Raw genomic sequence first — 52,116 nt, forward strand, 5'->3', positions numbered from 1 at the left:
TCATCAGATGAAATAGTGAAAACCAAACCAGATGCAAAATCGGGGCAGCGCCGTCCAGCTGCGAGTGAAGTCGAATGCACAACTTAAACTCAAGGCATTATTGTCTTGACACAGGGGTCCACTTCATCGGATAGCACGGTCTGCAAGAAATACACCGCGTTGTTCATCACGCCCAGCGGGTTGCGCAACTCGTGCCCCACGCTGCCCGCCACTTGCCCCAGTACCGCCAATTTATCATTGCGTGCCAACTCATCCTGCGCCGCCAGCAGTTGCCTGCTTCGCTCCTGAACTTTCAGTTCGAGCACTTCATTCAGGTTCTGAAGTTCCGATGCCAGCCGTTCGCGTTCTAAAATATGGTTGCCTAGATTCTGATTTAATTTTTCGTATTTCAGCAGGACATAGCCCGATACCACCGTACCGGTAAGTGTGGAAAAAGTGATAGTTATGATATATGATCCCAAAATTGTAATCTTGGGGAAAATGTACGTTTTGGTCACCTCTAATACAATCATGGTGAGCAGTATTGCAATCATCGCCTTAAGCAAAGATTTCACTAGTGGTGGACGCATCTGTTACCTCCACTTTTCAACATTACAGGAAGCATGACGGAAAATGGCGCACTTACCTAGTTCGCTATGTTCTTGCACGCTGCCGCCGTTGGTCTGACCGGATTCTTTGCCCATAAAAGGCATCAGGGCGGGGATGAATAACGCGGACACCGCGGGAACCCGTGGCAAGACAAGCGCCGATGCCGAGAGAAGGAACGATGGGGCGGACGGTGATGGCGGATACGCGCTATATACCGGCAGCCCCCCGCCGCAACCGAAACAGCCCAAAGCCGACATTTCAACACTACTCGCCATGTTGGAAAACGGGGAGCCATGAGAACTTTTCAATCACAAAAAACGGATACCCAAAAAATCTTATGGTATTTTCCTTTTTGATCCCGAGTTTTTGTTCCCTTACAAAACCAAATTCATCGAGCAGGTAGCCCGAATCGATCAGAAGGAGGTTCGCTGGCCCGTGAGTTTAAGTGTAGTAGTCGCGATCTGGTCTGACAGTTCCCAGTTTGATTGATGCAACTGTCAGTTCAGATCGTGCAAATGCGCGGCATCATTGAGCCGAAGCACCCTCATCTGCATGTTCGCATCAAAAGTCAGCAGGTTGATACAACAGGGCTCTTGCTGAATCCGCCAGTAGGCAGACAAGGGCAGATCGAGGGCCTGCATCAAAATGACACGATTGACACTGTCATGGGCAACCAGTACCACTGTCTGGCCCCTATGCCGGGCGAATAAAGCACGCAAAGCATCGGTGGTGCGCAAAGCAACGGCTTGCAACGACTCTCCCGCCGGAAATTGCATCCATTGGGGAACCCGCTGCCAACGTTCCAACTCCTCCGGAAATTCAGCCTCCACTTCCGCATGGGTTTTCCACTGCCACTGGCCGTAGTCAAAGTCATCGAATCCCTCCTGAACTTGCGTCAGGATCCCACACTCCCGCGCGACCTCAGCCCCTGTAGCCTGACAACGTTTCCGTGGACTCGTAACGACCGCATCTGGTTGAAACTGCCTGGCGACCGCTTTGGCTAGGGCGGTGGCCTGCTGATGCCCCACAGAAGTCAATTCCAACTCCATGCGCCCTCTGAAACGCGGAGGATCGATGCCTTCGACCTGCCCATGGCGGGTAAGAATAATCTGCATCTCGTTCATCTCCCTCAGAGGTTTTTGAACCATCAATTTACAGTCGGTCAGCCAATAATTTTTCCAACTTTATCTGGTCCACTGTAAATCCGCGAATGCCCTCCGCCAGTTTTTCCGTAGCCATGGCATCCTCATTCATTTCCCATCTGAACTCGGCTTCCGTCAGCGAAGGGGGACGGGGTTTGACTTCTCCCTCAGGTTTCAAGCGCCGCACCAATACACTCCGGGTGTTCTGCAGTTCTTCCAGAAAATTGGGTCCGATCGTCAGCCTGTCACATCCGGCCAGTTCCAGAATCTCGCCGATGTTTCTAAAAGAAGCCCCCATGACCGTGGTGGGATAACCATGTTCCTTGAAGTATTGGTAGATTTTCTGAACCGACAGTACTCCAGGATCTTTCTCAGGTGTAAAAACATCGCCCTTGGCTTTGTACCAATCCATGATGCGTCCCACAAAAGGTGAGATCAGTGTCACACCCGCCTCAGCAGCCGCGCGTGCCTGAGAAAAACCAAACATCAAGGTCAGATTGCAATGAATGCCCTCGTGCTCGAGAATTTCTCCCGCCTTGATTCCTTCCCAGGTTGAAGCGATCTTGATCAGAACCCGCTCATTGCCGATCCCCGCCTCGTGATACAGGCGAATCAGTTTTCTTGCCCGCGCCAGCGTGGCTTGCGTATCAAACGAAAGGCGAGCGTCTACTTCTGTAGAGACACGTCCTGGCACGATTTTGAGTACTTCCAGACCGACATCCACGGCCAACTTGTCCGTGGCATCATGAAGCTGCTGCTCTACCTGGTTGCCCTGCGCCTTTGCCCAACCTATCGCATCATCGATCAGCGGACCGTATTCAGGCAATGCAACCGCTTTCAGCAAAAGGGAGGGATTCGTTGTCGCATCTTCTGGCTGGTGATGCCGAATCGCTTCAATATCACCGGTATCTGCAACAATGGCCGTCATGGACTTCAACTGATCAAGCAGTGTTTCTGCAGTCATTAAGAAACTCCTGATTTATGAATGGGAGTGAATTCGTTGGAAGAGTGAGAGAACTATTCTGTTTTCCAGAACCGGGAAAAAATGAAGGGAAGAATGACGCTTTTTCGCCACGCCTCTCTACCGTTCACTGATTTCCTATACGATGATAAGTCATACTAACCAAACCAGCATCAAATTGTAGAGTATCCTTATTCAGGACTTTGTACCAAACTGTTTCGGTCTCATTGCCTTTTTTGACGGAGACCCCAACTTTTTCCTGACCATTCCCCTCTTTTTCAATTCGGTAGTCACTCACCTTTTCCTCCCTGCTCTCGTCCACACCAAAAGCGGTTGAGGTCGTGATCACAGCGTCCCGTTTGAATTCCAGCGTACTGGAGGCGCCCAGAATGGCTTCTGTTTTCCACTTTCCGAGGAGTGGATTGCTTTCCCCACAGGAAGACAGGGTCAGCGCCAACACCACGTACATGATTGTTTTTTTCACAAAACCTCCATTCCCAAGATTCTCCGTCATGAAAACCAACGCAGAAATGCAGCCGCCGTCAATGCCAGACAGGCCAACCCGGTGGAACCTGCCCAAACCAGCATCCGGCGAGAAGATGACCATGCCCCCCCCCAGACCAGGCAAGAGGTCATCAGTCCTGCTCCTCCACACACACAGGACACTTTGATCATGAGCGCAATCATGGCGATCCCATGGATATCGGGAAGTCGGTGATCCGAACGATACGTCACCCAGCCAAAGGTAGCCCCCGTCAACCCTTGCGCCAACCATGCCAGCAGGACGAAGAGCGCAAAAGTTTGGGAGGGCGAATGACGCAGCAGGGCAACCCGGAATCCATATCCACTCAATCCAACGACCAACAAGGCTCCAAAGTTATGAAGTACTTGAATGAGGGCATATTCGAGCAGGGTGCCCATGCATCACCCTCATTTCACGGTGAAAGAAACACTGCTCTCCACCCCAGTCAAACTGTGACTCGCTGTGGCTTCCTTGATCGTGACCCGATGTTTCCCTGGTCCCAGGTCAGGCAACTGTTCCGAGCACGGACAATGACTCATTTGGTGGCTGATAATGGGTTCATCCTGTTGGTCCACATAGACGTGCAGGTGGTTTCCATTGGGACTGGGATGCACCTGGTACTTCACCACATGGGCACCCGCCGTCCAGATTTCACCTTCCTTGGGTGACAAAATTTCAATACTTGCGCCACCTGCGGCGTAGGATCCCAACGGCAAAACGCAGAGTGCCGCAACCAACATGCCATACATCATTTTTCCTGTTTTATTCATGACTGTCTCCTGTGGGTGGTTATATCATTACGTTTACGGCTTCACCTACCCGAACAAGTGGAACCCAAAGCACGCTCACTTGTCAAGACCAATGATGCGTCGGGGGTCAGCAGTTTTTTCCTGAGGCAACCCTTCTTGATCGGTTATCTGATCGTTCTTTCCCCTGGATGGATTTACTCATCTGATTGAAGCATTTGATCAAACTTTCAAGTGACCTCTCCCCTGGTTCAACAGGCCTATTCAGACAGTTCTCCCCCTCACTGGCTGCTTTTCTGTTCCGAAATCCTGTACCATAGCGGAAAAGGCCCGTCGAACAATAACTCTATTGATTCAATAAGAAATCACGGTATTACCTTGGCTATTGTCAAACCCTCATGAAAAAGATATCCGTCGACGATCTGAGAATCGGAATGTTTGTCCACGAAATCTGTGGGAGTTGGATGGATCATCCCTTTTGGGTATCCTCGTTTGTGATCAGTGACCGAAATGACTTGATCACTTTACAAAAAAGCAGCATCCGAGAGGTATGGATCGATCCCGACAAAGGGAGAGATACGGAACCCTCTGCCCCGGTCGCCTCTCCTTCGCTGGTTCCATCATTATTGATGGAAACAATCAAGGAAGCCAGAGCGATCAAAGTCGCCACTCAAAAAACCAGTTTTGAGGATGAACTGGTTCTGGCACGCGGCATTCATGCCCGGTCTCGCGGCGTGATCCATAGCCTCTTGACGGAAGCCCGCATGGATATCCCGGTCAATCTGACGACTGCCCAGCACCTCGTCGAAGATATCTGCAATTCCGTACTGCGTAATTCAGAAGCGCTCATCAGTCTTCTTCACGCCAAGACCAAAAAAACTTACCCCTATCTTCATGCGGTAGCCGTATGCGCTTTGATGATTGCTCTGGGAAAACAAATGGGGTTTGACAACAATCTGTTGAAACGACTGGGCATGGCCGGACTATTGCTCGATATTGGTAAAACCTTGCTCCCCCTGTCTCTTCTCAACAAACAAGCCCGCTTGACTGACGAGGAATTCGAGATGATGAAATCTCATCCTCTGCTGGGGTACCATCTCTTGCAAAACTTGGGCATCGACGATGAAATCATCCTCGATGTATGCGCCCATCATCACGAAAGGATGGACGGAAAGGGTTACCCGGATTGGTTGCCCGAAGAAAAAATTTCGATCTATGCCAATATGGGCACCTGCTGCGACGTTTATGATGCCATCACTTCGGAACGCAGTTACAAAACCGGGTGGGCATTGGGCCAAGCCATTCGAAAAATGGCCGAATGGCAGGAAGGCCAATTCAATCGCACCGTCTTTCATGCCTTTGTTCGAACGGTGGGACTCTACCCGTCAGGAACGCTCGTCCAGTTAAAATCCGGGCGCTTGGCTTATGTCGTGGAACAACACCCAGGCAGCCTGATGACACCGAAGGTCAAGGCGTTCTATTCAACCCGACAAAATGTTTTCATCGAACCGCTCATGCTCGACTTGAGCAAATGCGGTGACACCATTCTGAATGTCGAAGATCCTGCCAAGTGGAATTTCAAGGCGTCGCACCTTTGAGGAGCCGGACTGAAGATCAATCTGTTATCTGCTGATGAAAAACCAGATCCTCCACGGGCATACCTTCCACCAGATGTTGCTGAACGATCCGCTCGAGATTCTCCGAAGTAACGTTGTAATACCATACCCCATCCGGTTGCACACAGAGAATGGGCCCTCCCTTGCAGGCTGCAAAACATGCCACCCGGGTGCGTTTGACACGCAGCGCCCCCTTGTCGAGTCCTGCCGCCTTGAATTTCTCTCCCAAACTGTCGAAGAGAGTTTGGGACTCCCCTTCCAGGGTACACCGTGGGCCCGTGCACACCAACAGGTGACGTTTGTAGTTCCCGATGGTAGGTTTGACCGGAAAATGATCCACATCCTCACTCATGCGCTTTCTCCTCTGTTTCCATTTTCTTGAATGTCTTCGTTCCTATCGTCGTCAACGCACTGTAAAAACTTTTCCATTCTTCCGCCGACCACTGTCCTTCTCCATTCTTGGTCAAGAGAAAAGACACCACGAAATCCCCATGGGAATCCGTAAAATAAATCCCAGCCTGACGCGTCTCCTGCCATACAAACCAGCCATGGGCTAGGGAGGACACATCTACATGTAAATGAAAATGCTCATGAATCAGATTCAGACGACCTGACTTCAGGGAAAAATCCCGGGCATGAAGCAAGAGTTCCGCAACGCTCCCCCCATGGCGCACTACTGCACGCAACTTCCCCCATTGGCGCATTTCCTGCAAGAGACGTTCGAGTTCCTCTGAGGCAAAATGACGAACCAGAACTCCATTGAGGACATTGTCTTCCACGGTTCCTGCCACGGCTTCCAGAATCTGTGCGAGGGGCGCATCAAAATGGTCTGCCACCTGCCGCAAAGAGTGGTCTGGGTGGGTCTGCAGGTGAATCTGAACGAACTCATGCCATCCCCCCAACCCCAGAGTCAGAGAACGCCCGGCCTGCTCTCCCGGCTTTGTATCCCCCGTCAATCCTTCATATTTATTGGTATACCCCCGGGGCGTCACCATTAATCCAGCGCGCATAAAGGTGCTGCTATTCCCAATCAACACCGTGGTCAGCATGCCGATATCCTGGTCTGCCATGGTTTTCAGGGTAACGAGTTGAATATTCTGGCGGCGACGGTAGGCAGATTTGACTACCGCCACAGGCGTCCCGGGGTCCCGGTATTCCAGCAGCAGACGCTGGGCTTCCACGATCTGCTGGGTGCGCCGACCACTTTTTGGATTGTAGAGGGCGATGACGAAATCTCCTCGCCCAGCCGCCCGCAAACGTTGGGCGATCACCGGCCAGGGCGTCAGGAGATCAGACAGTGAGATGGAACAAAAGTCGTGGGTCAAAGGAGCCCCCACCAGGGATGCACAGGCATTCAAGGCGCTGGCACCGGGAATGACCTCCACCCTGATCTCGCTTTCCGGCGTCCAGCCGGCCTGAAGCAACACCTCATAGGTGGGACCTGCCATCCCGTAAATGCCAATATCCCCCGAAGAAATCAGAGCGACCGTTTTGCCTTGGCACGCCTGTTCGTAGGCTTCGACGCAACGATCGATCTCTTCCGTCATCCCCTTGCGAATAATCTCCTTGCCTACCAGAAGATCCTGCACCAACTTGATATAAGTGGAATACCCAATGACCACATCTGCCTCGGCAATGGCCGCACGCGCACGATAGGTCATATGTTCCGTGGCACCAGGTCCAAAACCCACCATTAAAATTTTTCCTGTTTTCATTCAATTCTCTTTCATGAGTGCAATGGACACCGTGGCATGTTTCCGGTCCGCGCCACGATGTTTGAATTTTTCCAGTATCAGACCTTCCAGCCCAACGCCCGCTGCCAATAATGCGGCAGCTTCAGACACCGCCGGAGTCCCCATATACCGGCGCACCGTTTCCGAAGGATTGGGGACCGGGACTTGTGACAGTTGTGCCGCATTAAAAAAAAACAGTGGCCAACCTTTCACTGCAGCCAGTTCCAGCACAGCCACCTCATCGTTCTTTTGGTCGATGGTTGCCAAGCCAACGACGGCATCTTCCGTCAGCCCCGCCTGCTGAAGGCCCAAACTCACCCCTTCCTGCAGGGTAGCGAATGCCACATCCCGATCGCACCCCACGCCCACCATGACTTTCATCTCGCTACTCCAGTGGAGGGCGATACGCGACCAGCCGCTCCTTCAACTGTTCCCATACCGATGCTGAAATTTCACGCCGAGTCACCCAGAGTACGGCTTTGAACGAGCTCAGATCCACCTTCTCGAATTCATCGAACAGGTGAATATTGGAAGGGAGAGGAGTGGGACGCGTCCACCATTGCCGGCTCCCGGCTTCCTGCACGAAAGCGATGGGCTCTCCATTGACCACATGGGCCGAAACCCGGGTAATGTTGATCTTGGGGGCCTCCACCTGCCAGCCCAATTCGCGCCCCAAAATATCCACGGGAATGGTTTTCCCCACATCGGATGCAGTGGTCAGGACAACTTCGGCGCCCAGCAGTTCAGCCAGGTGCAAGGCAAAGGCATTGGCTCCTCCCACATGCCCCGACAGAACAGGAATCACGTAGCGGGCCGCATCATCGATCACCACCACCCCAGGGTCTTCATCCTTGGACTTGAGATGAGGAGCCATCAAACGTACCACTGCGCCCAGGGAAATGAACAGGACCAGTTGATCGTAGTTGGAAAACAGGTCTGCCATATGACCACTCAACGCCCCGGACAGGATATTAACCGGATTGGGCAACGCAGGAGGGATCGCAGGCGCAAATTTTTCCGTCACCACCAGGTGTGCCTCAGGCAATTGAGCAAGTAGGGCAAGAGCGCGAGCCAGGCCATGTTTGGTAATCGCAACAAGCGCGACATGGGGAGCAGTCATATTATTCATGGACAGAAGTATCCGGAAGAGAAGTTTTTTTTCGGCAGCCGCGCAGGATCGTCCCGCGCACCCGCGCCGGATTACGCACCAATATCAAGGACAGATAATTGACTTTTTGCCCACGCAAACGGTTGATTGCACGTTCCACCCGTTCCATCGGGGTGCCCGCCTTTTCGATGAATGCCGCATGGGCCAACAATTCACGCCGTTCGAGCAGGTCTAGAATGTCATCCAGCAAAGGTTTGACCTTGAGCAAAATCAGGGTATCGAAATCCAGCAATAAACGCTCGATCATCTCAATTCCATAACTGGCAGGAATGATGGCAATGGTTTCATCCGTCTCGGCCAAGGGCATACCCACGGTGGCCGCAGCCGCATGGTAGGAGGAAACCCCTGGCAAGGTTTCGATGACCACTTCTGCCTCCAGGGCCCGTACGGTGCGGGACAAGTGGCCAAAGGTGGAGTAGGTCGAGGCATCGCCTTCGACCAAAAATACGACATCCTGTCCCGTCCGTAACCGTTCGAGCACCGCTTCCGCCGCCCGCAACCAATAACCGGCCAAAATTTCCGGATCGTGGGTCATGGGGAAAATCAGCGGACAACTCCTGCCAGGCAACGCCCGTCCAGTGCGCTGGACGATGCCCAGCGCATGACTGTCCGCTCCCTTGCGACGCACCGGATAGGTCCAGTAGAGATCCTCCCGTTGCAGCAACGCCCACACCTGCCGGGTGATCAAACCCGGATCTCCAGGCCCCAGGGAAGCCCCATACAGCCGGCCGAAAGCACTCATACGCCCCCTGCTTCAGACACTGGTTTTTCGGCACAGAGAATCCAGACCGGATTTTCTGCTTGCAGGCGGTGCATTTCCAGAAGGGGACGACTCCGCGCTGCCTGTAATTGTGTGACATCCCAAACGGTGGCAGAAGCAGCAAGACACTCCAGAGCGGTTCCCAAATTTTCCAGGGTGGCAAAGTTCATGACCAAGTGCCCGCCTGGACTCAGTCTTGCCAGACATATCTGGATCAATTCCCGCAATTCGCCCCCTGAACCGCCGATGAATACAGCATCAGGATCGGGCCATTCTGCCAAGCCCGCCGGAGCTTTCCCTTGTACCAGGGTGTAATTGGTCACCTGCAAACTGGCCCGGTTTCTGAGGATGATAGCGCCATCTTCCGTGTTTTTCTCGATGGCATAAACATGCCCCTGAGTACACAACCGAGCTGCTTCCAATCCCACCGACCCCGAACCTGCCCCGATGTCCCAGACCACACTGTCCCGCTGCAAAGCCATCCGGGCCAGGGAAACCGCACGCACTTCGCGCTTGGTGATCAATCCCTTGTCGGGTTTGCGTTGATCAAAGCGCGCATCCTCCAAACCAAACAAGGCATCCCTCGAAACAGCGAAGCGCCGCACCAATACCACATTTGGCTCAGCGAAGCCACGTTGGGACACCACCGTGACATCCATCCAGTCATGAATGCATTCCCCGTCCTGCAAAAGACATTCCGCCACAGCCATCTCAAAATCCCCGGCCACCCCTTCCGCCAACAACATGCGTGCAATCCGTCCGGGCGTATTCTCCGGACTGGTGAGAACTCCCACCAATTTTTCGCGAACGAGCACTTGCAACAACTCATGGAGCCCATGCTCGGGACCTGCCCCTACGCTCCATTCGCCCGCATCACGGTTGTGCACGGAGGCAATCCGCAACCCCTGCCAGGGTTGTTTCAAACGGGCACAGGCCACTTGAATCAAGGAAAGATTGGGCAGAATCAGGACAGATGAGCGGCCCAGTTTCTCCACCAGATACCCTCCGACACCATGGCAAAGGGGATCTCCACTGGCCAGAATCGCCACCCGCCGATGTCCCTGCTGGGCCTCAACGACCCACTGGGGCACCTGGGGCAAACACCCCGTCAAATCCCTGCATTCGGCATCGTCCCGGATCACCGTCCGAAATAATTCCAGGGTCCGCCTTCCCCCAATGACCAGATCCGCTTCCTGCACGCCCTTGAGGACTGCGGGAGGCAATCCCTCCACTCCGTTGTCCAATACGCCGATCACCAGACAAGGTTCAACCATGCCAATCTCCCCCAGAAACCTGGGCCAATTGATGACCGTCAAAATCACACATCAGCACCTGCAGGGCAAATTTCCCCGGATAACGACCATACAAAGTCTGTATCACCCGTTTCCCCAAAGCCTCATAAAATTCCGTGATCAACCCCAATTCCTCCATTCGTTCACTGGCATAACGCGCCATCTCTGATTGCCGAATGGCGCTGCATACCTCTGCAGAAGCCCCCACCGAGCCTGCAATCTCTGCCAGCAGATCCGTATCCACCGGGTTGCGGTGCGCGTGGGTAATGGTTTCACCCTGGGCGATCTTGGTCAATTTTCCTACCATCCCGCCAATGATGACCCTTGCAATACCGCACTTCACCACCGTATCCAGCGCATATTTCAAAAAATCCCCCATCTGCACGAAACAAGCGGGAGCCAGGTGCGGCAAGACCCCCATGACAAATTTCTCGGTTCTCCCCCCGGTGGTCAGCACCACTGTGTCCTGTCCCTGATTGGCAGCCACTTCGATGCCCTGGATGACGCTGGCACGAAATGCCGCCGTCGAATAAGGATGCACGATGCCTGTCGTCCCCAGAATGGAAATCCCCCCCACGATGCCCAAACGGGAATTTAACGTCCGCTTGGCCAGGATCTCGCCGCCCGGTACGGAGATGCAGACCTCCAGTCCCTGCCGCTCCAGGACTGCCTGCGCCACCTGGCGGACATTGGCCTCGATATTGCGGCGCGGCACCGGATTGATGGCAGGCCCCCCCACTTCCAGTCCAAGGCCGGGCATGGTCACCGTACCCACCCCTGCACCGCCCTTCAGGTGCACGGTACCGGGAAAATCGGGCAACCAGCGGACATCTGCAGTCAATGCGGCCTTATCCGTCACATCCGGATCATCCCCGGCATCCTTGATCACGACCGCATGGGCCGAAGAACCATCCGACTGTCCTTCGGACACAGAAAACCGGACCCGTTCCCCATTGGGCAAATCACATTCCACCACATCCGGAACCGAACCCTGAATCAACCCAAGCACCGCCGCCCGGGCAGCAGCAGCGGAACAAGCGCCGGTGGTGAATCCCTTGCGCGTGCCCTTTGGCTTCTTTTCCATGGACGCGATTCAAAAAGAATCAGTGTGAACTTCAGCCAGAGCCAGCAAGGCGTGGAGTGCAGCCACCACCAGAGTGGATCCTCCTTTTCGCCCTTCTATGAGTATCCAGGGGCAATCCGTGCTCTGACTCAACAAGTTTTTTGATTCGGCCGCAGAGACAAAACCCACGGGCATTCCGATGATCAGAGCGGGCCGAACCTGTTCTTCCCGCACCATCCGCAAAACTTCGAGTAACGCGGTGGGCGCATTCCCAATGGCCACGATACCCCCCTCCAGCAACTGTTGTGCCTGAGCTTTGCGCATGGCCTGGACCGCGCGCGTCGTATGCTGGATTTGGGCTTGGGCGATCACATCTTCATCAGAAATGAACTGATAGGGGTGCATGCCATAGTATTCCAGACGGGGTTTGGACAATCCCACACAGATCATTTCCACATCGGCAACGATGGGTGCCCTGCTTTGAATGGCGTGCAGGCCCGCCCTGATGGCCTGGGGATGGAAATGGGTCAACCCGTTGAAGTCAAAATCCGCCGAAGCATGAATCATGCGACGTACCACCTGCCATTGGGCATCGGAGTAAGTATGGGGGCCTGCCTCACGATCCACGATGGCAAAGGAGTCGTGTTCGATGCGTCGTCCTGCATCTGTGAGTTGTTCGGTGATGATCGGAGTTTTCATGGCTCGGATCTATTGTACGGAAGCAACCGCAGAAGGATGGTCGTGCGCATGACTACCCTGTCCATGATCGGCGGAAAATTCGCGGTATTTGCAGCCATCGCATTCCATCATGCGCTGGGCGGTGGGATCCGTCGCCTCTCGGATTCGTTGCTCCAGCAGCACATAGATCTCCTCCTCAAATCCAAAATAACTGGACAAGGCAAAACGCACCTGCGGATATTGTACTTCGAGCGCATTGACCTGGCGACGAATACGCTCGATCAGAGTACCGGTGAACAGGTAGAAAGGCAACACGACGATTTGCCGCGCCTCCAGTTTGACCTGCCGTTGGATCACCGATTCCAGACGGGGGTAGGTAATTCCCGTAAAAGCGATATCCACCCAAGGGTGCACGCCCTCTTCGTAGAGCCAGCGTGCCATTTTTGCCACCTCGCCATTGGCCACACGGTCCGAAGAACCCCGTCCCAAGAGAACGATCCCAGTATTGTGCGGATCCGGCATATCCAATTGGGCCAAGGCATGGGCCAGATTGCGTTTGAGAATCGCCAGAATTTTGGTATTGGCTCCCAGATGCGGGCAATAGACAAATTCCACCGCCGGATAACGCAGGCGCGCCTGCTCGAGGTGCTCCGGAATCTCCATTTTTACATGACCTGCGGCATTCAGAATGAGGGGAACGACCACGACCCGCCCACCGCGCCGGGCTGCCTTGCTCAATCCCTCTTCAACCAGGATTTCCGCAAATTCGATGAAACAGACTTCGATGATCCACTGGGGTTGACGGCCGCGCCATTGTTCCGCAAAGAATTCGATTTCCTGATTGCCGCTCTTTTCTCGGGAGCCATGTCCCACCAGCAAAATGGTTTCATTCTTCATGAGAGGTCTCCGGGTTCCTTGTTTGCCTTGCGATAACGGTGGGAAAACGTACCGTCATACAGTTTCGAACGTTTGATCTCGGCCCACCCCCGTGCACCCAAGGCGGGACTGACAATGATCATGGCCTGACTGCCAATTTTTTCCCGCCGACACCGCTCGCGAATATCGGCCAGAGTCCCCCGCACGATCTTTTCTTCTCCCGGCCAACTGGCTTTTTGTACTACCAGAACCGGACTGTCCTCCGCCCATCCTGCCGCGCGCAAGGCGCGCTGGATCTCGGGGAAGAGCGTGATGGAAAGAAAGAGGCATAAGGTACAATGATGCGCGGCCAGAGATTCCAGATCTTCTCCGGCAGGCATGGGTGTGCGTCCAGCCACCCGGGTCAAGATCACGGTCTGGGTAACCTCCGGCAGGGTCAGTGTCTCTCCTGCCGCAGCGGCAGCAGCCAAAGCGGAAGAAACACCGGGCACCACCGCCCACTCGACCTGGGCTTTGTCCAACGCCCGCACCATTTCCACCAATGCGCCATAGAGCCCAGGATCTCCCGTCTGAAGGCGAATCACGATGGCATGGCGAGCCGCCTGTTCGATCAACCAGGCCGTGATCTCCTCCAGTGTCATGTCTTTGGAGTCACGGATTTCACAGTGGCTGGGCGCATAACAGGTGGCGGCTTTATCCACCAAAGACCCTGCATACAAAATGGCGCCTGCCTGCTGCAGCAACTTCACACCCTTGAAGGTCAAAAGTTCCGGATCCCCAGGGCCCGCACCAACAAACCAGACCTTACCCACTCCGGGGTTCCCAATCTTGCCTGAAATGACTCGATGACCCGGACAATGCCCAATACTCAACGCACGAGGGCTTCAACACGGCACTCAAAACAGTGGCGGGCAAGAGATGAATTCCGATGACCTTTGAAAGCAACCAACAGGGTCCAGGTAAATACTGGTTCGATCATGATCAATACCAGATACGAAGCCGCAAAAGCAGCCCAGGCCGAAAATGGCGTAGGAATCTCGCTGAGCGACAGCCAAAATCCCACCATCAAAGTCACGCCACTATAATAAAGCGCATCAAGTTTGAGGAGGGTTTTGAGATCGACTGTTTTCAAACGATGCCCCACCGTAGCATGTAACAGCACCAAGGGTACAGCCAGCGACAGGGTATTCACCCCCAAATGTACGAGATCCGTTGGAACGAACAGGAGCCCTTGGAGCATCAGGCCCAGACCAAAGCCCAACAGAGTCGGCACGAAACCAAAAATGAGGTAGATGGGCATGGCCCCAACGAAATGCAATTCCGAGGGCCCAACTGGGAGGTGATACATTTGCATGAACAGGGTGAAAAAAACCGCAGCAATGGCAGTACGAATCACCATCGCGGGCTGGCGTAACAGAGCCAGACTCTGGCTTCCCAAAATTCCAAGCGCGGTCACATTCGCCGCAGCGATTTTGGCGGAGGAAATATAACCTGGTTCGATATGCATGACGAATCCCTTATATGATCAAGACAGTAAGGGAGTGAGGCAGAAACACCGCGCGATCGGCAAACCTCCCGATCTTCAAGCCGCCGCAAAGAACCCAGCCTTCGCTCGACCCGTTACCGCCCACACCCCGTGGCTACAACACATTTCATGGATACAGGCCGGTCTTCTGGCTTACCTTCAACGAAGTACCCACCTTCCCACGTCTTCAACGACGCAGTGGCTCTCAGGTACTCCTCAGGATCACAGCAGCGGGGGCTACGCCGGAATCATGGGGGGTTACCCACATTCACCGAACTTCCCGTTTCACCTCTGGACGCGATAACGCGCACAGCGGCACCTGTATCAAGGGACACAGTATAAACCATTCGCCAGGATCCTCGTAACTTTCGTCCGAGACTTCCCGCTTTACCCAGAGAAGGATTTGATACAACTGGCGCGCTCGGGTTCTGAGATTATGGCGGAGAACAATTTTTCTGCAGATAGTCTGTGAGACTCCACGGAGCAAAGGGAGAAATCGATGAAAAAATGGATCATTCCATGGACAGGCGCACTGTTGCTCTGTCCTTCCTGGTTATGGGCATGTACCGGGAATTGTGGGGATCAATGGGCAGTATTGACCCCGCGCGGCATGATTGCCAGCCACGAAAAAACCCTGATTTTAACAGCCCTGGGGTTGATGTTGCTGGTGGTGGTTCCCGTCATTGTCATGACCTTCCTGTTTGCCTGGAAATACCGCGCATCCAATCCACGGGCAGACTACGCTCCTGACTGGGATCATTCCACCCTCATCGAGGTAGTGGTCTGGACCATCCCAACCTTGATCGTTGCTGTACTGGGGTATCTCGTTTGGATATCCTCCCATACCTTGAGCCCCTATCGATCCATTGTTTCAAAGCAGCCTCCCCTCGAAGTACAGGTGGTGGCCATGGACTGGAAATGGTTATTCATTTACCCCGAATGGCATATTGCCACCGTCAATCAACTGGTCATTCCCACCGGCGTCCCTGTTCATTTCAGCCTGACCTCCGATGCGGTAATGAGTTCCTTTTTCATCCCTCAACTGGGCGGACAAATCTATGCCATGGCCGGAATGAAAACCCACCTGCATCTGATCGCTGACCAACCCGGAGTCTTTCAGGGCTACAACACCCAGTTCAGTGGGCAAGGGTTTTCCGGCATGATGTTTGAAACCGTGGCAACTTCCCGTGAAGCATTTCTAGAATGGGTTCACCAAGTCCAAACGGGAGGACTGGTGCTCGATCGCATCACCTTCACCGCCCTGGAAAAACCCTCCATCAATGAACCGCATCGCCTCTACTCCTTGGCGCTGCCGGACCTTTTCGACAACATCCTGTCCCAAGACACCACGCTCAGGACGATGACGATGATGTCTCCTTCCCCTGCACCCATGGCTGCCATCGAGGATTAACCCAGTGGAAGAACTCATTTTCGGTCGCCTGACCTTGCGCGAAATCCCCTATGACAACCCCATCATCATGGCGACTCTGGGCGGATCCACCATGCTCCTGCTGTGTATTGCATTCCTGATCTGGTACCACGGGAAATGGTCCTATTTGTGGAAGGAATGGTTCACCAGCGTCGACCATAAACGGATTGGCATCATGTATGTGGTGCTGGCCCTGATCATGCTCCTGCGCGGTTTTGCCGATGCGCTACTGATGCGTACCCAGCAAGCCCTGGCCGAAGGCAGCGCTCAAGGCTATCTGCCCCCGGACCATTACAATCAGATCTTCAGCGCCCATGGAACGATCATGATCATTTTCGTCGCCATGCCTTTTTTCATCGGCCTGATGAATATCGTCGTACCGTTGCAAATCGGGGCCCGGGACGTGGCCTATCCGTTTCTCAACTCAGTAAGTTTCTGGTTGACCGCCTCCAGCGCCGCTCTGGTCATGCTCTCTCTGGGACTGGGCAATTTTTCCCACGCAGGGTGGTCGGGATACCCGCCCCTCTCGGAAAAACATTATAGTCCCGGACCGGGGGTGGACTACTGGATCTGGGGCTTGCAATTGGGGGGGGTGGGAACCCTCATGACCGGCATCAACTTTTTTGTGACGATCCTGCGCCTGCGTGCGCCCGGCATGACCCTTATGAAAATGCCGATCTTTTCCTGGACCATTCTGGTCACCAATGTACTCATCATGCTGGCCTTCCCAGCCCTCACGGTGGTTCTTGCCCTGCTGGCCCTGGATCGCTATGCGGGAATGCATTTCTTCACCAACCACGGAGGGGGGAACCTGATGCTGTTCACCAATCTGTTCTGGATCTGGGGACATCCTGAAGTGTATATCGTGATCCTCCCCGCCTTTGGCATCTATTCAGAAGTGGCTGCCACCTTTTCCAGAAAGCGGCTCTTTGGTTACACTTCCATGGTCTATGCTTCCGTCGCCATTGCCATGCTTTCCTTCATGGTCTGGCTACACCATTTCTTTACCATGGGGGCGGGGGCCAACGTCAACGCCTTTTTTGGCATTGCCACCATGATCATCGCCATTCCCACGGGGGTTAAGGTGTTCAACTGGCTCTTCACCTTCTACCGGGGGCGGATCGAATTCACTACCCCCGTGCTGTGGACCCTGGGTTTCATCGTCACTTTTTGTATCGGTGGCATGACCGGGGTCTTGCTGGCGGTGCCCGGCGCCGATTTCGAACTGCACAATTCCGAATTTCTCATTGCCCACTTCCATAACATGCTGATCCCAGGTGCACTGTTTGGCTACTTTGCCGGCTATGCCTACTGGTTTCCCAAGGTTTTTGGCTTCAAACTGGACGAAGTCTGGGGCAAACGGGCCTTCTGGCTTTGGATCGTCGGCTTCTACCTCGCCTTCATGCCCCTGTATGCCTTGGGTTTCATGGGTATGCCTCGCCGCCTCCTCCATTATGACAATTCTCATTGGCAACCTTATCTGGTGGTTGCCTTGGGCGGAACCTTGATCATCTTTGGAGGCATTCTGTGTCAAATCCTGCAACTCACCTTCAGCATTCGCAACCGCGCCCAGTTGCGCGATGAAACCGGTGACCCCTGGGATGGGCGTACCCTGGAATGGTCCATTCCCTCTCCCCCGCCTGCCTATAATTTTGCCCGGATTCCCCAAATCCATACCCGGGATGCCTTCCACTCCATGAAAAAGCAGGCACGCCACGCTGAAGAGGTCGATTATGAAGCCATCCTCCTGCCCCGTTCTTCCAGCCTGGGGCCCATCATGGGGGGATTGACCTTCGTTCTGGGTTTCTCTCTGGTCTGGTACCTGTGGTGGTCGGCCATCCTTGCCCTGGCAGGCCTTCTTGGCTGCGTCATTGTCCGCTCCTGGGACGAACACACCGAGGAGGAACTCTCTGCGCAGGAGGTTCGCGCCATCGAAACGGCTTTACGCCACCCCAATGCCTCCGTTTCCTACGCAGAAGGACTCCCCATCCAAAAACTCACTTTTGAGAGACACCCCTTGCCATGATCACTGCCCAGCCCCCCCTCGTCATCGGAAACATCGAGCGGGAACACCCCGAGCATGATTCCGTAGGTCTTGCCACCTTCGGCTTTTGGCTTTACCTGATGACGGACTGCGTCCTCTTTGCTGCACTTTTTGCCACCTATGCCGTACTTCATCAGAATTTTGCCGGCGGGCCAACCGGCAAAGATCTTTTCGATATTCCCTATGTCTTCGTCGAAACCCTTTGTCTGCTTCTATCCAGTACCACCGCCGGCTTTGCCCTGTTGTCCATGCAGCGTCAGGATCGTATTCGCCTGCTCTACTGGTTGGGCTTGACCGTTTTGTTGGGCATGGGTTTCATCGGAATGGAAATCCATGAATTCATCCGTCTCATGAGTGCAGGGAATGGCCCCCAGCGCAGTGGTTTTCTGTCTGCTTTCTTCACCCTGGTGGGGACCCATGGATTGCACGTCACCATCGGTCTGCTCTGGATGATCAACATGATCCTGCAAATAAGGCGCCGGGGAATCACCGTTCCCATCCAGTCGCGCCTGATCCGCCTCAGTCTGTTCTGGCATTTTCTTGACTTGATCTGGATCGGTGTGTTTACCCTTGTTTATCTCATGGGAGTCAGTTCATGAAAACATCTGTCCCCTCCCATGGCTCCCTGCGCTCCTATCTAGGGGGATTTGCCGCCTCCCTGTTCCTGACCCTGGCCTCCTTTGGACTGGTTCTCTATGGCCCCCACCTGGAGTCTTCGTTCCTGTTCGGAATACTCGCGCTACTGGCCATTCTCCAGATTACCGTGCAGATTTATTTTTTCCTGCATGTCGACACCTCCTCGGAACAACTTTGGCACCTTCTTCCTCTCCTCTATACCCTCCTCATTGTCATCCTGCTGGTGGGCGGCACGTTATGGATCATGCATAACGCCAACCTGCACATGATGTCGGGGATGGACCCCTAGGGATGAATACCCTCGCATTCAGAATTGCCCCGTCCCGACGGGATCTTTTGTCCCTGATCAAGCCGGGCATCGTGCTGGCCAATCTGGTTTCCGTAATCGGAGGATTTGGTTTGGCCGCTCGAGGACAGGTAACCTGGTCCCTGCTCAATGCCACTCTCTGGGGTGCCGCCCTGATCCTCAGCGCCGGCTGTGTTTTCAACAACCTCATCGACCGGGATATCGACTCCTTCATGCAACGTACCCGACAGCGTCCCTTGGCGCAGGGAAGAATCACCGCCCCTCAAGCCTTGGCATGGGGCACCCTGTTGTTGGGCAGCGGTACCTGGGTGCTGGGATGCCATACCAATCTTCTGACCCTGGCCGTTTCTCTGACCGGAATTTTTGTCTACGTTGGTTTGTATAGCCTGTATTTCAAACGTCATTCCTGGTTGGGGATTTGGGTCGGCAGCATCGCTGGAGCCATTCCTCCCCTGATAGGCTACACAGCAGTCACCCACCATCTGGGACCGGGGGCCTGGTTCCTGTTTCTGATCTTCTGCCTGTGGCAAATTCCCCACGCCCATGCCATTGCTCTCTTGCACCTCGAGGATTATCGTCGAGCCGGACTCCGTCTCTTGCCTCTCACTCATGGAGAAGAAGTAGTGCGCCAGCGTTTGCCCTACTACATTGGCGCCTTTCTACTGGCCACCCTGCTGCCCTTTTTTTATAGCCTGACCGGACCGACCTACCTGCTCGTGATGCTGACTGTGGGGGGAAGTTGGCTGGGCATGACCTGGAAAACCCGTCATCATCTTCACCTGAAATCCTGGGCCCGGGGTCATTTTATGTTTTCGATTCTGGCCATCATGATCCTCAATTTCATGCTGGTGCTCGACCCCGCCATTCTGCTTCTGCGGGGCTCCTGAACAACACGCAACACGGGCCTGTGAGGTCCTTTCCAGGGGGTAAAGATCTCCATCAAACCTGTCACAGAATGAAACACTTCTGCTGAAATGCCGGGATTACCATAGGGTCCCCTCCCCCCTATCCACAAGAGGTGTTCCATGGCAAAACGTGCTTCGACCCCGCCCCTTCCCCACGATCGCCCAGGACTGGACAAGGTATCGCTCCAGCGCAGCATTTCCAATCACCTGCTCTTTACCGTTGGCAAGACTCGGGACAAAGCCTCTCGCCATGACTGGTTCGTGGCCGTTGCCCATGCCGTACGCGACTGCATGGTGGAAAACTGGATTCAAACCCAGGAGCAGTTGCACAAGCACGAAGGAAAACGGGTCTATTACCTTTCTCTCGAATTTCTCCTCGGTCGGATGTTGGTCAATAGCCTTTACAATCTGGGACTGCTCGATACCTGTCGGGAATGTCTGACCGATCTGGGGGTGGACTTCGAATCAATTCGCGCCGTGGAAGAGGATGCAGGTCTGGGCAATGGGGGTCTTGGACGCCTGGCCGCCTGTTTCATGGATTCCCTGGCCACCCTGAACTACTCGGCCTGTGGTTACGGCATTCGCTATGAGTATGGCATGTTCCATCAGGACATTGAAAATGGCGAGCAGATCGAGCGTCCGGATAGTTGGTTGCGTTTTGGCAATCCCTGGGAATTCCGCCGCCCTGAAGTCAGTTACGAAATTCACTTTGGCGGCAAAGTCACCCATTACCGTGAAGAAGACGGCGTAGCCCGTTATCATTGGGTAGATACTGAGGTCGTCCTCGCTCTGGCCTATGATCTTCCCGTACCCGGACATGCCACCCCCACCACCAACAGTTTGCGCTTATGGTCAGCCAGGGGCACTCACGAATTCGATCTGCGCTATTTCAATGAAGGCGATTACATGGAGGCCGTCGCCAACAAAAACGAATCCGAAAATCTCTCCATGGTCTTGTACCCCGATGATTCCAGCATGGAAGGTCGAATGTTGCGTCTCAAGCAACAATACTTTTTTGTCAGCGCCTCCCTGCAGGACATCATACAGCGTCATTTGAACCATCATCCCGACCTGAGCATGCTGGCAGACAAAGTAGCCATTCAGCTCAACGACACCCACCCCAGCCTGTGCATCCCGGAACTGATGCGCCTGTTGCTGGACGTGTATCACTGGGATTGGGATTCGGCCTGGGACCTCACGAACCGTCTGTTTTCCTACACGAACCACACCATCATGCCCGAAGCGCTGGAAACATGGAGCGTCGACTTGATGGAGAAGTTACTGCCTCGCCATCTGCAGTTGGTTTATGAAATCAACCACCGCCTGCTCGAGGAAGTACGCCACCGTCACCCCGGCGACCCCAGCGTGCTGCAACGTCTTTCCCTCATCGACGAAACAGGCGGACGGCGCGTTCGCATGGCCCATCTCGCCATTGTTGGAAGCCATCATGTCAACGGGGTCGCCCAATTACACACCCAGTTGCTCAAATCCACGACCTTCGCTGAATTCGACGCTCTCTATCCCGGCAAGATCCTCAATGTCACCAACGGCATCACCCCCAGACGCTGGCTCAATGAAGCCAATTTCCGTCTTTCGGCCCTGCTTTCGGAGACTTTGGGAGAGGCCTGGAAAAACGATCTGTCCCAACTCTCGGCACTGGCCCACCGAGCCGATGATGAAATATTCCAGCAGCGTTTTCGCGCGGTAAAACAAGCCAACAAACAGGCCCTGGCCGCGTATCTTTTCCAGCGCCATGGCATGACGCTGGATCCGGAGACCCTGTTCGATGTACAGGTCAAACGAATTCACGAATACAAACGTCAACTGCTCAATGTGCTGGGGGTCATCACCCGCTACAACCGCCTGCGTTCGGGACAGGGCGATCACCTGGTCCCCCGTACCGTCATCTTCAGCGGCAAGGCAGCTCCTGGCTACGCCGCTGCCAAACGTATCATCGCCCTGATCCATGCCGTGGCTGAAGTCATCAATAACGACCCTCTGGTCCATGATCGACTCAAGGTCGTCTTCATTCCCAACTACAATGTCACCATTGCCTTGCGTCTCATTCCTGCCGCCGAACTGTCAGAACAAATCTCCACCGCCGGTACCGAGGCCTCGGGAACGGGCAACATGAAACTGGCACTCAATGGTGCGCTCACACTGGGAACCCTGGATGGAGCCAATATCGAGATTGGACAGGCCGTAGGATGGGACAACTTCTTCGTATTCGGCGAGACTACCGAACAGATCGCCCAACTTCAAAAAACCGGTTACCACCCGCAGGAATTGGTCCATACCCACGAGGAGTTACGTCAGGTACTGGACATGATCACCCAGGGGTATTTTTCGCCGGATCAACCCCATCGCTTCGCCCCCATCGTGGAAGAACTCACCACCCGCGACCGCTTCTTCCTGCTGGCGGATTACGAAGCTTATATTGCCGCCCAGGAACGGGTGGATGATGTTTACCGCAATCCCACGGAATGGACACGCCGCTCCATTCTCAATGTCGCCCACATGGGGGTTTTCTCCAGCGACCGATGTATTCAGGAATATGCCCGGAATATCTGGCATCTGAACGACTGAACCGCCGGATCCCCGCCGAATCAGGCGGGGTCATGAAAGCGCTTTTTACGCGGGAGGGCCAGATGGGCAACAATATCCGCCATCAACTCTCCCGAGTGGCCTGAACCGTAGATCTGGCTCCCGGCGTAACTCTGTTGCAACTGATAGGTCAGGGCCTGTGCCATGGCCTGGGGTTTCCAGGGACTGTCGCGCACATTGCTGGCACGTTCCCGTCCGTTCTGACGATCGCCCAGATTCACCACCGGTGTACCCAGAAAAGCGCATTCTCGAATCCCCACACTGGAATTTCCGATCAAACAGCGCGCCTGACGCAATAAACGCAGGAACAGGCGCCCCTCCAGATTGGCGATCATTCCCATGGGTGCAAGGGGATGATCCCGACGAAAATCGGTCACCGCCCGGGAGGTGGCCTCAGATCCCGCATCACTGTTGGGGTTGAAAACCACGAAAGGCAAACCACTGGCACTGACCACCTGCAGGGTCATCATCATGTGGCGATAACTGGACTCATGCTCTGTGGTATCCGCATGCTGCAATACCATGATGAATTCGCCCTCGAGATTGAAATGATCCAATCCCTCCTGTCCAACCAGCGCCAACGCCAGGTCATCCAGGGAGATCTGGCAGGCTTCCCGTGCCAGATCAATGGAAGGACACCCGGTTACATAGATACTGTCCGGATGTTCCCCCATGCGCATGAGACGCGCTGCCGCCTGGGCATTAGCTACCAGATGAATATCGGACAATTTGGTCACGGCATGACGCACCCGCTCATCGATATTTCCGGTGATTTCACCACCTTGCACATGGATCAGGGGAATCCCCAAATAGGATGTAGCCACTGCCGTACCCAGAGTTTCATAACGATCAGCGATGGTGATGACCCAATCCGGACGGGCGATCTCCAGATGGCGCGTCGTAAATAAAATAGTCTGTGCCGTGGTTTCTGCCATGCGTCCAGGATCATTCCCCGGAACCAGGGTCTCCCCTTCCGCCGCCACATGGAATCCATCTTCACGGATCAGGTCGGCCACCCGGCCATGTCGGTCCGAAAGTGCGGAACCGGAGCAAAGACAGTGCAATTCGACGTCTTCCTGTTGATTCAAAGCCTGCAGGGTACTGCGAATACGGGAATAACTGGGGCGAGCGGTAATAGCGACAAGGATTTTACGAGGGATGGACATCATTGATTTCCAAGAGATGATCTTTGGGAAGCGCACGGGTCAACACCTGACCGAGAAGGTGATACAAATCTTCATAACCCAACCCGCCTCCCGGCTTTTTGAAAGCTAGATCTGAACGGGTCAGGGAATGACCGGCCGGCAGGTCTTGAGTAGTCACCCAGGATCGCCCAAAAATGGCAGGGTCAAAGCCTAATCGTTCTAGTTGCACTGATTTCAAAACAGGTGAGGTACGCATACTCCAGGCAAAGAGTGCACCGTCCACCAGTGCTTTAAGCCTGGTGGGAGTAAGGGAAGCTGGAACATCCGGTCCGAACATCCGTTCATGCAACGTCAAATGAACTTCCAGTAGTGAGGCGCCCAGATAAGTCGCCACAATCCCTGGAACAGGAGATGCCGAATGGTCGGACAATCCAACCGGAAATGAAGGCTCCGCCTCGAGCAAGGTTTCCAGCAGATTAAGGCCCACTTCCTGCGGAGGGGTGGGATAACGACTGGTACAGTGCATCAGCGCCACAGATGAACCATGACACCGGAATTCTTGCGCCAAGGCCAGCAAACCCTCGGGGGCCATCAAGCCACTGGAGAGCAGGAGGGGTTTGCCGGTACGCCCTACCCATTCCAGCAGTTCCGGGTTATGGACCTCGCCGGAAGCGATTTTCCAAGCCGCCATGCCCAAGGCATCAAGCCATTCACAGGCACGAACAGAAAAAGGACTGCTTAAAAACACCAGGCCATGACGTTCTGCATGAAGTTTGAGTATCTTCCATTGCTCGAACGTAAATTCCATACGCTGCCAGTAGTCATAACGGGAACGATCCTGCAGGCTGAAAGGAACACGCCAAGGTTCGTGCACCGTACTTTCTTCTGCGGCCAAATGAGTTTGAAATTTAACGGCCTGCACCCCGCACTCGGCGGCCACTTCAATAAAAGCCATGGCCTGACCCAAACTGCCTTCATGGCTTTGAGCCACTTCGGCAATAACGAAGGGAGGGTGATCTGGACCGATATCATAGTCAGAAATTCTCATGAAAGGGTCCTGTATGAGTGGTAATTTGTACCAGCAAATTATACCAATGGGCACTTTTGCGATTGTAACAAATGGTTCTTCCCGGTTAAGGTTCCTTTAGAAAAGCGAACATCATGAACCCTCGATCTTAAGTCAGAATTAGACCCTCCGAAGCAAAACGGCCCCCGGTTACAGTACGCAAGAAGATCTCCGCTTATAATGCTTCTTCCTCCCTCTTGACCGATCTTCCTGTGACCCCAACCCCTCAGCCACACCCCTCCCTTTCGGGTTCTCTCTGGATGTTGGTGGCGGGTCTAAACTTCGCTCTGATGGGAGTCTTTGTCAAGTGGGGCGCACAGGATTTCAGTGCTTCGGAACTGGTATTTTATCGTTCACTGTTTGGTATGCTTTTCCTCTTGATCATGGCCCGCCAACCCCTCAGGGCCTATGCCTCTGTACATTGGCTCCGCCATCTGGGGCGCAGTCTGTCTGGACTGATCTCTCTCTGGCTGTATTTTCTGGCCTTGGCCCATTTGCCTCTGGCCACTGCCGTCACCCTTAATTATACCTCTCCCATTTTTCTGGCAGCCATCCTGCGCTTCACCCAACCCCACGATTCCCGACCCGGATTGCTGGGGCTTCTGGGACTGGGATTCGGGGGGGTGATTCTGTTGTTACAGCCCCATCTGACGCCCCAACAGTGGGGGTATGCAGGAATTGGTTTACTGTCGGGCATGAGCGCCGGATTCTCCTACGCCCAGATTCGTAGCATGGCCCGTCTGGGCGAACCGGACTGGCGGGTGGTGTTTTACTTCACCACCCTCTCCACTGTGGTGACCGGTCTGGCCCTGCCCTTTCAACCTGCCCATGCCTGGTCCCTTCATTCTCTGGGCATTCTGGCCGGATTGGGGCTCTTTGCCACCCTCGGACAACTGACCATGACACGCGCCTACCGCACTGGAATAACCTTGGTGGTTGCCAATCTGGCCTATGGCACCATCGTCTTCTCCACCCTGCTGGGGATGGTTGTTTTTACCGAACGTCCCGCCCTGACAACCTGGCTCGGCATTGGAGTGGTCATTCTGGCCGGGGTAGGGTCGAGCCTTTGGCGCTCGTCACTGCCCGCCAGATCCCTGCCAGCAGTTGCAACGGCGTCGGGGGACAGCCCGCCACCACCACGTCCACCGGAATGACCTGACTGACCCCACCCAAACAGGCATAGGATTTTCCAAACACCCCCCCATCGCGTCCACAGTCCCCCACCGCCACCACCCAACGGGGTTCCGGCAATGCCGCGTAGGTGCGACGCAGAGCCTCCTCCATGTGTCGGGAAACGGGACCGGTCACCAACAACAGGTCGGCATGGCGCGGACTGGCAGAAAAATGTAGGCCCAGCCCCGTCAAGTTGTACTGGGGAGCATTGAGCGCATGGATTTCCAGTTCACAGCCGTTGCACGACCCCGCATCCACATGGCGAATCACCAGGGCCCGTCCAAAGCGCTGCCACAAAGCCTGTTGCCAAGTTTCTAGGTCAGCCTGCGGCCAGGAAAAGGGTTCACTGCGCACTCCATGGCGTAAAATCTCGTTCAAAATATTGGCCATCATCCATCCTGCCCGCTGTAACTCAAGTTAAAGGACTTGTTGATCAAAGGAAAATCCGGCACGATATTGCCCTGCACCGCATGTTCCAGAACGGGCCAGTTGCTCATGGACACATCTTCCGGATGCCAGCGTCGTACCTGCCCCTGCGCCCCCAGTTCCAGGGCTACGAATACCTCGCCGCGCCACCCCTCCACCCAACCCACCCCGACTCCTGCCCGCAAGGGGGGCGTGTCGTTCCAAAGGCTCGGTCCAGACGGCAAATACTCGATGAAATGACGAATCAGACGCAAGGATTCAAAAACTTCATCAAAGCGCACGGCCACCCTTGCGGCCACATCGCCCTGAGTGCGAGTCGCCATGCGCACTTCAGCCTGTGCATAGGGGGGCGTGGGACAGGACACGCGCAGGTCCCATGCCTGAGCCGAGGCTCGTCCTGCCAACCCCACCAAACCAAGACGGGCAGCCAACTCCGGGGTCACCCTTCCCGTGCTCACATAGCGGTCCTGTACCCCCGCGTGTTCCTGTAACAATTCCTGCAAACGATGCACTTCCCGCTCCAGAGTCACACCTTCCTCCCGCAGGGATTGACAGTCAGAGACCGTCAATGCCCGGGCCACGCCCCCTAACTGAATCTGGTCATGCAGATAACGGTGTCCCACCAGTTTTTCGTGGGTACGCAAGGCGGTTTCCTTGAGCGCCCAAAACAGGGAAAACCCTGCACTCAACCCCACATCGTTGCATAGGTACCCCAAATCTCCCAAATGATTGACCAGACGTTCCCTTTCCAGCCAGAGGGCACGCAGCCATTCGGCTCGTTCCGGAATCTGACGCCCCAAAATGGATTCCAGCGCCTGAGCCGTCGCCCAGGCACCGGCCACCGTACTGTCGCCAGATACTCTTCCGGCCAGATGGATCAAGGCCGCCGGAGCAAGAGATTCGGCCCGTTTCTCGATCCCCTTGTGGGTATACCCCAATTGAGTATCGAGACGCAGCACCCGTTCTCCCACCACGGAAAAGCGAAAATGCCCCGGTTCGATGATGCCGGCATGCACCGGCCCCACGGGGATTTCATGTACCCCCTGCCCGCTCACCGTGACAAAAGGATAGGGTTCCCGTACCAGAGGTGGGTAAACTTGTCCGTCTTCTCCTTTCCGCAGGGGGAAACGGTCAGCGGGCCAAGCGCTGTGGCGCAACCAAGGGCGACTCTCTGCGGCTCCCTGGGCAAGCAGACCCAGCAGATCATGGGTGGCGCGTTGCAAACGATTGGCATTGGCAAACACATCGTCCAATGCTGGGTAGGTGGGGTCATGGGCGGGAAGAGATACCCGTAGCCAGCGTAGTCCTCCCTGCACCGCCAGGGCCAGATGCAGGTCAAAATTTTCTTCCCCTTCATCACTGCCCCACAGAGAAACCAGGCGCGCACCCTGTTCCTTTTGCGTCAGACAGAGACTCCGCAGATCCTCCCGGGATACCGTTTCCTGCCAAGCCGGCACAACACCAGGCAAGGTCTGCAGGGGAGGCATCGAAGTCATCATTGTCCTAACCCAGCAGCGCTGCAGCCTGACGATACCAGGTCGCCAGGACTGGCGGCAGATAAAGGCCAAGGATCAAGACTAGGGTCAAGTGCAGGAATACCGGCAGGATGGCCGGAGGATGGGGCAGGCGCTGCCCGGTTGCGGGACCGAAGACCATGGGTTGAACCTTACCAAAAATCGCCGCAAAGGCTACTCCCAAGGCACCCAGCAAAATGGGGGTGGCCCAGGGCTGTTCATGCATGGCCGTGGTCAAGATCAGAAATTCGCTGGCAAAGACGCCGAAAGGGGGCATGCCGAGGATGGCCAGTGCGCCCAGCAATAACCCCCAACCGATGGTGGGACTGGTACGGATCAAGCCCCGAATCTGCGTCATGAGTTGCGTCCCGCTTTTCTGGCTGGCGTGACCCACGGCAAAAAAAATGGCGGATTTGGTGAGGGAATGCATCGTCATGTGCAATAGTCCGGCAAAATTCGCTACCGCTCCCCCCATCCCGAAAGCAAACGTCATCAACCCCATGTGCTCAATGGAAGAATAAGCGAAAAGACGTTTGATGTCCTTCTGACGCATCAGAAAAAGCGCTGCCACGGCCACGCTGAAGACTCCAAACCCCATCATCAGATGCCCGGCGAAAGGTTGGTGCAGAGCGCCGTCCACCAGCACTTTGGTACGTAATATCGCATACAGGGCCACATTGAGCAGCAAACCGGACAGCACGGCAGAAATGGGCGTTGGACCTTCAGCATGGGCATCGGGCAGCCAGTTGTGGAGTGGGGCAAGTCCCACTTTGGTGCCATACCCCACCAGCAAAAATACGAAGGCCAAAGAAACGATGGTGGGCTCCAGTTGCCCCTTGACCTGGGCCAGATGGGTCCAGAGCAAGGCGTTCCCCCCTTCTCCCAGAACTTTTTCTGCAGCAAAATAGAGCAATATGGTGCCAAAGAGGGCTTGGGCGATACCGACACCGCACAGAATGAAATATTTCCAGGCGGCTTCCAGACTGGCCGGGGTTCGATACAAGGACACCAACAATACCGTGGTCAAGGTCGCCGCCTCCATGGCCACCCACAACAACCCCAGATTATTGGTGGTCAAAGCCACCAATAAGGTGAACAGGAAAGCCTGATACATGCCGTGATAAAGACGCAAACGGCTCGCCGAAAGCCGCCCATGCTGCACTTCATTCCCCACATAGGAGCGCGAGAACCACGCCGTCGTCATGCCCACAAAAGCCGTCAACCCCACCAGAAAGACATTGAAGGGGTCCACCACGAACTGTTCATCCCAGGCACTCACCCGACCCTCCTGTAGCACGCGCACTGCCAGGAACCCTGCAGCCCCCAGAGTGGCAAGACTGAAAAGAAGATTGACCAGCGGTGCCTGTGCCCGTTGCCCCGTTGCGCCCAGCCAAAGCCCGCCCAGCAACGGAAAACTTAACAGTACCCAAATCTCCATGTCATTCTTCCTTGAGTTTTTCCATGTGGCGGATATCCAGACTGTCGAAGGTTTCACGAATCTGAAAAAAGAAGATCCCAAAAATAAACATTCCCACCAGCACGTCGAGGGCCACCCCCAGTTCCACCACCATGGGCATGCCATAAGTGGCTGAGGTAGCCGCCAGAAACAGGCCATTTTCCAGGGCCAGAAAACCAATGACCTGGGGCACCGCTTTACGGCGCGTAATCATCATCATGAAAGACAGCAACACACTGGCCAGGGCAATGCCCAGGGTATTGCGCAGGATGGTGCTGGAAAAGTGTGAAATAGGCAGAGCCAGATTGAAGGAGAAAACCACCAGACCAATCCCCACCAGCATCGTGGTGGGAATGTTGATCAAGGTTTCCACGTCCCATACCACGTCGAGACGGCGAATCAGGCGATGCAACAGCAGGGGGAGAATCAGGACCTTGATGATCAAGGTCAAGGCCGCCGAATAATACAAATGGGGTTGATGCGTCAGCCAGGCACTGTCCGCAATGGACAAGGTCAGGATCAAACCTTGCCAGGCAAAGAGGTGGATCAAGGTCAGGATGCGGCGCTGGGAAAGCATGGCAAAGGCGATCAGAAGCAATAACGAGGCAAACAGATCGAGTAGTTGCTGTGCAAAGGGAGCCGGGTTCCAGTGACTCATGCTCAGGAACCCAGCAGATAATGCAACAGAATGGCCAATACCGCCAGCAGAAATGCGGTTCCCAGATATTCCGGAACACGAAATAAACGCTGTTTGGCCGAAACGGTTTCCAGTACGGCCAAGCCCGCACCCATCACCGTCAATTTAAGAAGAAACAGGATCAGAGCCCCCAGGATCCCCCATCCCCGCTGACTATCCGTCAGACCAAAGGGCAGGAAAAGCGCAAAGCCAAGGCTGAAATAGATCAATAATTTTAGGGCATTGGCCCATTCGATGAGGGCCAGATGACGTCCCGAATATTCCAGGATCATGGCTTCATGGATCATCGTCAGTTCCAGATGTGTCTCAGGGTTGTCCACCGGGATCCGTCCATTCTCCGCCAGCAGCACCATCAGGAAAGCAACCCCGGCAAAGGCCAGACTGGGATAGAGATAAAATCCGCGTGCAGCAAATCCGGTCACCATGAAACGCAGGGAGGTACTGGCATTGAGAGACGCAATGGTAAAAAACACCATGAGGAGTGCCGGCTCTGCCAGAAAGGACACCAACATTTCACGGCGCGCCCCCAGCGAACCAAAAGCCGTCCCCACATCCATGGCTGCCAGTGCCAAAAACACCCTGGCCAGGGACAGCAACCCCACCAGAGCGATCACGTCCACTGCGCCAGCCAGAGGGAGATCGGTGATGACCATGGGAATCAAACTGGCGGTCAAACCCATACACCCGAAAAGAAGATAGGGGGTCACACGGAATAGAGGAGATGCTGTTTCCGCAATCACCACTTCCTTGTGAAATAACTTGAATAACTGCCGATAAGGCTGTGTCAAGGGAGGCGCTTGTCGATTTTGCAGCCAGGCCCGCCAAATCCCTACCCAACCCATCAACAGCGGCGCCAGCAGAACACCCAGAATTTCCTGCCCCCCTTGAAGCAACCAGTTTACCAACGTCATGGCCGGCTCCCTGTCACGAGTGCCAGCAAGGCCATCAGTGTGGTAAAACTGAACAGCAGATAGGTGGAGATACGCCCCTGCTGCAACACCCCCACCCATTTCACCAGACGGGCTACGCCCCGCACCAGCGGCAAATAACAGAGAGCCCAAAGTGGATCGCGTACCTCGCTGTGGTAGTGCGGATGAGAATCAAAGGGGCTGGGAATCTCCCGTGACAGGCCAAAGAATGATTCGAAAATCTGCTTGATCGGTTGGCCAAACCCATCGGCACTATCCTGCATGCGCGCAGTCTGGAAAGGATAGCCGCAGTCCCAGGCCGGTGCCCGTCGCCACCGACCATGAAAAAACCGGCGTACCCCCAGAAAGGTCAAACCCACACTCACCCCAATGACGGCAAACAGGATCAGCGGACTGTAACTCGCTCGGTTGGCAGAAACCGGGGTGACCCATAACCAGCCGTGTCGGGCAGCACTGGCACCCAATCCCTGCCCCACCAGCGCATGGGTCACCGTATCCAGTTGCAGGATGACCGAACTGGGAAATAGGCCCAACAGCACACAACCCAAGGCCATCCACCCCATTCCGAAACGCTCCCAAACACCGATATCCTGTACCTCACTCAGCACCAGACCCCGCGCCTGCCCCAAAAAAACGATGCCATAAAACTTGACCATGGCAAAACCCGCCAGGGCCCCGACCAATGCCAGCACTGCGGCCCCCAGAGGCAGTACCATATTGAGCCAGGGCTGCGGCAGATCAGGACGCAGCAAATAGGCCTGCAACAACAGCCACTCCGAAACAAACCCGTTGAAAGGCGGCAATCCGGCCAGTGACAGAGCGCCCACCAAACTCAATCCCGCCACCCAGGGCATGACACGGATCAGCCCCCCTAATTTGGCCATGTTCCGTTCCGCCGTGGCATGCAACACCGATCCCGCACCCAAAAACAACAATCCCTTGAAAAAGGCATGATTGAGGGCGTGATACAACACCGCCGCCAGGGCCAGGGCAGCAACGGTTTCTTGCCCGGCTCCATGAAACAACAAGGTCAAACCCAATCCACTCAGAATCAGCCCCATGTTTTCCACGGAAGACCAGGCCAACAAACGCTTGATATCAGATTGGACAGCGGCGAAAAGCACGCCGAAGAGTGCCGTCAAGGAACCCAATCCCACCAGAAGCGCCCCCCACCACCACAAGGGCTGTCCAAGCAGATCGAAAAGTACCCGTAACAAGCCATACAAGGCCATTTTGAGCATGATCCCGCTCATCAGCGCCGACACCGGAGAAGGTGCAGCGGGATGGGCTTCAGGCAACCAGGTGTGGAGTGGCAGCAAGCCGGCCTTGGCACCAAACCCGATTAACGCCAGAATAAATGCCGTACTCGACCAGAAACTCGTCAAAGAATGATGCCGGAGCGTGGCAAAGGCATAATCACCGCCTGTGCCACTTTGTAACAAGCCGAAACACAACAGCAAGGCAATAGCGCCCAGATGCGCCATCAGGAGATACAGAAAACCCGCCTCACGAATTGCCGGAATCTCATGATCGGTGGTCACCAGAAAATAGGAAGAAAGCGCCATGCTTTCCCAGGCCACCATGAAGAAATAGGCATCATCCGCCACCAGTACCATCCCCATACTGGCGAGAAAAAGCGCATAGAGCAAAATCAGGCGCTGAAAATCGCCTGGTTGAGTTTCTGCCATGTGCCGAAAGTATCCCGTTGCATAAGCGCTAATCCCACTCCCTGCCAAGCCCAGCAGCGTCAGAAAAAACGCTGACAGAACGTCGAGACGCAAATGAAAGGGCATCCCCGGCAATCCGATGGGCAGTACCAAAGTCTGTGCTCCTCCCTGCAGGGCCCAAAGCCCCGCCCCTGCCATGAGGGCAGATAACCCGGCAATCAGGGGAAACAACAGGCACCGCCCCAGGCGGGCGGGTAGCACCAGTCCCAGCAGACCCAACCCGCTCCACCCTGTGAGAATCAGTCCAACGAGATCGAGGGGCAGCAAGGGCATGGGTTCAGTCCTGGGATAAACGGCTGCGCGGCATGCGCGCCAGTTGCTCGGAAGAACCCCGGGTGTGGATGAATTCCCGGATCATCTGGCGCACCACCTGGGAAGGTGTCAAATCATGCAAACGACAGATCTCCTCAAAAATTTCTTTTTTGACGGGATCGATTAGGACACTCAAACGAGCCGTGCGATTTTCCATGACCTTTGCAATGCGAATTAAATTTGCTTTTAATAATATTTGATTATAACAAAAAACCCCTTCCTCAACTCCCGACAACTGGGACAACCTTACTCCTGTTCTTCACTGGCCGTCAAATTCGGCAAATGATCCCTCCTGGATTACAATGGCAAGGACGGAAACATTGGAGGCTTCAACCATGATATTGAATGATCGGGTCATTTTGGTCACCGGTGCCAGTTCCGGACTGGGACGCCATGCCGCACGCGCACTGGCGACTGCGGGGGCCACCACGGTCCTGCTCGGCCGCAATGAATCCCGCCTCGATGGGGTATACGATGAGATCGTCTCTGCCGGACACCCCCAACCGGTGATTCTTCCCTTTGATCTGGCCCAAGCCGACGATTCTCGTTTCGAGGCCCTGGCGGTCACCCTGACCCAGGCCTTGGGCAGACTCGACGGAATTCTGCATAGTGCCAGTCAATTTATAAAGTTAAGCAAACTTTCCCAACAAAGACTGAATCATTGGGAAAAGGCTTTTACCACTAACCTGTTCGCGCCCTTCGCCCTCACGCGCGCCTGTTTACCTCTGCTGGAGGCAGCACCAGATGGTGCGGTTCTATTTACCGCCGAACAACATGGCCTGTCCCCGGATGTCTACTGGGGGGGATTTGGACTGAGCCAGGCCAGCCTGATTGCCTTGGCTCGACTCTTTGCCCAGGAGCACCGGGATGACTCCGACCTGCGCTTCAATGTCCTGATTCCAGGCCCCGTCGCATCCCCGATGCGCCATCGCACCCATCCCGGTGAAGTGCCGGAATGTCTACCGAATATTTCATCTCTCATGCCTCATTACCAGTACTGGCTGGGTCCGGATAGTCGCGGACGAAGCGGCGAAATCATTCAGATCGAAAGTGACTACGACCCATCCCGAAAAGCCTGAACCGCTTCTTCGACCCGTTCCACTGTAATGAGACGAATCCCGTCGGGTATCTGCCGAGGGGCATTGGCACGGGGTATCAGAGCCACCGCAAAACCCAACTTTGCAGCTTCGCGCAAGCGCTCCAGACCACGCTGAACGGGGCGTACCTCCCCCGCCAACCCTACTTCACCAAACACCACCCAACCAGGCGGCAGGGGACGATTGCGCAAACTGGAGACAATGGCCAACAGGATGGCCAGATCCGCAGCAGGTTCGCCAATCCTCACCCCAGCCACGGCATTGACGAAGACATCCTGGTCCCCACAGGACACCCCAGCATGACGATGTAGCACCGCCAGGAGCAGGGCCAGACGATTTTGCTCCAGTCCCACCGTGAGCCGACGCGGAATACCCATCCGACTCTCATCCAGCAGCGCCTGAATCTCCACCGCCAGAGGGCGGGTGCCTTCCAGGGTCACCGTGGCGCAAGAACCAGATACCGGTTGTGCATGACGGGACATGAACAAGGCGGAAGGATTGCTGACTTCGCGCAAACCCGTCTCGGTCATCCCAAAGACACCCAATTCATTCACCGCCCCAAAACGGTTCTTGATCGCGCGAATCAAACGATAACTGGAACTGCCATCCCCCTCGAAATACAGCACTGTGTCCACCATATGCTCGAGGATACGCGGACCAGCCAAGGTGCCCTCCTTGGTGACATGCCCCACCAGGATCATCACCGGACCGCCACTCTTGGCCAGGCGCGTCAGTTGGGCCGCACAGTCACGCACCTGGGATACCGAGCCCGGCGCAGCTTCCAGCGCATCGCTGTACAGGGTTTGTATGGAGTCGATGACCACCAGTTGCGGCTGGCGCTCCCGAATCACCGCTTCCACTGCCTGCAAGCGCGTTTCGGCCAACAGATCCACCGCAGCCCCCGACAGTTGCAGACGACGCGCCCGCTCTGCCACCTGCTCTGGGGATTCTTCCCCTGTCACATACAGGACACCGTGCTGTTTTCCTACCTGAGCCAGGGATTGCAACAAAAGGGTGGATTTGCCAATCCCCGGATCCCCGCCCAGCAATACCACCCCTCCCGGCACGAATCCCCCGCCCAGAACCCGATCGAATTCCGGCAGCCCAGAGGACAAGCGCTGCAAGGATTCGGCCTTGACTTGATGGAGGGGCTGAACCAAGGAGGGCGAGGTCAGGGAAGAGCGTTGAGCACTCCCTTTCCCTTTCCCTTCCCCGGTCCGAAATTCGGCCAGGGTATTCCATGCCTGACAATGGGGGCATTGGCCCTGCCAGCGCGGAGATTCCCCGCCGCATTCCCGACAGACGAAGACACTTTTGGCGCGGGCCATGGAGGAACGCTCAGAACGGGCGGCCCGAATACGTCTGGGCGAAATTTTCGAAGCGGGTGTAATGGTTCAGGAAGGTCAGACGCACCGTCCCGATTGGACCATTCCGTTGTTTGCCGATGATGACTTCTGCCGATCCCTTGTCCGGACTGTTCTCGTTGTAGACCTCATCCCGGTAGATGAACAGGATTACATCGGCATCCTGCTCGATGGCGCCTGATTCACGGAGATCCGACATGACCGGCCGCTTGTTGGGACGCTGTTCCAGACTGCGATTCAACTGCGACAGCGCAATCACCGGGACTTTGAGTTCCTTGGCCAGAGCTTTGAGAGAGCGGGATATTTCAGAAATTTCCGTGGCCCGATTTTCCCCTGCACCGGAACTGGACATCAATTGCAGATAATCGATAACCAACAACCCTAATCCCCCATACTGACGGTGCAAACGACGTGCCCTTGCGCGCAGGTCCAGAGGATTCAAGGCGGCGCTTTCGTCAATCTCCAAAGGAGCCTGACTCAAATCTCCCAAGGCACGGGTCAGACGACTGAAATCCTCGGGTTGCATACGACCCGTACGCAAACTTTGCTGATCGATACGTCCATGCAGACTCAGTAAACGCAGGGCCAACTGTCCCGCCGACATTTCCATACTGAAAATCCCCACGGGCAATTTGGGGCCCAAGGCAACATGCGCCGCCATGTTCAGTGCCAAAGCGGTTTTTCCCATGGAGGGACGACCAGCGATAATAACCAGATCTCCGGCCTGCAAACCGGCGGTCATTTTATCCAGATCCACAAATCCGGTGGGAACTCCGGTCACCGGATCATGGTTGCCTGCCCGGTAAAGTTCATCGATACGCGTAACGGTTTCTGCCAGGGAAGTACTCAGGGGACGAAATCCCTGGGCACCCCGAGAACCATGTTCGGCTATATGAAAGATTCTGGCTTCAGCCTCATCCAACAGGGTACGAGCAGAACGTCCCGTGGGGGTAAAAGCGCTTTCGGTGATTTCTGTCCCTGCTTGCACCAAACTGCGCATCAGGGCACGTTCCCGAACGATTTCGGCATAACGTCGAATATTGGCGGCACTGGGCGTATTCTGGGCCATGGCCGCCAAATAAGCCATGCCGCCCACACCTTCCAGTTCCTGGCGTTGACCCAGCAGGTCGGAGAGCGTCAAAAGATCCGCAGGTCGATTCTGCTCCAGCAGCAGCAGAATGGCACGGTAGATGCGCCGATGATCCTCTCGATAAAAATCAGAATCGGCGATCAAATCGCCGATCTTGTCCCATGCCTGGTTATCGAGGAGCAGCCCGCCTAACACTGCCTGCTCCGCCTCGATGCTATGAGGCGGAACCCGCAGAGAATCCAGCGTGCTGTCCATGTGGGGAAATTACTCGGCCACAACCACCACCGTAATGTCCGCTGTCACATCGCTGTGCAGGGACAAAACAACGGTATGATCCCCGATCATCTTGAGCGGACCATTGGGTAACCGAACTTCCGACTTATGGGTGTCAAATCCTTGAGCCTGCAGGGCAGTGGCAATATCATGATTGGTGACAGAACCAAACAGACGTCCGTCCACCCCGGCTTTCTGGGCGATCTGCACCCGCAGTCCGGTCATTTTTTCAACCCGTGCCTGAGCTTGGGCCAACAATTCGGTCTGTACCCTTTCCAGTTCCGCACGGCGTGCCTCGAAGGCTTCCTTGTTATGGGTCGTGGCACGCTTGGCCTTCCCCGTGGGAATCAGAAAATTACGTGCATAGCCTTCCTTGACCTTGACGATATCGCCCAGTTGGCCGAGGTTGACCACTTTTTCCATGAGGATGATTTCCATTATCTTTCCTCTCCTTAGTGCAGGTCAGTGTAGGGCATCAGTGCCAGAAAACGGGCACGCTTGATGGCGGTACCGAGTTGGCGCTGAAAACGGGATTTGGTGCCAGTGATACGGGCAGGAATGATCTTGCCGTTTTCATTGACAAAATCTTTCAGAATTTCCACATCCTTGTAATCTACCCATTCGATCTTTTCCACGGTGAAACGGCAGAACTTACGACGGCGGAACATTCCCCCGCGATTGCCCCCCCGAGTATCCTTTTTGGCATCCTTTTTATTCGCTCTCATGATCTCTATTTCCTTCAATCAATTGGTAAGTGTTGGCCCTCAAGACCAACTGTCGGCTCTGACGACTGGGGGGAGCCAAAAAGCCCCGACACACCAACCGCTGCCCGACGCAAACTGTACTGAGACGGTGCGCCATGTCCCCAGCCACCCAGACTCTGATCTCGAATTCCGTAACCACCTCATGCCCAACTTCCTGCTGGGTCGACCGATGGTGCAGAATCATCTCGATAACGGACAAGCCACTGGGCGTATAACGCAGGGGTTCGACCTTCACCACCGCGCCGCTCACTACGACGATATTACGGTTCAACGAGGAGTCACGACTTCCGCACTTTCCACTTCACGATCTTCACGGGGGGCCCGTTTCTCTTCCCGCAACATGGGTGAGGGAGTGGTCACCGCATCCTTCATCAGAATGGTCAGATGGCGCAACACCGCGTCGTTGAAGCGGAAGGCATTTTCCAGTTCGGTCAGAACTGCAGGTTCGCACTCCACATTCATCAACACATAGTGCGCCTTGTGAATTTTCTGGATGGGATAGGCCAATTGACGCCGCCCCCAGTCTTCGAGACGGTGAATGGTTCCGCCGCCCTGGGTGATCAGACCACGATAACGTTCCACCATGGCTGAAACCTGTTCGCTTTGATCTGGGTGAACGATAAATACAACTTCATAATGCCGCATAACATCTCCTTATGGATGAAATCGCCTGGAGCGACTCAATCGAAGAAAATCATTTTCTTCGACAAGGGGTTGAGGGAGGCTGGATTCTATCTCATTTTCCCCAGCGCATCAACCGGGATCCGATGCGCTGCTGTGCGGACGACGTCGCCGCGTTTCATACAGACAAATCCCGGCCGCCACCGAGACATTGAGGGATTCCACCGAACCCAGCATGGGAATGCGCACACGCTGATCGCAGGCCTCACGGGTGAGACGCCGCAAACCGCTTCCTTCCGCCCCCAGTACCCACACCATGGGTTGCGCCACGGCGGTTCCTTCCAAATCCGTTTCCGCCTGATCATCCGTTCCCACCACCCAAACACCATGGTCCTGCAAATCACGCAGGGTACGCACCAGATTAGTCACGGTCAGATAGGGCACGGTATCCGCAGCGCCAGAGGCCACCTTGGCCACCGTGGCCGTCAGGGCAACGGAACGGTCACGCGGCGCCACCACCGCATGTACCCCCATGGCATCGGCCACCCGCAGACAAGCCCCCAGATTATGCGGATCCTGTATCCCGTCCAGGGCCAGAATCAGAAGGTCTGCTCCAGCTTCGTCCACCACCGTATCGAGATCGAGGGCCGCATGGATGGGGCTCACCTCGGCCACCACCCCCTGATGACGGCGAGTCCCGGCCATGCGGTCGAGCCTTTCGCCTGCCACCATGCGAGGATGATGACCCGCTGCCGTAACCTGGGCAAGAAACTCGCGCAAACGCGCATCCTGGCGCTCGCCATCTACATACAGGGTATGAATGGAAGTGGGGTGATGACGCAAACGACTGGTCAATGCATGAAAACCGTACAACAACTGAAATTTTGACATCACACTCTCTCACATCGACCAAAGGTCGATTATAACTTGCCGCTCTTACCCTCCACCCCATGGGCCAGAGTTTCGAACGACCTCTACAGGTTTTCGCTCAGCGTTTGCGCTTCGCACGGGTCGGCTTTCCCGCAGGAATTTCTTCCTCTGCCGGCACGAAATCGATCTTGAGGGTTTCCATATCGACGCGCACCAGGCGCACCCGCAGACGATCTCCCAAGCGATAGCGCTTACCCGTGCGTTCACCCAGCAATTGATGGCGAGCTGCATCATGATGAAAATAGTCCGAACCCAGTTCCGAGATGTGTACCAACCCTTCCACATAGACCTCATCCAGCGCTACGAACAACCCAAAGTGCGTCACCGAACTGATGGAGCCATTGAACACTTCTCCCACCCGATCCTTCATGAAGAAACACTTGAGCCAGCCTTCCACCTCACGCGTCGCTTCATCGGCCCGTCGTTCCGTGTAGGAACAGTGAATCCCAATGTCCTTCCAGGGCGTGCGTGGCGTATAGGCATGTCCACCCAGCACGGCTCGAATGGCGCGGTGTACCAGCAGATCGGGGTAACGCCGGATCGGCGAGGTAAAGTGAGTATAAGCATCGTAGGCCAATCCGAAATGACCGATTTTCTCCGGGCTGTACTGCGCCTGTTGCAAGGAACGCAGCAGGACGGTTTCCAGCAGTCGTTGATCAGGGCGACCTGCAATGCGCTGGATCAGTTGCGCATAGTCTGCTGCGCGAGGTTTCTCTCCGCCGGGCAAATGCAGACCGAATTCCCCTAAAAAGTCTCGCACTGCCTGGATGCGCTCGGGGGCGGGAGACGCATGGATCCTCAGAAGGGTGGCATGGTGGTGCCGATCCAGAAAGTCTGCCGCACAAACATTGGCCGCCAGCATGCACTCTTCGATCAGGCGATGGGCATCATTGCGTTCCACCGGTTCGATAGTTTCGATCTTACCGAAATCATCGAAAATCATGCGGGTTTCCGCGCTGGAAAAATCAATGGCGCCACGCTTCTGGCGAGCAATCAGGAAAGCCCGAAAAACCCCATCCAAAGCCAGCAAATGGGGCACCAAAGGGCGCCGTGCCGGCGGCGGAGCCTGGGGATGCGCCAGAATGCCTGCCACTTCGGTATAGGTGAGACGTGCTTTGGAGTGCATCACCGCAGGATAAAAACGGTACCCCAGTACTTCCCCCTGAGAAGAAACCTGCAAATCACAGACCATGCACAAACGATCCACCTCGGGATTGAGAGAACACAATCCGTTGCTCAGAACCTCAGGCAACATGGGAATGACCCGGCGCGGGAAATACACGCTATTACCCCGAGAATAGGCCTCCTGGTCCAGAACATCACCCGGTTGTACATAGTTCGATACGTCTGCAATGGCCACCACCAGACGAAATCCTTCACCCTGACGTTCCGCATACACCGCGTCGTCAAAATCCCGTGCCGTCTCCCCATCGATGGTGACCAAGGGCAAAGCGCGTAAATCTTCCCGCCCTTCCAGATCAGTCGGCATCACTGCATGGGGCAGACGGGCCACCGACTCTTCCACTTCAGGCCCGAAAACATGAGGCAAATCATGCTTGCGCAGGGCAATCTCCACTTCCATGCCGGAGTCGGCGTAGCGCCCCAGAATTTCCGTGACCCGGGCCACGGGTTCAGACTGACGACTGGGTTGGGACAGTAACTCCACCATGACCACTTGTCCGGGTTCTGCTCCTCCTTCCTGCCCCGGCGCCACCAGGATATCCTGGTGGATACGCCGGTTCTCCGCCACGGCAAAGAGCACCCCATGCTCCTTGGCAAGACGGGCCACCAAATGGGTATTGACGTGCTCCAGCACCTCCACGATCACGCCTTCGGGGCGGCCACGATGATCCGTTCCCACCGGACGGACCATGACACGATCGCCATGCAGGACCCGCGTCATTTCCTTGGGGCTGAGAAAGATATCCGGGCCGTCGTCCTCCCGCAGTGCAAAACCAAAGCCTTCCGCATGAGCTTCCACCCGCGCCCGCACCAAATCCAGTTTGGCTGGCAGGCACAGCGCATTCTTACGATTGCGCATCAACTGGCCTTCCCGTTCCATCGCACGCAACCGACGCCCAAAGGGATCCCGCTCCTGACTCCGGATGGACAACAGCCGCTCGAGGTGTTCCACCGTCAGAGGGATCCCTTCCCGTTCCAGAATCAGCAGAATATATTCACGACTGGGCAAAGGCTCGTCATATTGGGCTTGTTCCCGCTCCAAAAATGGATCCTGGGCACGGAGTGATTTTTCGGTTGACAAAGTTTATAGATCCTATAGAATGCGTGGGCTTGTAGGGCCGAGATGGCGAAATTGGTAGACGCACCAGGTTCAGGTCCTGGCGGTGGCAACACTGTGGAGGTTCGAGTCCTCTTCTCGGCACCAAAAATTGTGGGAAAATTCCCGAAACGAACTATACCATATCGACCTTAGCCGGTCTGCAGGTTTTTGGCGAGATTCGCACAATGTCTCATCAGGACCAGGTTCTGAAATCCTACTGCACCACCCGTGAAGCCTCGAAACGACTGGGGGTTTCCCTGCGTACGGCGCAACTTTGGGTGGAACAGGGAATTCTCGAAGCATGGAAAACCCGTGGCGGACACCGTCGAATCTGCCGGACCTCCGTGGAAAATCTGGTCTCGAAACGGGAACAAAATCCGCTTAGTATCGCCGCAGGGGCTCCCTTTGAAATCCTGATCGTGGAAGATGACGAGGCCCTGCGCACATTGTACCTAGCCCAAGCCCGACTGTGGCCGATGAAACTACATCTGCGTTCAGCACGCAACGGTTACGATGCGCTCATTCAGATGGGACAGCACGCCCCGGATCTGCTCATCACCGATCTGCTCATGCCCGGTATGGATGGATTCGAAATGCTCCATACCCTCCCCACCATTCCCAGCCTCACCTTCATGAGTATTTTAGTGGTCACCGGTCTGGATCCGCAGGAAGTGGCACAACACCCAAAATTTCCCAAGGGCGTCCCCATCCTTCCCAAACCGGTCCCCTTCGACCAGATCCAGGACCATGCACACCGTTGCCGGATCTCGAAAACCCGCGATTTTCCCGGTGTCCACCCCCTAAGTCAGGTGCGCTGAACGCACCTGAACCTGATCAGTCCACCTCTGTCCGGATCTGACGCAAAAAGACCCGATGCTGGTCCAGCAACGTCTGCAACCGTTGCGCAGAACGAGCGATCAGCAGGAGGTATTCCCGCTCCTCAGAAGCGCTCCCTCCCCCTTCCTGCAGGAGGGCGACAAACCCCTGGATTGCAGCCAGAGGGGTACGCAATTCATGATCGAGCGAAGAAATCAGTTGACTCTCAGGCATCATAGGGGTGACGCAGAACGATGGTTTCGCGCCGATCCGGGCCAGTGGACACTACGTCGATGGGCACTTCGCAAATCTCCACCAAACGTTCCAGATAACGGCGCGCATTGAGCGGAAGCTGATCGTAGTGTTCCATACCCATGGTGGACTCACTCCAGCCAGGCATTTCCTCATATACCGGCTGACAACTCTCCAGGAGTTCTGCCCCCAAGGGCAAAATATCACAGGATTGTCCATCTGCCAGCCGATAACTGGTACAGATCCGGACGGTTTCCAACCCATCCATGACATCCAGCTTGGTTACACAAAGACCGGACACCCCATTGATCTGGATGGCGCGTTTGAGAGCCACGGCATCAAACCAACCCGTACGACGCGCCCGCCCCGTCACAGCGCCAAACTCGTGTCCCCGTGTCGCCAAACGACGTCCCACCTCATCATCGAGTTCCGTGGGAAACGGGCCAGAACCCACGCGGGTGGTATAAGCCTTGGTAATTCCCAACACGTACTCGAGTTGTTGTGGACCCACGCCACAACCCGGTGAAGCAGCGCCGGCAACGCAATTACTGGAAGTCACAAAGGGATAGGTACCATGATCAATGTCCAGCAAGGTTCCCTGAGCCCCTTCAAACAGCAGGTTATGTCCGTTTCGTTGAGCGTCGTGCAAACATCGCGACACATCGGTCACGAGGGGACGCAGCCGATCTGACCACTGGAGAGCCTCATCCTTGACCTTCTCCAGATCCAGCGCTTCCTTTCCAAAATACCGGGTCAGAACAAAGTTATGGTAATCCAGTACCTCACGCAATTTTGTCTCGAGACGGGCAGGATGAAATATGTCCTGAACCCGCAATCCGCGCCGCGCCACCTTGTCTTCATAGGCCGGGCCGATCCCTCGTCCTGTGGTACCAATGCGCCCTTCTCCCCGCGCTTCCTCACGCGCCTTGTCGATGGCCACATGGTAGGAAAGTAAAAGGGGGCAGGCCTCACTGATCAAAAGGCGTGAGGAGACATCCACCCCCGAGGTTTCCAGCATCTGAATCTCGCGCATCAGGGCAGTGGGTGACAAAACCACGCCATTACCGATATAGCACGTCACCGTATCCCGCAGAATCCCGGCTGGAATCAAACTGAGTACGGTTTTACGTCCACCGATGACGAGGGTATGACCCGCATTGTGCCCCCCCTGGAAACGCACGACTCCCTGAGCCCGATCCGTCAGCCAGTCCACCAGCTTGCCCTTGCCCTCATCGCCCCATTGGGTTCCCACCACTACCACATTGCGTGCCATGCGCGCCTTGCTCCCTTGTTTATTGGAATGTTTTCAACCGGGGCAGAAGCGCCTTGAGATCCAAACTGAACCCCACGGCTGGACGCGCCTGCCCAAAACTCTCACCGATATCATCATACCGCCCCCCCCGCGCCACGGCCTCAGCAAATCCCGGACAATAGACAGCAAAAACCAGTCCGCTATGGTAATGGACACCGTGCAATTCTGCCAGATCGAAAGACAAGGCCGTATGGGCGGGCAAATGTTGTTGAACGGCATCGAGGGGGGCCAACATGGATTCCAGATCGGCCCATCCCGCCAATGCCTGACGCGCTGCTTCCAGAACCTGTCCGGGTGAACCATTGAGCTCACCCAGGGCAGAAAAACGCCAGTTCCACGGGGCTGGCAAAGCATGCGCCCAACGTTTCAAGGAAGGTACATCCCGTTGTTGCAAAATCTCGGTCACCTGCGCAGTCTGACTGCGATTCAATCCGGCCTGTTCGACCATCCGCCGAAACAGGGCCACCTGTCCCACATCCACACGCACTTCCTTCAGACCCAGTTGCTCCAGACAGGCCAATAGCAGGTTCAAAATTTCAAGATCGCCTTCCAGACCAACCACGCCATACAGTTCCGCCCCGACCTGAAAAGGTTCCCGGGAACGGGTCGGTGCCTCTGGATGGGTATGCACCACGGCCCCCGCATAACACAACCGATTGACGCCCTGATGATTCATGCCATGGGCATCGATGCGCGCAGCCTGCAATGTCATGTCAGAGCGCAACCCCAATTGACGCCCGGAAAGAGGATCCACCAAAGAAAAAGTCAAAGGCCCCAGTTCTTGCCCTGCCTCCACTGCCAGGGACTCCACAAATTCCACCAGAGGTGGAATGACGAGTTGATAACCCCGTCCCCGCAAGGTATCCAGCAACAGACGACGCGCGCCTTCAAGGCACCAGGCGGATTCTGGAAATAAATCTTCGATATGATCAGGCAACAGCCAGCGATAGGTCATGATTCTCCTTTCCGAAATAGGGGCCCTAGCCCGTCACCCAGACCACACATTGAAACAGGATAACCCCCAGCACGATGGCGCCAAAACCAAAGGAACGAACTTGACGGTCGCTCATCTGGCTCAGCCGGATCACCGTTTGACGCCATCGTTCGGGAACCAGAAAAGGAAGAATCCCTTCCAGTACCAAGACCAGTGCAAAGGTTCTCAGCAACACTTCCATGGTCAGTGCTTGAGGGGCGCTGAACCCGCCCCTGCGGGAGAATTGAAATAACGAAAAAAAGGCGCGGCAGGATCGAGAACCAATACATCTGCCTTGCTCTTGAAGCCTTGCTGATAAGTTTCCAGGCTACGGTAAAAAGCGTAGAACTCGGGGTTCTTTCCATAGGCCGCACTGTAGAGGGCGGCCGCTTTGGCATCCCCGCCCCCCTTGATTTCCTGGGCTGTACGAAAAGCATCGGCCAAAATCACCTCGCGCTGACGATCCGCATCGGCCCGAATCTTTTCCGCCTCGCCTGCACCGGTGGAGCGCAACTCGTTGGCCACCCGCTTGCGTTCCGCTTCCATGCGCCGATATACCGATTCCGTCACCTCCGGGGGTAGTTCGACACGGCGAATGCGCACATCCAGAACGTGCACCCCAATCTGTTGGGCATCTTTTTCCGCCCGCTGACGCATGGATTCCATGACGGATTCACGATCCCCCGATACCGCTTCATGCACCGTACGTTTGGCAAAGGCTGCACGCAGGTCATCATTGATCGTTTGAGTCAGGCGAATCTTGGCACGCTGTTCATCGCCGCCCACGCTCACATAGTACTGTTTGGGGTCATCGATCTTCCACTTGACGAAATAATCCACCAGCAGAGGTTTCTTCTCAGCCGTGATAAACCGCTCCGGATCATTGTTGTCCAAAGTACGGATACGGTTATCGAACAAACGTACGTTCTGAATCAGGGGAAATTTGAAGTAGAGACCCGGCTGGGTCCGGACGGCCACCACTTCGCCCAATTGAAAAACCACCGCATACTGAATCTGGTTGACCGTATACAAGGATCCAGAAAGTAACAGAGCCAATCCGGCAATAAAAACAATGCCCAAGCCCCAATTCTGTTTCATGGCCGTACCTCCCGTTCCCGATTGCGCATGGCATCACGTCCGCGCAAGTCATTTTCGGGTGGGGTCTCCTGAGGAGAATTGGCTGTCCCTGTTCCCACCGGGGATGGGGTACCTGCCCCGCTTGAATCGGAACCCGCCAAATTGGCCAAGGCACTGGCCTGGATCAATTTATCCAGAGGCAGATACAATAGACCCGTCCCCGATTTCTGGTCAGCTACAACCTTGCTGGTGTTAGCCAATACTTGTTGCATCATGTCCTGATAGAGGCGCTGGCGGGTGACTTCCGGCGCCTTGAGATACTGCACCAATACCTGGTTGAAACGACTGGCATCGCCTTCAGCCCGGGCCACGACGCGCTGTGCATAAGCCTTGGCCTCTTCGTTCAAACGGGAAGCCGCACCCCGTGCGCGGGGAATAACATCGTTGGCATAGGCCTGCCCTTCGTTATTCTGTCGGTCACGGTCCTGTCCGGCTTTGACTGCATCATCAAAAGCCGCCTGAACGGGTTCGGGGGGCTGGGCATTCTGCATGTTGACCTTGCTGATGGCAATACCGGTATGATAACGATCAAGGATCTGCTGTATCAATTTTTCTGATTCTGCTGCAATCTGGGAACGTCCTTCATACAGCACATAGTCCATCTTGCTGCGTCCCACCACTTCACGAATGGCAGTTTCAGCGGCCTGAACCACAGCCCCATCAGGATTGCGGTTATTGAACAGAAACTCCTTGGGATCCTTGATGGTGTACTGAATGGCATACTGATTGTCGATGATATTTTCGTCATCGGTCAGCATGAGAGATTCATGCAGGACCTTGGACTTGAGGGTATTTCGGTACCCCAGTTCCACCGTACGTACCTGCGCCACATTGAGCGGACTCCCCACCGCTTGTGCCTCGATGGGATAGGGCATGTGCCAGTGAGGGCCAGGCCCTGTCAGTTCCTGAAACTTGCCAAAACGGAGGATGACCCCTACCCGCCCCGCATCCACGATGTAAAACCCTGACAGCAGCCAAATAACCGCTACCACCGCCACTCCAATCAGGACCATGCGTTCGGGCGTTGGCAAGGGAATCGAGGGCATTCCCTTGCCGGGACGAGGAGGTGGCGAACCGGTTCCCGCCCCTCCCTTTTTGAAACGACGTAAAAACTGCCGCCACACCTCGTCAAGATCGGGTGGCCCCTGATTGAAAATCCACCAACGGAAATTTTTATGTGCCATGACTATCCTGTGTTTCCTGAAGGACCGGTAATTCACCCGGCCTGCCTGGGGACTGGCACCGTTCCAGAAAAGCTTGCCTGATCTCATTCAGGCCCATGCCTGTGAGCGCACTGGCCCAAACCGCCGAGATTGTACCACAGGCATCCCGTTCTATCCGCCCGCCTTCCTGGGCCAGTAAGTCCACCTTGTTATAAACGCGTAACTGAGGGACCTGATCTGCACCTATCTCCGCCAATACGAGATTGACCGCCTCGATCTGGGCCTCACGCTCGGGATCGGCATGATCCACCACCAGCACCAGTAGATCCGCCTCCCGTGTCTCTTCCAGAGTGGCACGAAACGCATCCACCAGAGTATGGGGCAAACGGCGCACGAAACCTACCGTATCGGAGAGGGTAACCTGCAGACCCGGCGCGAGATACACGCGCCGGGTCAAGGTATCCAAGGTGGCAAATAACTGATCTGCCACATAACTGTCACCCTGTGTCAGGCGATTGAAGAGCGTAGACTTGCCCGCATTGGTATACCCCACCAGAGAGACATTCAGTACCCCAGCCCGTTGTCGCGCACGGCGCTGCAACTGAACGGTACGGCGCACCTTGACGAGACGGGATTGCAGGGTTTTGACGCGCACTGCCAGCAAACGGCGGTCCGTCTCCAGTTGGGTTTCTCCTGGTCCGCGCAGCCCGATTCCTCCTTTCTGCCGCTCCAGGTGTGTCCAGCCCCGCACCAGGCGCGTGGACAAACGCTTCAACTGAGCCAGTTCCACCTGTAACTGACCGGTGTGGCTACGTGCGCGCTGGGCGAAGATATCCAGAATCAAACTGGTCCGATCAATGACTCGACAACCCAGGCGCTGTTCCAGATTGCGCTCCTGCACAGGGGACAGTTCATCGTCCACGATAACCAGTCCGATAGCCTCGGCCTGAACCCGTGCCGCCACTTCCTCGACCTTGCCCGACCCCAGGAAAGTGGAGGGATCGGGACGCTCGCGGCGGCCCTCCATCCAGCCCACCACTGTAAGACCGGCGCTTTGTGCCAAGCGCTGCAACTCGTCCAGAGAGAACTCTACAGGGCCACGTCCCAGAACCAGGCGAACCAGCAGCACACGTTGGGCATTGGCTGATACCTCCTCAGACACACGTTCCAGGCCACCCTGCCCTGCCTTGGTACGCGCCGAGGCACGACCCCGACCCAGAAGTGGGCCCAAATCCGTCATGAAGTTAATCTTCGGCGCCGGGTTCCGGGGTATGGAGGGTGATGCTCCGCGCCGGGACGACTGTGGAAATGGCGTGCTTATAGACCATCTGGGTCGTGGTATTTTTGAGCAGTACCACATATTGATCAAAGGATTCCACCTGTCCTTGCAACTTGATGCCATTGACCAGATAGATGGAAACGGGGACATGCTCCTTACGGAGTGCGTTCAGAAACGGGTCTTGTAACAGTTGCCCTTTGGCGCTCATCATGATTCCTTGTAGGGTTTGGTTGTATTGTCAGCGAAACAGCCCTCTCACCGAGAGGTGGACTGCACATTCTACCGGATTCGAGCCGTTACCGGGCAAAGAGTTCCCCTTACCCGGTTCAATGGGTCAGAAAAAATCGTAGGGCAAAACGGAAAGGAATTTGGTAGGCGCGATTGGATTCGAACCAACGACCCCCACCATGTCAAGGTGGTGCTCTAACCAACTGAGCTACGCGCCTACGGATCGTGTTTCAACCCTGCTCATTATAGGGCATCCCGATTATCCCGTCCAGTCACTGGAGGAAAATCCCGTTTCAGGTGTTGGCAGTAACGAAAAATCAGTCCTCTCCCGACAACACGATCCTGCAGGCTCACCTCACCCCCCAAACGCTGAGCAGCCTCGCGGGCAATGGTCAACCCCAATCCGCTGCCGGCCACATTGGATCCCATCACCCGGTGAAACGGCTCGAATACCCGGAGTTTTTCATCCTCTGGAATACCCGGACCGGTGTCCTCCACCTCGAACACACCGTAGGGGCCCTCGATTCTGATTCGCAAGGTCACTTCACTGCCCTCCGGGGCATAACGCAAGGCATTGTCCAGAGCATTGCGCAGAATGAGGGGCAGCAACTGGGGATCCGAAATCACTTCCAGGGTTTCTGGACACTCCAGTCCCAAGTCCATGTGCCGAGCCTCGGCCAGCGGCATCAAATCGCTCACCAACGTGCGCCCTAACTGGAAACAGGAAACCGGAATCCATTGTGTCGACCCCACCTGACTGCGCGCATGGCTCAGCAACTGTTCCACGAGTTGGCAGGTGCGCACAATGCCTTCCTTGAGCGGTTTTATCCGTCCGGACAAAGAGATCGGCGCAGATTGCTCCAGATTCTGAACCTGAAGCAGCAAGGCCGTCAACGGACTGCGCATCTCATGGGCAGCATCGGCAATGAAACGACGCTGCGCTTCCATCAACGTACGAATGCGTGCCAGCAACCGATTGATGGAGAGCATGAAGGGCACGACTTCAGCCGGAATGGCTTGGGCACTCAGAGGTTCCGGTTGCTCCGGCGACTGGTGATCCAGTTCTCGGGCCAGGCGCGGCAAGACGGCCAGTTCCCGACGGACCACATGCGCCACCAGCAGCATCAGCAGAAGCAGAAGCAGAAGCAGGGGCACGAGGGTCCAGAGGGCGCTGTGCAGCGCCAGATCGTCCCGCGCATCAATGACCTGGGCCACTGCAATCTTGCCTTGGGTACCCGGACGAATGAATACCCGCCATTCCCCTTCCGGACCCTGAACAGTATGAAATCCCGCAGACAAATCGGAGGAAATCCAGGGAACCTGCCTGGATGGCAACACGCTGACCAAAATGCGGGTCTCCGGATCGATGTCACGGTCGATGGGAAGCCCCAGTCCGCTGTTCTGACGTAGAAATTCCGTATCCACCAGGGCAGCGATCTGACGCAGGGTATCATCCTGAAAATCTTCGCCTTCGTCATAGGCAAAACGGAAGGAAACCATCCCGGTCAGCACGCCCGTCACCAGGATCGTCACCCCCAGCGCGCGCAACAACTGTCCCTGCAGTGACCGCTTCATCGGCGTTCCACACGCCAACCCGTCCCTCGAACATTGCGAATGACATCCGCCCCCAATTTGCGCCGTACCCCATGAATCAGAAAGTCTACGGCATTACTTTCCACCTCTTCGTTCCAGCCGTAAATCCGTTCTTCCAGTTCATGGCGGGTCAAAATATGTCCGGGGTTCAGAAGCAGAGCCTGCAGCAAGGCAAACTCCCGTGCACTCAGAACCACTCGAACCTTCCCCCGCCCGGCTTCGCGCGTGGCCGGGTCGAGGGTCACGTCGCCATTGCTCAAAAGGGGCGAGGCCTGTCCTCCCTGACGGCGGATGACAGCACGCAGACGGGCCAGCAATTCATTCAAATCGAAGGGTTTGATCAGATAATCATCGGCGCCGTAATCCAAACCGGCAATCCGATCCTCCACGGCATCCCGGGCCGTGATGATGATGACAGGCAGGCGCTGCCCCGCCAGACGCAGGCGTCGCAAAACCTCCAGTCCATCCCGGCCAGGCAGCCCCAAATCCAGCAGCACGGCCTGATAGTCACTGTGCTGCAAGGTCCCCGACACCGCCAACCCATCAGAAATCCGATCCACGGCGTAGGCATGGTCGCGCAGGGCCAAAGACACCGCTTCGGCGATCATGTCGTCATCCTCCACCAACAGGATACGCATCAGGGGTGCGGCTTCCGCTTCAGTTCAAAACGGTGTGACGTCAGAACATAAAACAGGAGGGGCATTACCACCAGCACCAAGGGCAACTGCACCATCATCCCGGAAATGATCGCAATGGCCAGGGGCTGCTGCATCTGCGCCCCCTCTCCCCAAGCCAGCGCCAGAGGAAGCAGGATCAGAATAGCCGCCAGGGTGGTCATGGCAATAGGACGCAAGCGATTCTTCCCGGCTGTGATCAGGGCCATTTGCCGGTCCAAACCAGGATCGAGACTGCACCATTCGGAAAAGTAAAAGATCGCCACTTCCGTGACGATGCCCACGATCATAGTCATCCCCATCATGGCCGAAATGTTGATTTCGATGCCCGTCAGCCACAATCCGATCATAATGGACGCCAAGGACAGAAGGGGCATCAGCATGACCACCAGGGCGATACGAAAACGCTCGTAAAGCGCCAGTAACAACAGGAACACCAAGGCCACCGCCGCCAGGAAAACCTGCACCAGACCCTTGAACGCCGCTTGCTGTTGCTGATACAACCCGCCCAACTCATAGTACCCCCCCACCGGCAAGGTGACAGAAGCCATGACCTTTTGCACTGCGCGCAGGGTCGATCCCATGTCACGCCCACTGATGCGCGCCGTCACTGCAACCATTCGCTTCAGGTTATCACGATTGATTTCGGGTTGCCCATTGACGCTACGCAGGGTAGCAATCCTCCGCAAGGGAAAGAGATGACCATCCGGTGCGCGCAGCATCAGTCGTTCCACCTGATACACATTGGTTCGAAGGGGCTCCGGGATCCACACCCGCACGTCGATCATTTTATAACTGTTTTGCACCTGAGTCGCCACCACCCCGGAAAGTTGGGCCGACAATAGCCCCGTCACCATGGCAGGATCCACCCCTTCCAGAGCAGCCCGATCCCGATCCACATGAATTTCCAGGGCATCTCCCGCCGGATTGATGCCATTCTTGACATCCACCACCCCGGGGATTTTGCTGATGGCCGCTGCGGTTTTCACGGCGACACCCTGCAAGACCTCCGGATCATCGGAATACAATTTGATCTCGATGGGTTCGGGTACCGAGGTCAGGTCCCCGATCATGTCCTCCATCAACTGGTCCAATTCGATTTCCAGGCCCGGTACCTGCGTTTCCACCTCGTGGCGAACTCGATCCATGACCTGTTCAATGGACTGGCGGGGTTGGGCTTTGAGACGGATGAAGAAATCACCTTCGTTGGCCTCGGTGACCCCGCCAC

General features: G+C 55.6%; 55 protein-coding genes, 2 tRNA genes and 1 riboswitch. Of the genes, 11 read left to right on the plus strand and 46 right to left on the minus strand.

All coding sequences use genetic code 11. The features are described from left to right. Positions 1-89 precede the first annotated feature (89 nt). The 6 genes from IV91_RS16560 to IV91_RS0100035 form a co-directional block, all read right to left on the minus strand. Positions 90-569, minus strand: coding sequence for a sensor histidine kinase (locus tag IV91_RS16560; RefSeq protein WP_031595016.1), 480 nt, complete (start codon positions 567-569; stop codon positions 90-92). 516 nt (positions 570-1,085) lie between these two features. Beyond that, the gene (locus IV91_RS0100015) at positions 1,086-1,703 is read right to left on the minus strand and encodes a histidine phosphatase family protein (RefSeq protein WP_031595021.1); all 618 of its coding nucleotides are present in this window, start codon (positions 1,701-1,703) and stop codon (positions 1,086-1,088) included. Between the two features lie 37 nt (positions 1,704-1,740). Continuing rightward, complete coding sequence (tal, locus tag IV91_RS0100020; protein ID WP_031595022.1) at positions 1,741-2,694, minus strand: transaldolase; 954 nt, start codon at positions 2,692-2,694, stop codon at positions 1,741-1,743. 124 nt (positions 2,695-2,818) lie between these two features. Further along, complete coding sequence (locus tag IV91_RS0100025; RefSeq protein ID WP_150112325.1) at positions 2,819-3,175, minus strand: hypothetical protein; 357 nt, start codon at positions 3,173-3,175, stop codon at positions 2,819-2,821. Between the two features lie 26 nt (positions 3,176-3,201). Beyond that, positions 3,202-3,612 (minus strand): hypothetical protein, encoded by a 411-nt coding sequence (locus tag IV91_RS0100030; RefSeq protein WP_031595026.1) that lies wholly within the window; start codon positions 3,610-3,612, stop codon positions 3,202-3,204. 9 nt (positions 3,613-3,621) lie between these two features. Next, entirely contained in the window at positions 3,622-3,984 is a 363-nt protein-coding gene (locus IV91_RS0100035; protein ID WP_051861725.1) for a hypothetical protein, read from the minus strand. 374 nt (positions 3,985-4,358) lie between these two features. On the opposite strand from IV91_RS0100035, the gene IV91_RS0100040 reads away from it, so the two are divergent. Beyond that, positions 4,359-5,558: an HD-GYP domain-containing protein gene (locus tag IV91_RS0100040; protein ID WP_031595029.1), complete on the plus strand. Its 1,200-nt coding sequence runs from the start codon at positions 4,359-4,361 to the stop codon at positions 5,556-5,558. A gap of 16 nt (positions 5,559-5,574) precedes the next feature. On the opposite strand, the gene IV91_RS0100045 is transcribed toward IV91_RS0100040, so the two are convergent. The 11 genes from IV91_RS0100045 to IV91_RS0100095 are packed head-to-tail and all read right to left on the minus strand — an operon-like array spanning position 5,575 to position 14,653. After that, positions 5,575-5,928: a (2Fe-2S) ferredoxin domain-containing protein gene (locus IV91_RS0100045; protein WP_031595030.1), complete on the minus strand. Its 354-nt coding sequence runs from the start codon at positions 5,926-5,928 to the stop codon at positions 5,575-5,577. Then, positions 5,921-7,291, minus strand: coding sequence for a precorrin-3B C(17)-methyltransferase (gene cobJ, locus IV91_RS0100050; RefSeq protein WP_082783203.1), 1,371 nt, complete (start codon positions 7,289-7,291; stop codon positions 5,921-5,923). Before cobJ ends, IV91_RS0100045 begins: the two co-directional genes overlap by 8 nt. Continuing rightward, positions 7,292-7,690, minus strand: coding sequence for a cobalamin biosynthesis protein (locus IV91_RS0100055; RefSeq protein WP_031595032.1), 399 nt, complete (start codon positions 7,688-7,690; stop codon positions 7,292-7,294). Between the two features lie 4 nt (positions 7,691-7,694). Further along, the gene (locus IV91_RS0100060) at positions 7,695-8,438 is read right to left on the minus strand and encodes a cobalamin biosynthesis central domain-containing protein (RefSeq protein ID WP_031595033.1); all 744 of its coding nucleotides are present in this window, start codon (positions 8,436-8,438) and stop codon (positions 7,695-7,697) included. After that, entirely contained in the window at positions 8,431-9,219 is a 789-nt protein-coding gene (gene cobI / locus IV91_RS0100065) for a precorrin-2 C(20)-methyltransferase (protein ID WP_031595035.1), read from the minus strand. Before cobI ends, IV91_RS0100060 begins: the two co-directional genes overlap by 8 nt. Beyond that, on the minus strand, positions 9,216-10,511 hold the full coding sequence (locus tag IV91_RS0100070) for a bifunctional cobalt-precorrin-7 (C(5))-methyltransferase/cobalt-precorrin-6B (C(15))-methyltransferase (RefSeq protein ID WP_031595036.1): 1,296 nt from the start codon (positions 10,509-10,511) through the stop codon (positions 9,216-9,218). Before IV91_RS0100070 ends, cobI begins: the two co-directional genes overlap by 4 nt. Then, the gene (locus tag IV91_RS0100075) at positions 10,504-11,613 is read right to left on the minus strand and encodes a cobalt-precorrin-5B (C(1))-methyltransferase (RefSeq protein ID WP_031595037.1); all 1,110 of its coding nucleotides are present in this window, start codon (positions 11,611-11,613) and stop codon (positions 10,504-10,506) included. Before IV91_RS0100075 ends, IV91_RS0100070 begins: the two co-directional genes overlap by 8 nt. Positions 11,614-11,622: 9 nt before the next feature. After that, positions 11,623-12,291, minus strand: a complete 669-nt coding sequence (locus IV91_RS0100080; RefSeq protein ID WP_031595038.1) for a precorrin-8X methylmutase — start codon at positions 12,289-12,291, stop codon at positions 11,623-11,625. Positions 12,292-12,300: 9 nt separating this feature from the next. Continuing rightward, positions 12,301-13,167 carry a sirohydrochlorin chelatase gene (locus IV91_RS0100085; RefSeq protein ID WP_031595039.1) on the minus strand — a complete coding sequence of 289 codons (867 nt, stop codon included), beginning with the start codon at positions 13,165-13,167 and terminating at the stop codon, positions 12,301-12,303. After that, entirely contained in the window at positions 13,164-14,012 is an 849-nt protein-coding gene (gene cobM, locus IV91_RS0100090; protein WP_411463566.1) for a precorrin-4 C(11)-methyltransferase, read from the minus strand. Before cobM ends, IV91_RS0100085 begins: the two co-directional genes overlap by 4 nt. Before the next feature lie 2 nt (positions 14,013-14,014). Next, positions 14,015-14,653: an energy-coupling factor ABC transporter permease gene (locus tag IV91_RS0100095; RefSeq protein ID WP_031595042.1), complete on the minus strand. Its 639-nt coding sequence runs from the start codon at positions 14,651-14,653 to the stop codon at positions 14,015-14,017. A 139-nt stretch (positions 14,654-14,792) separates the two neighbouring features. Continuing rightward, positions 14,793-15,009: riboswitch (cobalamin riboswitch) on the minus strand. A gap of 161 nt (positions 15,010-15,170) precedes the next feature. Here IV91_RS0100095 and cyoA point away from each other — a divergent pair. From cyoA to IV91_RS0100130, 6 genes are all read left to right on the plus strand, one after another. After that, positions 15,171-16,082, plus strand: a complete 912-nt coding sequence (cyoA, locus tag IV91_RS0100105; RefSeq protein WP_084189789.1) for a ubiquinol oxidase subunit II — start codon at positions 15,171-15,173, stop codon at positions 16,080-16,082. A gap of 16 nt (positions 16,083-16,098) precedes the next feature. After that, on the plus strand, positions 16,099-18,126 hold the full coding sequence (cyoB, locus tag IV91_RS0100110; protein ID WP_031595047.1) for a cytochrome o ubiquinol oxidase subunit I: 2,028 nt from the start codon (positions 16,099-16,101) through the stop codon (positions 18,124-18,126). Next, positions 18,123-18,743, plus strand: a complete 621-nt coding sequence (gene cyoC / locus IV91_RS0100115) for a cytochrome o ubiquinol oxidase subunit III (RefSeq protein WP_051861727.1) — start codon at positions 18,123-18,125, stop codon at positions 18,741-18,743. The genes cyoB and cyoC overlap by 4 nt, the downstream gene beginning before the upstream one ends. Then, on the plus strand, positions 18,740-19,069 hold the full coding sequence (cyoD, locus tag IV91_RS0100120; RefSeq protein ID WP_031595050.1) for a cytochrome o ubiquinol oxidase subunit IV: 330 nt from the start codon (positions 18,740-18,742) through the stop codon (positions 19,067-19,069). Before cyoC ends, cyoD begins: the two co-directional genes overlap by 4 nt. Before the next feature lie 2 nt (positions 19,070-19,071). Then, positions 19,072-19,974 (plus strand): heme o synthase, encoded by a 903-nt coding sequence (gene cyoE, locus IV91_RS0100125; RefSeq protein WP_051861729.1) that lies wholly within the window; start codon positions 19,072-19,074, stop codon positions 19,972-19,974. A gap of 138 nt (positions 19,975-20,112) precedes the next feature. Next, on the plus strand, positions 20,113-22,578 hold the full coding sequence (locus IV91_RS0100130) for a glycogen/starch/alpha-glucan phosphorylase (RefSeq protein ID WP_031595053.1): 2,466 nt from the start codon (positions 20,113-20,115) through the stop codon (positions 22,576-22,578). A gap of 20 nt (positions 22,579-22,598) precedes the next feature. Here IV91_RS0100130 and neuC read toward each other — a convergent pair whose 3' ends face one another. Together neuC and IV91_RS0100140 are read right to left on the minus strand one after the other, a co-directional pair. Then, positions 22,599-23,765: a UDP-N-acetylglucosamine 2-epimerase gene (gene neuC / locus IV91_RS0100135; protein WP_082783202.1), complete on the minus strand. Its 1,167-nt coding sequence runs from the start codon at positions 23,763-23,765 to the stop codon at positions 22,599-22,601. After that, complete coding sequence (locus IV91_RS0100140; protein WP_051861732.1) at positions 23,746-24,789, minus strand: N-acetylneuraminate synthase family protein; 1,044 nt, start codon at positions 24,787-24,789, stop codon at positions 23,746-23,748. Before IV91_RS0100140 ends, neuC begins: the two co-directional genes overlap by 20 nt. Before the next feature lie 230 nt (positions 24,790-25,019). Here IV91_RS0100140 and IV91_RS0100145 point away from each other — a divergent pair, with 230 nt between their 5' ends. Next, entirely contained in the window at positions 25,020-25,961 is a 942-nt protein-coding gene (locus IV91_RS0100145; protein ID WP_200874289.1) for a DMT family transporter, read from the plus strand. On the opposite strand, the gene IV91_RS17015 is transcribed toward IV91_RS0100145, so the two are convergent. From IV91_RS17015 to IV91_RS0100175, 7 genes are read right to left on the minus strand one after another with little or no spacing between them, the layout of a single operon-like run. Continuing rightward, a complete protein-coding gene (locus IV91_RS17015) occupies positions 25,846-26,370 on the minus strand; it encodes an NADH-quinone oxidoreductase subunit B family protein (protein WP_082783201.1) in 525 nt (174 codons plus the stop codon). The genes IV91_RS0100145 and IV91_RS17015 overlap by 116 nt on opposite strands. Next, a complete protein-coding gene (locus IV91_RS0100150; RefSeq protein WP_233418363.1) occupies positions 26,370-27,893 on the minus strand; it encodes a hydrogenase large subunit in 1,524 nt (507 codons plus the stop codon). Before IV91_RS0100150 ends, IV91_RS17015 begins: the two co-directional genes overlap by 1 nt. A gap of 16 nt (positions 27,894-27,909) precedes the next feature. Continuing rightward, on the minus strand, positions 27,910-29,358 hold the full coding sequence (locus IV91_RS0100155; protein ID WP_031595061.1) for a hydrogenase 4 subunit F: 1,449 nt from the start codon (positions 29,356-29,358) through the stop codon (positions 27,910-27,912). A gap of 1 nt (position 29,359) precedes the next feature. Further along, positions 29,360-30,034: a formate hydrogenlyase gene (locus IV91_RS0100160; RefSeq protein ID WP_031595063.1), complete on the minus strand. Its 675-nt coding sequence runs from the start codon at positions 30,032-30,034 to the stop codon at positions 29,360-29,362. Between the two features lie 2 nt (positions 30,035-30,036). After that, positions 30,037-30,984 (minus strand): respiratory chain complex I subunit 1 family protein, encoded by a 948-nt coding sequence (locus IV91_RS0100165; RefSeq protein ID WP_031595066.1) that lies wholly within the window; start codon positions 30,982-30,984, stop codon positions 30,037-30,039. After that, positions 30,981-33,002, minus strand: coding sequence for a hydrogenase 4 subunit B (gene hyfB / locus IV91_RS0100170; protein WP_031595067.1), 2,022 nt, complete (start codon positions 33,000-33,002; stop codon positions 30,981-30,983). Before hyfB ends, IV91_RS0100165 begins: the two co-directional genes overlap by 4 nt. A gap of 4 nt (positions 33,003-33,006) precedes the next feature. Next, positions 33,007-33,198: a hypothetical protein gene (locus IV91_RS0100175; protein WP_051861743.1), complete on the minus strand. Its 192-nt coding sequence runs from the start codon at positions 33,196-33,198 to the stop codon at positions 33,007-33,009. A 178-nt stretch (positions 33,199-33,376) separates the two neighbouring features. Between IV91_RS0100175 and IV91_RS0100180 the strand changes: the two genes are divergently transcribed. Next, a complete protein-coding gene (locus IV91_RS0100180; RefSeq protein ID WP_031595071.1) occupies positions 33,377-34,120 on the plus strand; it encodes an SDR family NAD(P)-dependent oxidoreductase in 744 nt (247 codons plus the stop codon). Here the strand turns inward: IV91_RS0100180 and radA are convergent. From radA to rnr, 8 genes are all read right to left on the minus strand, one after another. Then, positions 34,096-35,466: a DNA repair protein RadA gene (gene radA, locus IV91_RS0100185; protein ID WP_031595072.1), complete on the minus strand. Its 1,371-nt coding sequence runs from the start codon at positions 35,464-35,466 to the stop codon at positions 34,096-34,098. The genes IV91_RS0100180 and radA overlap by 25 nt on opposite strands. 10 nt (positions 35,467-35,476) lie before the next feature. Continuing rightward, positions 35,477-36,847 (minus strand): replicative DNA helicase, encoded by a 1,371-nt coding sequence (gene dnaB / locus IV91_RS0100190; RefSeq protein WP_031595073.1) that lies wholly within the window; start codon positions 36,845-36,847, stop codon positions 35,477-35,479. Between the two features lie 9 nt (positions 36,848-36,856). Further along, a complete protein-coding gene (gene rplI / locus IV91_RS0100195) occupies positions 36,857-37,303 on the minus strand; it encodes a 50S ribosomal protein L9 (RefSeq protein ID WP_031595075.1) in 447 nt (148 codons plus the stop codon). A 14-nt stretch (positions 37,304-37,317) separates the two neighbouring features. Then, positions 37,318-37,590, minus strand: coding sequence for a 30S ribosomal protein S18 (rpsR, locus tag IV91_RS0100200; RefSeq protein ID WP_031595076.1), 273 nt, complete (start codon positions 37,588-37,590; stop codon positions 37,318-37,320). Then, complete coding sequence (gene priB / locus IV91_RS0100205) at positions 37,577-37,900, minus strand: primosomal replication protein N (protein WP_051861737.1); 324 nt, start codon at positions 37,898-37,900, stop codon at positions 37,577-37,579. Before priB ends, rpsR begins: the two co-directional genes overlap by 14 nt. Further along, entirely contained in the window at positions 37,897-38,274 is a 378-nt protein-coding gene (rpsF, locus tag IV91_RS0100210; RefSeq protein WP_035416863.1) for a 30S ribosomal protein S6, read from the minus strand. Before rpsF ends, priB begins: the two co-directional genes overlap by 4 nt. A 108-nt stretch (positions 38,275-38,382) precedes the next feature. Further along, positions 38,383-39,141 (minus strand): 23S rRNA (guanosine(2251)-2'-O)-methyltransferase RlmB, encoded by a 759-nt coding sequence (rlmB, locus tag IV91_RS0100215; RefSeq protein ID WP_031595079.1) that lies wholly within the window; start codon positions 39,139-39,141, stop codon positions 38,383-38,385. 97 nt (positions 39,142-39,238) lie between these two features. Beyond that, positions 39,239-41,443: a ribonuclease R gene (gene rnr / locus IV91_RS0100220; RefSeq protein WP_051861739.1), complete on the minus strand. Its 2,205-nt coding sequence runs from the start codon at positions 41,441-41,443 to the stop codon at positions 39,239-39,241. 36 nt (positions 41,444-41,479) lie between these two features. Here rnr and IV91_RS0100225 point away from each other — a divergent pair. Both IV91_RS0100225 and IV91_RS0100230 read left to right on the plus strand, forming a co-directional pair. Next, positions 41,480-41,566 (plus strand) — tRNA-Leu (locus IV91_RS0100225). 80 nt (positions 41,567-41,646) lie between these two features. Further along, positions 41,647-42,279: a response regulator gene (locus IV91_RS0100230; RefSeq protein WP_051861741.1), complete on the plus strand. Its 633-nt coding sequence runs from the start codon at positions 41,647-41,649 to the stop codon at positions 42,277-42,279. A 16-nt stretch (positions 42,280-42,295) separates the two neighbouring features. Here the strand turns inward: IV91_RS0100230 and IV91_RS0100235 are convergent, their stop codons facing one another. The 12 genes from IV91_RS0100235 to IV91_RS0100290 all read right to left on the minus strand — a co-directional run. Beyond that, a complete protein-coding gene (locus IV91_RS0100235; RefSeq protein ID WP_084189791.1) occupies positions 42,296-42,514 on the minus strand; it encodes a histidine kinase dimerization/phospho-acceptor domain-containing protein in 219 nt (72 codons plus the stop codon). After that, a complete protein-coding gene (locus IV91_RS0100240; protein ID WP_031595083.1) occupies positions 42,504-43,802 on the minus strand; it encodes an adenylosuccinate synthase in 1,299 nt (432 codons plus the stop codon). Before IV91_RS0100240 ends, IV91_RS0100235 begins: the two co-directional genes overlap by 11 nt. A gap of 19 nt (positions 43,803-43,821) precedes the next feature. Beyond that, entirely contained in the window at positions 43,822-44,796 is a 975-nt protein-coding gene (locus tag IV91_RS0100245; RefSeq protein ID WP_035416864.1) for an ATP phosphoribosyltransferase regulatory subunit, read from the minus strand. A gap of 25 nt (positions 44,797-44,821) precedes the next feature. Continuing rightward, complete coding sequence (locus tag IV91_RS0100250; RefSeq protein WP_031595086.1) at positions 44,822-45,016, minus strand: DUF2065 domain-containing protein; 195 nt, start codon at positions 45,014-45,016, stop codon at positions 44,822-44,824. A 2-nt stretch (positions 45,017-45,018) separates the two neighbouring features. Continuing rightward, complete coding sequence (hflC, locus tag IV91_RS0100255; protein ID WP_031595088.1) at positions 45,019-45,912, minus strand: protease modulator HflC; 894 nt, start codon at positions 45,910-45,912, stop codon at positions 45,019-45,021. After that, positions 45,909-47,135, minus strand: a complete 1,227-nt coding sequence (gene hflK / locus IV91_RS0100260) for an FtsH protease activity modulator HflK (protein ID WP_031595089.1) — start codon at positions 47,133-47,135, stop codon at positions 45,909-45,911. The genes hflC and hflK overlap by 4 nt, the downstream gene beginning before the upstream one ends. Then, positions 47,125-48,354: a GTPase HflX gene (gene hflX, locus IV91_RS0100265; RefSeq protein WP_082783415.1), complete on the minus strand. Its 1,230-nt coding sequence runs from the start codon at positions 48,352-48,354 to the stop codon at positions 47,125-47,127. Before hflX ends, hflK begins: the two co-directional genes overlap by 11 nt. Positions 48,355-48,358: 4 nt before the next feature. After that, entirely contained in the window at positions 48,359-48,601 is a 243-nt protein-coding gene (gene hfq, locus IV91_RS0100270; protein ID WP_031595092.1) for an RNA chaperone Hfq, read from the minus strand. Positions 48,602-48,762: 161 nt separating this feature from the next. Then, positions 48,763-48,839 (minus strand) — tRNA-Val (locus tag IV91_RS0100275). A 25-nt stretch (positions 48,840-48,864) separates the two neighbouring features. Beyond that, positions 48,865-50,196 (minus strand): ATP-binding protein, encoded by a 1,332-nt coding sequence (locus IV91_RS0100280; protein ID WP_051861742.1) that lies wholly within the window; start codon positions 50,194-50,196, stop codon positions 48,865-48,867. Continuing rightward, a complete protein-coding gene (locus IV91_RS0100285) occupies positions 50,193-50,852 on the minus strand; it encodes a response regulator (RefSeq protein ID WP_031595096.1) in 660 nt (219 codons plus the stop codon). The genes IV91_RS0100280 and IV91_RS0100285 overlap by 4 nt, the downstream gene beginning before the upstream one ends. Then, positions 50,852-52,116, minus strand: a 1,265-nt coding sequence (locus IV91_RS0100290) for an efflux RND transporter permease subunit (protein ID WP_035416866.1), incomplete at its 5' end; no start/stop codon positions are given. The genes IV91_RS0100285 and IV91_RS0100290, both read right to left, overlap by 1 nt.

The organism is Ferrovum myxofaciens (genome assembly GCF_000735045.1).
In the GTDB taxonomy this organism is placed as follows: Bacteria; Pseudomonadota; Gammaproteobacteria; order Burkholderiales; family Ferrovaceae; genus Ferrovum; species Ferrovum myxofaciens.

Bases quoted from the DNA above. Each gene is read 5' to 3' on its own strand.
- IV91_RS16560 (WP_031595016.1), bottom strand. From the start codon at position 569: ATGCGTCCACCACTAGTGAAATCTTTGCTTAAGGCGATGATTGCAATA.
- IV91_RS0100015 (WP_031595021.1), bottom strand. From the start codon at position 1,703: ATGCAGATTATTCTTACCCGCCATGGGCAGGTCGAAGGCATCGATCCT.
- tal (WP_031595022.1), bottom strand. From the start codon at position 2,694: ATGACTGCAGAAACACTGCTTGATCAGTTGAAGTCCATGACGGCCATT.
- IV91_RS0100030 (WP_031595026.1), bottom strand. From the start codon at position 3,612: ATGGGCACCCTGCTCGAATATGCCCTCATTCAAGTACTTCATAACTTT.
- IV91_RS0100035 (WP_051861725.1), bottom strand. From the start codon at position 3,984: ATGAATAAAACAGGAAAAATGATGTATGGCATGTTGGTTGCGGCACTC.
- IV91_RS0100040 (WP_031595029.1), top strand. From the start codon at position 4,359: ATGAAAAAGATATCCGTCGACGATCTGAGAATCGGAATGTTTGTCCAC.
- IV91_RS0100045 (WP_031595030.1), bottom strand. From the start codon at position 5,928: ATGAGTGAGGATGTGGATCATTTTCCGGTCAAACCTACCATCGGGAAC.
- cobJ (WP_082783203.1), bottom strand. From the start codon at position 7,291: ATGAAAACAGGAAAAATTTTAATGGTGGGTTTTGGACCTGGTGCCACG.
- IV91_RS0100055 (WP_031595032.1), bottom strand. From the start codon at position 7,690: ATGAAAGTCATGGTGGGCGTGGGGTGCGATCGGGATGTGGCATTCGCT.
- IV91_RS0100060 (WP_031595033.1), bottom strand. From the start codon at position 8,438: ATGAATAATATGACTGCTCCCCATGTCGCGCTTGTTGCGATTACCAAA.
- cobI (WP_031595035.1), bottom strand. From the start codon at position 9,219: ATGAGTGCTTTCGGCCGGCTGTATGGGGCTTCCCTGGGGCCTGGAGAT.
- IV91_RS0100070 (WP_031595036.1), bottom strand. From the start codon at position 10,511: ATGGTTGAACCTTGTCTGGTGATCGGCGTATTGGACAACGGAGTGGAG.
- IV91_RS0100075 (WP_031595037.1), bottom strand. From the start codon at position 11,613: ATGGAAAAGAAGCCAAAGGGCACGCGCAAGGGATTCACCACCGGCGCT.
- IV91_RS0100080 (WP_031595038.1), bottom strand. From the start codon at position 12,291: ATGAAAACTCCGATCATCACCGAACAACTCACAGATGCAGGACGACGC.
- IV91_RS0100085 (WP_031595039.1), bottom strand. From the start codon at position 13,167: ATGAAGAATGAAACCATTTTGCTGGTGGGACATGGCTCCCGAGAAAAG.
- IV91_RS0100095 (WP_031595042.1), bottom strand. From the start codon at position 14,653: ATGCATATCGAACCAGGTTATATTTCCTCCGCCAAAATCGCTGCGGCG.
- cyoA (WP_084189789.1), top strand. From the start codon at position 15,171: ATGAAAAAATGGATCATTCCATGGACAGGCGCACTGTTGCTCTGTCCT.
- cyoC (WP_051861727.1), top strand. From the start codon at position 18,123: ATGATCACTGCCCAGCCCCCCCTCGTCATCGGAAACATCGAGCGGGAA.
- cyoD (WP_031595050.1), top strand. From the start codon at position 18,740: ATGAAAACATCTGTCCCCTCCCATGGCTCCCTGCGCTCCTATCTAGGG.
- cyoE (WP_051861729.1), top strand. From the start codon at position 19,072: ATGAATACCCTCGCATTCAGAATTGCCCCGTCCCGACGGGATCTTTTG.
- IV91_RS0100130 (WP_031595053.1), top strand. From the start codon at position 20,113: ATGGCAAAACGTGCTTCGACCCCGCCCCTTCCCCACGATCGCCCAGGA.
- neuC (WP_082783202.1), bottom strand. From the start codon at position 23,765: ATGATGTCCATCCCTCGTAAAATCCTTGTCGCTATTACCGCTCGCCCC.
- IV91_RS0100140 (WP_051861732.1), bottom strand. From the start codon at position 24,789: ATGAGAATTTCTGACTATGATATCGGTCCAGATCACCCTCCCTTCGTT.
- IV91_RS17015 (WP_082783201.1), bottom strand. From the start codon at position 26,370: ATGGCCAATATTTTGAACGAGATTTTACGCCATGGAGTGCGCAGTGAA.
- IV91_RS0100150 (WP_233418363.1), bottom strand. From the start codon at position 27,893: ATGCCTCCCCTGCAGACCTTGCCTGGTGTTGTGCCGGCTTGGCAGGAA.
- IV91_RS0100155 (WP_031595061.1), bottom strand. From the start codon at position 29,358: ATGGAGATTTGGGTACTGTTAAGTTTTCCGTTGCTGGGCGGGCTTTGG.
- IV91_RS0100160 (WP_031595063.1), bottom strand. From the start codon at position 30,034: ATGAGTCACTGGAACCCGGCTCCCTTTGCACAGCAACTACTCGATCTG.
- IV91_RS0100165 (WP_031595066.1), bottom strand. From the start codon at position 30,984: ATGACGTTGGTAAACTGGTTGCTTCAAGGGGGGCAGGAAATTCTGGGT.
- hyfB (WP_031595067.1), bottom strand. From the start codon at position 33,002: ATGCCCTTGCTGCCCCTCGATCTCGTTGGACTGATTCTCACAGGGTGG.
- IV91_RS0100175 (WP_051861743.1), bottom strand. From the start codon at position 33,198: ATGGAAAATCGCACGGCTCGTTTGAGTGTCCTAATCGATCCCGTCAAA.
- IV91_RS0100180 (WP_031595071.1), top strand. From the start codon at position 33,377: ATGATATTGAATGATCGGGTCATTTTGGTCACCGGTGCCAGTTCCGGA.
- radA (WP_031595072.1), bottom strand. From the start codon at position 35,466: ATGGCCCGCGCCAAAAGTGTCTTCGTCTGTCGGGAATGCGGCGGGGAA.
- dnaB (WP_031595073.1), bottom strand. From the start codon at position 36,847: ATGGACAGCACGCTGGATTCTCTGCGGGTTCCGCCTCATAGCATCGAG.
- rplI (WP_031595075.1), bottom strand. From the start codon at position 37,303: ATGGAAATCATCCTCATGGAAAAAGTGGTCAACCTCGGCCAACTGGGC.
- rpsR (WP_031595076.1), bottom strand. From the start codon at position 37,590: ATGAGAGCGAATAAAAAGGATGCCAAAAAGGATACTCGGGGGGGCAAT.
- rpsF (WP_035416863.1), bottom strand. From the start codon at position 38,274: ATGCGGCATTATGAAGTTGTATTTATCGTTCACCCAGATCAAAGCGAA.
- rlmB (WP_031595079.1), bottom strand. From the start codon at position 39,141: ATGTCAAAATTTCAGTTGTTGTACGGTTTTCATGCATTGACCAGTCGT.
- IV91_RS0100230 (WP_051861741.1), top strand. From the start codon at position 41,647: ATGTCTCATCAGGACCAGGTTCTGAAATCCTACTGCACCACCCGTGAA.
- IV91_RS0100235 (WP_084189791.1), bottom strand. From the start codon at position 42,514: ATGATGCCTGAGAGTCAACTGATTTCTTCGCTCGATCATGAATTGCGT.
- IV91_RS0100240 (WP_031595083.1), bottom strand. From the start codon at position 43,802: ATGGCACGCAATGTGGTAGTGGTGGGAACCCAATGGGGCGATGAGGGC.
- IV91_RS0100245 (WP_035416864.1), bottom strand. From the start codon at position 44,796: ATGACCTATCGCTGGCTGTTGCCTGATCATATCGAAGATTTATTTCCA.
- IV91_RS0100250 (WP_031595086.1), bottom strand. From the start codon at position 45,016: ATGGAAGTGTTGCTGAGAACCTTTGCACTGGTCTTGGTACTGGAAGGG.
- hflC (WP_031595088.1), bottom strand. From the start codon at position 45,912: ATGAAACAGAATTGGGGCTTGGGCATTGTTTTTATTGCCGGATTGGCT.
- hflK (WP_031595089.1), bottom strand. From the start codon at position 47,135: ATGGCACATAAAAATTTCCGTTGGTGGATTTTCAATCAGGGGCCACCC.
- hflX (WP_082783415.1), bottom strand. From the start codon at position 48,354: ATGACGGATTTGGGCCCACTTCTGGGTCGGGGTCGTGCCTCGGCGCGT.
- hfq (WP_031595092.1), bottom strand. From the start codon at position 48,601: ATGAGCGCCAAAGGGCAACTGTTACAAGACCCGTTTCTGAACGCACTC.
- IV91_RS0100280 (WP_051861742.1), bottom strand. From the start codon at position 50,196: ATGAAGCGGTCACTGCAGGGACAGTTGTTGCGCGCGCTGGGGGTGACG.
- IV91_RS0100285 (WP_031595096.1), bottom strand. From the start codon at position 50,852: ATGCGTATCCTGTTGGTGGAGGATGACGACATGATCGCCGAAGCGGTG.